The organism is Endozoicomonas sp. G2_1 (assembly GCF_017744155.1).
Lineage (GTDB): Bacteria > Pseudomonadota > Gammaproteobacteria > Enterobacterales > Alteromonadaceae > JAGHQT01.
The window spans coordinates 1-57,671 of the sequence record NZ_JAGHQT010000022.1 but is presented as its reverse complement, the minus strand read 5'-3'; the positions used below and the strand labels follow the sequence as shown (position 1 = coordinate 57,671).

Below are 57,671 nucleotides of genomic sequence, written 5' to 3'. Positions count from 1 at the left end.
GCATTTCAGGTTTCATCGCATCAGTCATTGCTGTGCGAATAACACCAGGAGCTATCGCACCAACTCGAATACCATGGCGACCAAGCTCACGTGCCCATGTTACTGTCATGGCAACCACGCCCGCTTTAGAGGCAGCATAGTTGGTTTGTCCCATATTACCTTGACGGGCAATCGACGACATATTAATGATCACGCCTTTGCGATTGTTTTCAATCATGTGCACTGCGGCTTCACGACCACATAGAAAAACGCCGGTTAAGTTAACATCAATCACTGATTGAAACTGTTCCAATGACATTTTCTTGGTGACTTGGCCGTCTTTAGCCTTAACAAACATGCCATCTCGCAAAATACCGGCATTGTTGATCAAACCATCAAAGCCGTTAAAATCGCTATTTATCGCTTGAAATGTCTGCTCTACCTCTTGCTCAACGGTAACATTAGCAAGATAAAATTTTGCCTCCGAGCCAGCTTGCTCAACTAAATTAACGGTTTCTTGCAAACTATCTTCATTTAAATCGATAAGTACTAGCTTGGCACCTTGTTGTGCCAAGTTCACCGCCATAGCACGGCCTAACCCTTGACCACCACCAGTAATAACAATGACTTTGTCTTGTAAATTCATATAACGTTAACGCCTTTATTTACTGTTGTTTATCAAACAAACTAAAAATGCTAGAGAAATCTCTTGAGCCATGACCGCCTGCTGCATGCATAGCATAGAGACTACGAGCTAATGCCCCCATAGGTGTTGACGATTGGCTCAACAATGCGGTTTCCATTGCTAAACCGAGGTCTTTGGCCATTAAATCAACCATGAAACCACCTTGATAACCATTTGACGACGGCACATTTTCCATCACATTGGGACACGGGTTGTAGACATCGAGCGTCCAGTTGCTACCTGAACTCTTCGACATAATCTCCGACAACACTTTAGGATCCAGACCATTGCTAATACCCAATTGCAACGCTTCTGACGTGCCAACCATTAGCACTGACAACAACATGTTATTGCACACTTTGGCAATTTGTCCGGCGCCGAGGTCACCAGCATGGAAAATATTTTTTCCCATATTTTCAAGTACTGACGAAGCTCGTTCAAAATGATTAGCACTCCCTCCGACCATAAAGCTCAAGGTACCCGCTACTGCTCCACCAACACCACCAGAAACTGGCGCATCAATAAAACCAATACCCTTTTCAGCTAAGGCATTGCCAACTTGCTGCGCGGTTTGATGATCTATAGTAGAACAATCAATCACTAAGCTATTGGGATTGATGGCATCAATCAAACCGTTGTGACCCACACTATCGTTACCCAGGCTCTTTTCTCCCAAGTAAAGGCCGGCAACATGCTTACCCGCAGGTAACATAGAAATGACATATTCGGCGCCAACGACGCTTTCGTTTGCGCTAGCGGCAACCGTCGCACCGTTTTCTTTAGCCGTACTTAAAGCTTGTTCAGATAAGTCAAAAACATTGACTTTGTGACCCGCTTTAACCAGATTGGCTGCCATTGGGCCGCCCATATTGCCTAAGCCAATAAATGCAATATTCGCCATAATGAACTCCTATTAAACTTGCTCTAACTCAGCCAATGGGTGACTTTCTGCTTGCCATGGTGTTTCAAAAAACCAAGCAAGTGTTTTTGCATCAACCTCTTCAACGTTGCTAAAGTGCCAATTAGGCTGGTTGTCTTTGTCAATAAGTAACGCACGAACACCTTCGCAAAATTCACCAAACTGGCCTGATTTCACTGAGAGCCCAAGCTCTAATTTAAAACACTCAGCCAAGGTCATCGACTGCGCTTGTTGTAATTGCTGATAAACTAAATGCGCACTCATCGGACTGCCATGTGCGAGGGATTTTTGCGCTTTGTTAAACCATTTATCTTCAATATCGACTGAAATAATCGCATCAACAATTGCAACTAGGTCTGGCTGTTGAATCACTTGATTAATTAAGCTTTGATGCTGTTTTAACTGCGAATTAGGCAACGAAGCTTTAACATCTTGCTCAAAGCTTTGTAGGACATCACTTAACTTATCGTGGTTAAGCGCTATGGTATCGCCCCACTTTACTTCACTAAGCGCTGTTAACAGTTGCTGCTTGTGCTCGTTTAATAAGAAAAAGTCTGCCATTTTGGTATATTTAGCATCTGCAGCATTAATAGAGGCTCCAGTTAAACCGAGGAAAAGCCCACAATTTTCTGGCATTCTATTTAAAAAGTAAGAGCCGCCAACATCAGGATATAAACCTATACTAATTTCCGGCATGGCAATTCTGGAACTTTCAGTCACTACTCTATGACTGGCACCAACCATTAAGCCCAAACCGCCGCCCATAACAATACCTTGACCCCAAACTAAAAACGGCTTGTTAAAGGTGTGAATAAGATAATCAAGTTGATATTCTTTGGTGAAGTACTGCTCTAAAGCAGGAACAGACTTATCTTTTGCGTCGCTGTTTGCTGTTGTTGTATTTTCTTTCATCGCGCTTTCTGTCATAGCATTGTACATGTGCACAATATCACCACCAGCACAGAAAGCTTTGTCACCGCTGCCTTGCAAAAAGATCATCACAATATCGTCATTGTCTCGCCACTCTAGTAGTTTAGGCATCAACAAATCGATCATGTCACCACTTAGTGCATTAAGTGAGCGCGGTGAATTCAACGTAGCCACCGCTATTTTTTTATCAGTTAAGCAGTTAACTTCTTCAAAAAGGACCACTTCTTCAGACATAATATGTACTCTTAAAATAGGTTGTAAAATTTACTTATTTTGCCAAACAGGTGGGCGTTTCTCTAAAAAGGCATTGACGCCTTCCCGTTGGTCTTGAGAGTCAAATAACTCAACAAATGCAGTGCGTTCTTGCGGCAAATTGTCGGTCAAGCTGCGCTGACGATGTCCTTGCACTAACTTCTTACAAGCGGCTACAGCAACTGGACTTTGCTTACTGACTTTTTGCGCTAAGTCTAAAGCAGCGGATAAACTTGTACCCTTTTCGACGACTTCTTCTACCAGCCCGATGCGTTCTGCGCGCTCGGCATCAACCCGTTCGCCACACAAAATCATACGTTTAGCCCAACCTTCACCAACTAAAATGTGAAGATTTTGTGTGCCGCCAGCACATGGCAACAAACCGACTGTCGCTTCCGGTAAAGCCATTTGGGCACCTTGCTCAGCAATGCGTAAATCACAGGCTAATGCTACTTCTAAGCCGCCGCCCATGGCATAGCCATTAATTGCTGCAATCGATACCCCGCGAAAATTACTCAAGGTTTCAAATGCCTGACCAAAAATATCCGCCATTTCAGCGGCAACTTTTTTGTCGCCATCAGCAAATACTTTTAAATCTGCACCAGCAGAGAAGAACTTGTCACCATCGCCCGTTAATACTAGGGCATAAATATCGCAGTCGCGATTGAGCGCTAACACCAAATCACGCAGCTCTGCCAGGCTGTCAAAAGTCCAGGTGTGGGCAGGAGGGTTGTTAAAGGTAACAACCGCAGTATTCGCTATTTTTTCCAACTTTAAATTAGACATCAGCTTACTCCTTATCTGAAATGTTATAATATTTGACCGGCGCCTTCGGCGAGTAATCTTCGGGCGATGATCACTCTCATAATTTCATTGGTACCCTCAAGGATTTGATGAACTCGTACATCTCTAAAATGACGCTCAAGCGGATACTCTTTGATGTAACCATAACCGCCGTGAATTTGCAGCGCGGCATCACAAACTTGAAAACCAATATCGGTGGCTAAGCGCTTGGCCATTGCACAATAAGCGGTTTTTTCAGCATCGTTACTATCGAGCTTAAAAGCAGCTAATCGCACTAATTGTCTCGCTGCGACAAGTTCTGTCGCCATATCTGCTAATTTAAATTGCAACCCTTGAAAAGCTGCAATAGGTTTGCCAAATTGCTCGCGCTCTTTCATATATTCGGTTGCTGTTTCTAATGCCTGTTGCGCTGTGCCAATAGAACAAGTGGCGATATTAATTCGGCCGCCGTCGAGTCCTTTCATCGCAAAAGTAAAACCTTCACCTTCATTACCTAACAAGTTATCAATGGAAACTTTAACGTTGTCGAATGTCACTAGCCTAGTGGGTTGGGCATTCCAGCCCATTTTTTCTTCAGCTTTGCCGTAAACAATACCTTCGGCGTCAGCTGGAATAACTAAAGCGGAAATCCCCTTTGGCCCGGGTTCTCCAGTTCGCACCATAACGACCAAAACATCGGTTTCACCTGCGCCTGAAATAAACATTTTTGAGCCATTAACGATGTAATGTTCACCGTCTCGTTTAGCGCTGGTTCGCAGTGAAGCTGCATCAGAACCTGAACCCGGCTCAGTTAAACAGTACGAGGCAAGCTGCTCCCCCGAGACTAAACTAGGACACCATTTGTCTTTTACTGACTCAGTGCCCCAGCTCGCGATCATCCATGTTGCCATATTATGAATCGTTAGCATCGCAGTCGTTGCCGTGCAGCCTGTTGCCAACTGCTCAAAAATAATTGATGCGTCGAGACGACTTAACCCCAAACCACCAGCGTCTTCTGGTGTGTAAAGGCCACAAAAACCAAGTTCACCGGCTTTTTGGATAACGTCTTTTGGAAAGGTGTGCTGCGCATCCCACTTAGCCGCATGTGGCGCAAGTTCTGCGTCAGCAAACTGCTTCGCAGTATCAGCAAACATTTGCTGATCTTCTGTCATATTAAAGTTCACTAGATTATCCCCGATAACGCTTGTCGAGCAGATATTGTCTGTATTGTTATTTTTCTGCTTTGAACAAGTTATTGCTGTTGTAAATATTTAATCGCCTCGCTATAACCAAATAGCAATAGTGAGGGTGTATTTTTGTCAGTGTTGCACTTTGAACTAACGCTTGAAAATTATCGTTATTTTGCATTGTTCAAGACAAATATAATGGTTGCTGGGCTAACCAATGGTGCCCAGCTTATATAAACTCAGTTGAACTGTCAGTTGGCTGTATCAACTGATGCATATTAACTCTTTATAGAGTCTCTATCGCCATGGCGACAGCTTCACCGCCACCAATACACAAAGAGGCGACACCTTTAGACAAGCCTCTATTTTTAAGCGCGTGAATAAGTGTCACTAAAATACGAGCACCACTCGCGCCAATTGGATGACCAAGCGCACAAGCACCGCCATTGACGTTTACTTTTTCACTGTCGAGTTCTAACTCTTTAATCGCCAGCATAGTAACCATGGCAAAAGCTTCATTAATCTCAAACAAGTCAACATCACTAATTTGCCAATCAATCTTATTCAGTAACTTTGTCATGGCACCAACTGGCGCAACCGTAAACTCTGCCGGTTCCTGTGCATGACTGCTATGGCCGAGTACTTTACACAAAGGCGTTAAGCCACGTTTTTGTGCTTCAGACAATTTCATCATGACTAATGCTGCAGCACCATCTGAGATCGAACTAGAATTAGCAGCAGTGATAGTGCCGTCTTTTTTGAAGGCTGCGCGCAAGCTTGGAATTTTTTCAGGACGTGCATTTCCCGGTTGTTCATCAGTGTCAAAAACTGTATCACCGCGACGCGATTTGACTGTCACTGGTGTCACTTCATTGTTAAATGCGCCTGACTCAATTGCTTGATTAGCACGCGCAAGTGATCGCAAGGCAAATTCGTCCATTTGCTCACGGGTAAAGCCTGTATCGTCTGCCGTATCTTGAGCAAAACAGCCCATAGCAATACCGTCATAGGCATTTTCTAAGCCGTCCATCATCATGTGATCGAATACTTGGCCGTGCCCCATGCGCATACCTTGACGCCCTTTTGGCAACATATATGGCGCGTTAGTCATGCTTTCCATACCACCAGCAACCGCGATATCAACTGAGCCTGCTGCGATAGCATCATGTGCTAACATCGCTGCTTTCATGCCTGAACCACACACTTTGCTTACAGTAGTTGTCGCCGTTGACAATGCTAAGTCAGCACCTAGTGTTGCTTGGCGCGCCGGCGCTTGTTTTAAGCCAGCACTTAACACACAGCCCATGTACACTTCATCCACATCGTTGTTAGCAAGTTTTGCTTGCTCAACCACTGACTTAATCGCTACTGAGCCTAACTCAGGAGCACTAACACTAGACAAACCGCCCATAAAACCACCCATGGGTGTTCTTGATGCCGAGACGATAACAATAGGATCTGCTGAAGACATAATGTTTCCTTTAATTCAAAAAAGCTCGTTCAAACTAAGCCGATACGTTTTTATTATGGTTAGCTTTGAGGCTAGAAACGCTGTTTGCCTTGTAAAATCAAAAACTAAGACAACACCAACATTAAAACCACAACCAAAGACTTACCTTTACGCAAACGTAAACTTATAACTAAGCTACCAAAATACTAGTCCACAATTCTACCTTACGCTGAGATATCAATCTCTTTCGAATCGCTTAACTTCGCTATAACTGTAACTTATAGCTTACAGTTGAATAATTCCCATCAATATCCAATGACATTGTAAGTAACCACCAAACTTTACCTTTACGTAAACTTACACTAGCATGAAATTACACTTAATTCGTTAATATAAATTATTAGAAAACAACCATGACTGACCATTTCAAGACAAGCAATACAAGTAATGGGCAAAAAACGTATGTCATAGGAGAACTTGCCAAAGAGTTCGACATTACTACTCGCAGCATTCGCTTTTATGAAGATCAAGGGTTACTCGCACCATCAAGACGTGGTCAAACTCGTATTTACAGTCAACGGGATAGAGTTCGATTAAAACTGATTTTACGCGGCAAACGCTTAGGCTTTTCACTAGCCGAAACGGGTCGCTTATTTGAGCTTTACGACACCGATAAAACGAGCAAAACACAATTGGTCACGATTATGGATTTAATCGCTGATAAAAAAGCCGTATTACAGCAACAATTACAAGATATCGATGTTGTTCTCACCGAACTCGACAGCCTAGAGCAAAGCTGTCAACAAACACTTGATAAGCTCATTGCAGAATAATAACAGTCGACTAAGCAACGACACACAACAATATACAAATTACGAATAATTAAACAAATAACAGCAGGTAAGGAATTTTCATGATTTCTCAATTTAGTTCTTTAAACTTCAACCTTGGCGAAACTGTCGACATGATCCGCGATCAAGTTAATGCTTTTGCCCGTGATGAAATTGCACCGCGCGCAGCGCAAATTGATCATGACAATGAATTCCCTCACGATTTATGGCGCAAGTTTGGCGACATGGGCTTACTTGGCATGACTGTTGACGAAGAATACGGCGGTTCTGGTTTGGGTTATTTAGAACACGTTGTTGCCATGCAGGAAATCAGTCGAGCTTCCGCTTCGGTTGGTTTGAGCTACGGCGCTATGTCTAACTTGTGTTTAAACCAATTAAACAAAAACGGCAGCCACGAACAAAAGTTAAAATACTTACCTAAATTGTGTAGTGGTGAGCACATTGGTGCCTTGGCAATGTCTGAACCCAATGCTGGCTCTGATGTTGTGAGCATGAAGTTACGCGCCGACAAACAAGGTGATAAATACATTTTAAACGGCAACAAAATGTGGATTACCAATGGCCCAGACGCTCATGTATTCATTATTTACGCCAAAACCGATACCAGCGCTGGTTCAAAAGGCATTACGGCATTTATTGTTGAGCGCGATTTTCCGGGTTTTAGTCGTCACCAAAAGCTCGATAAGCTTGGCATGCGCGGTTCAAATACCTGTGAGTTAGTCTTTGAAAACTGTGAAGTGCCTGCCGAAAACATTCTCGGCGAAGAAGGCAAAGGTGTCAAAGTACTGATGTCTGGTCTTGATTACGAGCGCTTAGTTCTCTCTGGTGGCCCATTGGGCATTATGGACGCTTGCATGGATTTGGTCGTGCCATATATTCACGACCGCAAACAATTTGGTCAATCTATTGGTGAATTTCAGCTAGTACAAGGCAAAGTTGCCGACATGTACACTCAAATGAATGCCGCAAAATCATATGTTTACTTAGTTGCACAGGCCTGTGATCGAGGCGAAACCACCCGTAAAGATGCCGCTGGCGTTATTCTTTACTCTGCAGAACTCGCCACCAAAATGGCGCTTGATGCTATTCAACTTTTAGGTGGCAACGGCTATATCAACGAGTTTCCTGCCGGCCGTCTATTGCGCGATGCCAAACTCTATGAAATTGGCGCCGGTACCTCTGAGATACGCCGTATGCTTATCGGTCGTGAGCTTTTTAACGATTCTAAATAAGCTGATTTAAAAACTTGAGACATTGAATAACTAATATCAATGAACATAAAGAAACTGTTGAACTCATTTAAGTAGGTGTTTTGTGGCTAAAATAGTGTCAAAAATAAATACACGCAGCGCTGACTTCGTTGAAAACGCTGCCCATATGCAGGCTCAAGTTGATGACCTGACGGCGAAAATTGGACAAATAAAACAAGGTGGCGGTGATAAAAGTCGCGAACGCCACTTGTCGCGCGGTAAGCTATTGCCAAGAGATCGCGTTAACGCATTACTCGATCCCGGTTCGGCATTTCTCGAATTCTCGCAACTGGCAGCATATCAAGTTTATCAAGATAACGTGCCGGCGGCGGGCATCATTACTGGCATTGGCCGTGTCGGTGGCCAAGAATGCGTCATTGTCGCTAATGATGCCACGGTAAAGGGCGGAACCTATTACCCACTAACGGTTAAAAAACATTTGCGCGCTCAAACCATAGCGCAAGAAAACAACTTACCGTGTATTTACTTGGTTGATTCAGGCGGCGCCAACTTGCCAAACCAAGACGATGTTTTTCCCGACAAAGAACACTTTGGTCGCATCTTCTTTAACCAAGCCAATATGTCGGCACAAAACATTCCCCAAATCGCTGTTGTCATGGGCTCTTGTACCGCTGGTGGTGCCTATGTGCCAGCAATGGCTGACGAGTCGATCATCGTTAAAGAACAAGGAACTATTTTTCTCGCGGGCCCACCTTTGGTGAAAGCCGCCACTGGTGAAGTGGTGAGCGCCGAAGATTTAGGTGGTGCCGATGTCCACTGTAAAACTTCTGGTGTTGCCGATCACTACGCACAAAACGATGATCACGCATTGCACTTAGCGAGAACCGCAGTTGCTAACTTAAATCGCGTAAAACCGATGCAATTAAACATCGAAGCGGTTCAAGCCCCAGCCTATAAGGTTGAGGAGATTTACGGCGTTATTCCAAAAGACGCTCGTCAGCAATATGACGTTCGTGAAGTCATCGCTCGTATTGTCGACGGTAGTGAGTTCGACGAATTTAAAGCGCTTTATGGCAACACCTTAGTGTGTGGCTTTGCACGCATTTTTGGTTACCCCGTCGGTATTGTTGCTAATAACGGCATATTGTTTGGTGAGTCAGCACAAAAAGGTGCTCACTTTGTCGAGCTCTGTGCTCAACGCAAAATTCCGTTGGTATTTTTGCAAAACATCACTGGCTTTATGGTAGGTCAACAATACGAAGCTGGTGGTATTGCCAAACATGGCGCCAAAATGGTGACCGCGGTCGCCTGTGCTCAAGTACCTAAGTTTACTGTCTTAATCGGCGGTAGTTTCGGTGCTGGTAACTATGGTATGTGTGGCCGAGCTTATGACCCAAGATTTTTATTTATGTGGCCCAATGCCCGCATCTCAGTAATGGGTGGTGAGCAAGCCGCTGGTGTACTCGCACAAGTAAAAACAGACCAACTTGAAAAACGTGGTGAAACGTGGAGCGAACAAGAACAAGCCGCGTTTAAACAACCAATTATTGATGACTACGAACATCAAGGACATCCGTATTACGCATCTGCTCGTTTGTGGGACGATGGTGTTATCGACCCAGCCGATACTCGCCAAGTACTAGGGCTAGCTATTTCAGCCTCGCTTAACAAACCAATTGAAGATACCCGTTTTGGTATTTTCCGCATGTAATTGGACATTCACTTAAATTAGTGAGGTAAAAACTATTATGAGTACAACCACTCACCTTGATAATGCAATAGCAGAGCAAGTTACGGGAAAAGCAAAAGATATCTCTGAAAATAAAGTTATTTGCGAAATAAGTGATAGCGGCGTTGCAACGGTAACCTTGAATAATCCAGATAAACACAATGCTTTTGATGACACTGTCATCGAGACCTTAACAACAACCTTTACTAACTTAGCCAACGCCCCTCAAGTTAAGGTTGTGGTTTTGGCTGCAAATGGTAAGAGCTTTTCTGCGGGTGCTGACTTGAACTGGATGAAGCGTATGGCGAGTTACAGCTATCAAGAAAATCTCGCTGATGCCAACGCCCTAGCTCAGATGCTTAAAACCCTCAATTTTATGCCTAAGCCTGTGATCGGCAAAATCCAAGGAGCTGCTTTTGGTGGCGCCGTTGGCTTAGCCAGTTGTTGCGATATCGTGGTCGCGAGCACAAAAGCGAGCTTTTGCCTAAGCGAGGTGAAACTTGGCTTGATCCCAGCAACCATCAGTCCTTATGTGGTCAATGCTATCGGGTTAAGCGCATCTCGTCGTTACTTTATGACTGCCGAGCGCTTCTTCGCCAACAAGGCTGCTGAGCTAGGTTTAGTTGACGAAGTTGTCGAACCAGAATTGCTTGATCAAAAAGTCGATGAGTTTGTCACCTTACTATTAGCCAACGGGCCCGACGCTGTTCGCCAAGCAAAACAACTGGCCTTTGACGTTGCCTATTGTGACTTAAACCAAGGTATTAACGACGATGTTTTGGCTGATACCAGCGTCCGCATCGCCAACATTCGGACATCGCCAGAAGGTCAAGAAGGTTTAAGCGCTTTTTTTGACAAGCGCCAACCCCAGTGGCAACAGCAAGTAAATCAGCACCCCTCATCAGTTCAGCAAAGACAAGCACATGACGGAAACGAATAATATGACTCTCTCTAATCCTATCGATGTAAAAAAAGACTGTGCTAACATCAAGCGTTCAGAGCGCCAAATGTTCAGTAAAATTTTGATTGCTAACCGCGGTGAAATTGCCTGCCGAGTAATCAAAACCGCAAGACGCATGGGAATACTTACCGTTGCCGTATATTCAGATGCCGATGTTGATGCCTTACACGTAACAATGGCTGACGAAGCTGTCTACTTGGGGCCATCACCGTCACGAGACAGCTATTTAGTCGCTGACAAAGTAATTGCCGCAGCAAAGCGCACTGGCGCTCAAGCGATTCATCCGGGCTATGGTTTTTTATCTGAAAATGCTGAGTTTTGTCGACTTTGTGCTGACAACGACATTACCTTTATCGGGCCACCAGTTGACGCCATTGAAGCAATGGGCTCTAAATCGGCAGCCAAAAGCATTATGGAAAAAGCGCAAGTGCCGCTGGTTCCGGGCTACCACGGCGATGCCCAAGACGAAGCTATTTTGAAACAAGCAGCTGATGATATGGGCTACCCAGTGCTACTCAAAGCTACCGCAGGTGGTGGTGGTAAAGGTATGCGACAAGTTTGGCAAGCTGGGCAATTTAGCGAAGAACTTGCCGCCGCTAAGCGCGAAGCACTTAACGGCTTTGGCGACGACACCATGTTGGTTGAAAAGTATTTAACTCAACCTCGTCATGTTGAAATTCAAGTATTTTGTGACAATCACGGCAACGCGGTGTATTTATTTGAACGCGATTGCTCAGTACAACGTCGTCACCAAAAGGTTATTGAAGAAGCCCCTGCGCCTGGGATGAGCGAGACACTGCGAGCTGAAATGGGCCAGGCGGCAATAAAAGCAGCGCAAGCCATCGGCTATTGTGGTGCGGGTACTGTTGAGTTTTTGCTCGATGTCGATCCAAGCACCGGCCGCAGCGCTTTCTACTTCATGGAAATGAACACGCGTTTACAAGTGGAGCATCCAGTTACCGAATATATTACCAAGCAAGATTTGGTTGAATGGCAACTTCGCGTAGCAGCCAACGAAACGTTACCAAAAACACAGGCTCAACTCTCTATTCACGGTCACGCTTTTGAAGCGCGAATTTACGCTGAGGATGCCAACAATGATTTCTTGCCTGCCACCGGCACGCTAAATTTCTTACAAGCACCTACAGAAAGTGAACATGTTCGCGTTGACACTGGGGTTTTACAAGGTGACGAAGTCAGTGTTTATTACGATCCTATGATCGCTAAGCTCGTAGTTTGGGACGAAAATAGAGATAAAGCGCTACAACGTTTGGCAAAAGCGCTGTCGGAATACCGCATCAGCGGTGTTACCACCAATATCGACTTTTTATACAATTTAGCGACCTGCCCTGCGTTTGTTGAAGCTGATCTAGATACTGGATTCATTGAGAAACATCACGAGCAAATTTTTCACAATGGCCCCGTTCAAGATAATCAAGCACTGGCTGACAACCTAGTAATGGCGGCGCTCTATTTAGTATTGGCAAAAGCGAATACGGCTAACAAAAAAGCTTTGTTGAGTAGTGACAGCAACTCTCCTTGGCACCAAGCCAACCACTGGCGAGCCAACGAAGCCAACAAACAATCTTTATCATTAAGACCTGAACTCGGCAACAGTGACGACACATTCGACATTGAAGTAGAACACTTAAACAACCGAGATGGTGACGCCGCAACGCAAGCTTATGCCATTAGTATTAACAACGGCACTGTCATTAAGTGCCAAGGTAGCTTAAATAGCGATCAACTGCTGACCACGATCAACGGTTATCGCAGTGAGGCATCAGTACATATCAATAAAACGAGTACTGACGATGTTATTACCCTATACCGACAAAATGGTGCATTCAATTTCACCCAACTAACGCCTGATTTAGGCGATAGTGATAGCCAAACAGATAACGGCGGCTTGATTGCACCAATGAACGGCACTGTGGTCAGTGTACTGGTTGAAGCGGGCACTGAGGTTGAAGCAGAACAAGCGTTAATGATTATGGAAGCCATGAAAATGGAGCACACCATTAGAGCACCACATGCAGGTACAGTCGAAAGTGTTTTTTACCAAACCGGTGATATGGTTGATGGTGGTGCTGAACTGCTGAGCTTTAATGTTAATGAGCAGGAGTAGCGATATGACTCTTTCAGGGCTTAATCAGTCATTGCCAGAATTTGTCAACATTGTAGAAGTAGGACCGAGAGACGGCCTACAAAATGAACAAGAGCCTATTAGTGCTGAAGACAAAATTAGTTTAGTGAATCAACTCAGCGATGCTGGTTTAAAAAAAATTGAGGCCGGTAGCTTCGTTTCACCTAAATGGGTCCCGCAAATGGCGACCTCTACGGATGTTTTTGCCGGTATTCGACGTCAAACTGGGGTTAGCTACACCTGCTTAACACCCAACATGAAGGGGTTTGAAGCCGCCCTCGCCGCTGGTGTTGACGAAGTTGCTGTGTTCGGTGCCGCTTCAGAGCAATTTAGCCAAAAAAACATTAACTGCTCGATTGACGAAAGTATCGAGCGTTTTATTCCGTTAATTGAGTCGGCTAAAAAAGCAAACCTGCCGGTGAGAGGTTATGTCTCGTGTGTGGTTGGCTGCCCATATCAAGGAGATATTGAGCCAGAACAAGTCGCCGCTGTTGCCAAACGTCTACTTGATTTAGGCTGCTATGAAATTTCTCTTGGTGACACTATAGGTGTCGGCACTCCAGCGAGTGTCGCGAAAATGTTACAGGCAGTGACAGCGCTTGTTCCTAGGGAGAAGCTCGCCGTTCACTTCCACGATACCTATGGCCAAGCGTTAGCAAATATTTACAGCGCATTACAATTTGGTATTAACACGATTGACGCTGCAGTTGCTGGCCTCGGTGGCTGTCCTTATGCTAAAGGCGCATCCGGCAATGTCGCGACCGAAGACGTCGTTTATCTGCTCAACGGCCTTGACATAAAACACGATGTTAATTTCGATTTACTGCTGGAAACCGGCTGGTTTATCAGTGACAAATTGGGCAAAGACCCAGTGTCAAAAGTATCACTGGCCTATCGAGCTAAGCCCTAACCCGGCACCCGTGACAAAACATATGCGACAAAATAAAGACTAAAAGCAAATACTAAAAATAAGTACCAAAACAAAAATTCAAACGAAAACATTTTTCGACAGAATTGTTTCAACAGATTGATAAGGAGCTAACGATGGCTGGATTTGACAAAGTAGTGTCAAGTTATGAACAAGCTATGGCAGGTCTCGAAGACAATATGACAGTGATCGCTGGTGGCTTTGGCCTATGCGGTATTCCCGAGAACTTAATCGCCGAGATTAAACGCAAGAAAACCAAAGGGCTCACGCTTGTTTCAAACAACTGCGGCGTTGATGATTTTGGCTTGGGTGTATTACTTGGCGATCGACAAATAAAAAAAATAATCGCTTCTTATGTTGGTGAAAATGCGGAATTTGAACGACAAATGATGTCGGGCGAGCTAGAGGTTGAGCTTACTCCACAAGGCACTCTGGCTGAAAAAATGCGAGCCGGCGGTGCTGGTATTCCCGCGTTTTACACGGCAACGGGTTACGGTACTCCGGTTGCCGAGGGCAAAGAATCACGAGAATTCGACGGTCGTCACTACATTTTAGAAGAGTCAATAAAAGGTGACTTTGCCATTGTAAAAGCGTGGAAAGCCGATCGTTATGGCAATTTAGTCTTTAGAAAAACAGCCCGAAATTTTAATCCAATGGCGGCGACAGCGGGAAAAATCACGGTTGTTGAAGTTGAAGAAATTGTCGAACCGGGACAATTAGATCCCGATCAAATTCACACCCCAGGTATTTATGTCGATCGATTGATCCAAGGTAGCTTTGAAAAGCGCATAGAACAGCGCACTATCAATCAATCGGCGACGACCAACGGCGATAAATAATCGACAGCATAGGAGAATTCTCATGGCTTTATCTCGTCAGCAAATCGCTATGCGCGTCGCGCAAGAGCTCAAAGATGGTTATTACGTTAACCTTGGTATTGGTATTCCAACACTTGTTGCTAATTATGTTCCCGACGGCATCGAAGTAATGTTGCAATCAGAAAATGGCTTATTGGGGATGGGGCAATTCCCGACCGAACAAGAACTTGACGCCGATATGATCAATGCGGGTAAACAAACCGTTACTGCAATCACAGGCGCATCAATATTTGACTCAGCAGAATCGTTTGCGATGATTCGCGGTGGTCACGTCGACTTAACCGTACTCGGCGCATTTGAAGTTGACGTTGAAGGTAATATCGCGTCGTACATGATTCCTGATAAGCTGATTAAAGGCATGGGCGGCGCCATGGATTTAGTCGCCGGAGCTGACAATATTATCGTCACTATGACCCATGCATCAAAACACGGTGAATCAAAATTGTTAACTGAGTGCTCTCTTCCCCTTACGGGTAAAGGGTGTATTAAAAAAGTGCTCACTGATCTGGCTTTTATCGAAATTAAAGACGGTAAATTTCATTTACTCGAGCGAGCGCCTGGGGTCAGCGTCGATGAAATTGTGCGATTAACGGCAGGTGAACTGGTTGTTCCAGAGCATGTCCCTGAAATGACAGTATAGTGATAACAGCTTATTAACCAAACTCAAAAATTTGTTTTACACAATCATAACAGGTAGCCATATTTTAATGCAGAGGGCTTATGCCCTCTGTCTATATTTCAAGCAAAAGCGTGTCAAAATTATTACACTACGTTTAATTTACCACCACTAACTGCCTGATTTAAAATCAAAAATACTAATACCTTAAATTGTCACACGATTTTTAAAATTTACTTGCATTAGATCAAATATTTAGCAATACTTTTAGTTGACAAAGAAAAGGCAACACATATGAAAGTATGTTACGCAAAGCTTCCGGCCTAAGGTTTAAGTTATTTAATAACAAAAACTATGGTAGCGGGGTTACCTCGATGAAAGGATGCAGAGGTTTTTTCTTTTTATTAATCCCATTTAAGTTTTATTAGGTTATTAAAAATGAAAAAATTATTATTAGTTTCTACCATTTCAGCTTTAACTTTAACGTCTGTGTTTGCGGCACCTCAGGTACGCGCTGACGATGTGGCACAAAACCTTTGCCAGTACGTAGCAGCAGATGACAAAAAACGCTTACGTTCTTTCTTAAAGATGAACAAACTTAAAATCCGCAGTGTTTTTAAAGGCGTTCAATGTAATGGTCAAAACTTACTAGAATTTGCTGCAGCTAGAGGTTCTGTGAAAACAGGTTCTTTAATGATTAGTAAGCTACCAAAGAAAACGGTATCAGCTAATTTAGCAGTAATTCAATCAGGAACACCTTTGTTTGACGCCGCTAACGCTCGCGTTAGCAGCTAATAATTATTAGTGGAAATTAATACCAATTTTTTTCTATTAATAATTTGTCAGCAATCTAAAAACCAGCGCCTAGCGCTGGTTTTTTCTTTTTTAAAGACAATAATTTAGTTAAGCTATTGAATAACCTGAGTTCTGGATAATAAATGGCTTTACAGTAGCTATTTTCATCGCTAACAGCGTTAAATTCACTTGCAGTAGACAAACTATTGACGCGTAAATTTGCCTTGCTATCGAAGAAAGTCCCTAACTGTAAAGAAATAAGGTACTAGGTCAATTTAAAATAACTAATTTAACTCACATCTTAACCAGATCTCAGGTTAAGCAGGGATAAAGAACCGACGAAGGACGGCAGTTAAACTCAATGGCTACTAAAAAAACCTATCGCGGCAGCAAGAATGCGTTAGTACTCACCGGCGGTGGTGCCCGAGCGGCTTACCAGGTTGGCGTGCTCTCTGCTATTGCTAAGTTTATGCCTCGCAACCACGGCATTCCCTTCCCTATTATTTGCGGCACCTCAGCCGGTGGTATCAATGCAACGGCACTTGCTTGCTACGCATCTTGTTATCACTTAGGCGTAAAAAAGCTCGAATGGGTCTGGAAAAACCTCAATACCTGTAAAATATTTTACAGTGACGCTGGCAGAACCTTTGGCCACTTAAGCGCGGGTATGTTAGCGAGTTTCCAAGCCGACTACGCCAACAAACAAGCGCGTAGTTTACTCAACAATGCACCACTTAGAGAGTTGCTCAATAACGTTTTAGACTTCAAACGCATCGATGATAATTTACGCCGAGGTTATTTGACCGCTTTATCGATTACTGCTTCAAGCTATAGCAGTGGTGATTCCATCAGTTTTTATCAAACTGATAAAGCGATTGAACCATGGGCTCGTGCCAAACGGCGCGGGTTAAAAAGTCAAATCAACAGCGAACACTTGATGGCATCAGCCGCTATTCCACTAGTTTTTCCATCGATAAAACTCAACGGAGAGCATTTTGGCGATGGTTCAATTCATCAGTTATCGCCGCTTAGCCCAGCCATTCACCTAGGCGCCAAACGTTTGTTAATTGTTGGTGTTGAACAGCCTAAAGAGCCGCTGCACGCAATGGAAAACAACCCTCACCCGCCAACAGCGGCTACTATCGCTGGTCATATGCTCGACACTATTTTTTCTGACACGTTACAAAGTGATCTAGAGCGTATGGAGCGGATTAATGAAACCATTGCGCTAATTCCAGAAGAAAATAGAGGTGAGCAAAATTCAGGCCTTGGCCTACAGCATATTGATAGCCTGTTGATCAATCCTAGTCATGACTTCAATGCCATCGCAGCCGAGTATTATCACGAACTCCCAATGACAGTGAAATTGTTACTTCGCTCAATAGGTATCAGTAATGATTCTGAATCGAGTTTGACCAGTTACTTGTTATTCGAAAAGCGCTATTGCAAGCGCTTAATCGAATTGGGCTTTAACGACGCAATGGCACAAGAGCAAGAAATCCGAGCGTTTTTGTCTATATAGCTGATGGCTTATAATTACTGTCTTAGGCACACCAACTAACTTCCTTCATGAATAAAGTGCTCAGCGCGTTCAACCCTGCGCGGTTTACCTCTCAGTACTAAAGTATCTTGCTCTTGCAATACAGTGGTGCCAACTGGTTGCTCAGACTCTATGCCATTGCGTTTTAAGACGATAATATCAACACGGCGACTGGTAAAATCTAAAGACTCTATGGTCTTGCCGACCGCGTATGAATTTTCGGTTAGCAAAACACCGTGGGCAAACTCAATTCGCTCGATAGCATCAGGGCTCATATCGGTATGCTCACCTTGGAAGAAGCCATGAAGGTGGTTGTAGTGGTTTTTACGCTCTTTTTGAACATGACGAACAATACGAGCAAAAGGCACACCGGTTAATGACAGAACTTGAGAAACCAGCATCAAACTGCCTTCCAAGCTTTCCGGTACGACCTCATTAGCACCAGCATCTTTAAGAGCATCCAGCTGGGCATCGTTTCGGGTTCTCACTAAAATAGGGACATTAGGCGCTAAACTCCTCACCTTTTGTGTAATCTCAATAGACTTTTTATCTTCACCAAAAGCAATCACTACTAGACGCGCTTTATCTAAATGAGCCGCTTCTAAAAGTTCGGCCTGACTTGAAGAGCCGAATAACACGTTTTCCCCTGCTTCACGTGCTTTCGTGGTGCGCAGTGGATCAATATCAATCGCGACAAAATCAATTTTCTCTTGCTTGAGAAAGCGGCTTACAGTTTGCCCAATACGACCAAAACCACAAATAATTACGTGATTTTCAAGCTCTGCTTGTTCAGGCAGTTCATTGAGCTCATCATAGCCCTTGTGCTTGTCTTTGGTAAACCGGCCTGCCCATTTACGCGCGTTGTCGACCATATATGGAGTCACTGCCATACTGATAACACCAGCCCCCAGTAGCAGTGAGGCAACGTCAAGCGGTAGTAAATTGACTTGACTGGCAAGGGCAATCAGAACAAAGCCAAACTCCCCCATTTGAGCCAACATTAAACCACTGGCTAAGGCATCTTTTTTGTGCTCTCCTGCCCGCAGAGCAAGCACATATATAACCAATACTTTAATCGCCATAAACGCCAACATCACGCCGATAATTTGTAGTGGTGAGCTGATCAAATAACCAACATCGAGTTTCATGCCAACGGTAACGAAGAAAAGCCCGAGTAAAATATCGCGATAAGGTCGAATGTCTGCCTCTAACTGATGCTTGTACTGGCTTTCGCCAAGCATCATCCCTGCTAAGAATGCCCCTAATGCCATCGACAAACCAAATGACTGAGTTAAACTTGACGCCACTAAAGTCACCAACAGCGTAGTTAAAACAAACAGTTCATCAGTTCGCACTTGAGCAACTAAGTTAAACAAACGCGGCAGTAACCATTTACCAGCAAAAAACAATAAACCGACAACTAACACCCCTTTGACCAGCGCCACCAACAATGCCCACACCATAGTAAAGCCGGTATCTTGCGCCAGCATCGGGGTAATAATAAGCAGTGGCACCACAGCGATATCTTGGAACAGTAAAATGGCCACAGATAGCTGACCTGATTTGCGTTTTATGCCGCCAGATTCACTGAGCTGACGAATAACAATCGCTGTCGATGACAAGGCAATAATGCCGCCAATCACAATAGCAGTTGTGAAGCTTTGACCAAAGAGCATGGCGGCAACAGTGAATAACACTAATGATATTCCCACCTGCAAGCTGCCAACGGCAAACACCAAATGCCGCATTGCCATTAATTTAGGTACAGAAAATTCTAAACCTAGAGTAAACAACAGAAAAACAATACCAAGTTCAGCGAAGTGCTCGTAGTCAACGTGCTCTTGCGCCCATGCCAGGCCGTGCTCTCCCACTAACATGCCAGCCACTAAGTACGCTAAAATAGCCGGTAAGTGCAGGCGTCTAAACAACCACACACAAAACACAGCTATCGTCAGTATTGCTAAAATTTCTAAATGTCCGGTCACAAATTCCCTACCTTTGAATCATTGTTAGTACGAGTTATACAATGTGAAGATTGCCAATAATTATTTTTGTTCTAGGTTTTTCTGCTAATTATGGCTTTATGAAGAGCGATCAGCGTCAGCATAGTTATTTTTATACCAAGCCGTTAGCAAGTGTTCAATCTTATCTAACGCTAAATGTTCTCGACAAGCATCGGCTACCCGCTCAATGGCGTGCTCTTGATGGGCGTCGAAATCAAATTTCTGATTGATTTCACTACCAAGCCAATTCACCAGTAGCGATACGGTGTCGATATGGTCAAATAAGCCATGAACATAACAGCCAGCTATTTGATTGTCTTGGCTGAGCAAGCCAGCTTGGTGCTGGCCTATTGCCACGATTGGCTCAAAACACTCTGAAACAGCAGCTTTGGACTCAACAACACTGGGCTCAACAATACTGATGCCAGCGTGAATTTCATAGCCGTTAAACTGTGCTTGCTGGCCCGATAAATTTAACCAGCCTGAGACATTTTTTAAGGTTTTTTGCTCGGCCAATGTCGTGGTAATGGGCAAATAGGCTAACCCCTCAGATTGGCCCGGTTGCCCTTCTACGCCATGTGGATCTGCAATAGTTTGCCCCAGCATTTGATAACCACCGCAAATGCCAAAGACTTTGCCACCGTAACGCAAGTGGCGCGCTATTTGTCGATGCCAGCCTTGTTCTTTTAAAAAAGTGAGATCATCGCGAACATTTTTGCTACCGGCGAGCATAATCAAATCTACTGGCGGTATTTGGCTTTCTTGATTGGGCTGACCATACACAAACTGGCAATCTATCTCTGGGTGCAAACGCAAGCAATCGAAATCGGTATGATTACTCATTCGCGGCGTCACTAAGACTGCAATACGCACTTTAGCCTGAGAGTTATCTTGCTCAGTGGCAATGGCATCTTCTTGCGCGATCTCCAGTTGATGCAAATAAGGTAATACACCTAGTACAGGTTTAGCTGTTTTCTGCTCAAGCCAGTCTAAGCCTGACTGCAGTAGTGCAATATCACCGCGAAAGCGATTAATAACAAAACCAACCACACGATCTTGCTCTGATTGAGACAACAGCGCCAAAGTGCCCACCAAGTGAGCAAAAACGCCGCCTTTATCAATATCGGCAATAATTACCACAGGGCAATTAACTTCTTCAGCAAAGCCCATATTGGCAATATCACCAGCGCGTAGGTTAATTTCTGCGGGACTACCTGCACCTTCAACACAAATAAGTTCGAAACGCTCAGACAACCTTTGGTGTGATTCTAGGACAGCGTTCATCGCAACTTTTTTGTAGTTGTGATACTGACCCGCTTCCATTGCTCCATTGCCACCTGTTAGCGCTTTGCCATGAACAATCACTTGTGCCCCGGTATCTGAGCTAGGTTTGAGTAATATTGGATTAAAATCGACTTCAGCGGGCACTCTTGCCGCTTTCGCTTGCACGGCTTGAGCTCGACCTATTTCACCGCCGTCTTCAGTGACTGCACTGTTCAAGGCCATATTTTGCGGCTTAAACGGTGCCACCCGATAGCCCATTTGCGACCAAACACGACAAAGACCTGCAACCAAGGTGCTTTTACCGGCATCAGAGGTTGTACCTTGTATCATCAGTGTTTTTGCTGGCGTTTTTGTTGGCATTAGCGGTAACTCATCTAACTCGGTTATTTGCTACCTGGTTGACCATAATACTTGATTATAAGCATCTAAAAAATAATAAATAATTTCTTTGCTAACGCTTTTAATATAAGCTCAAACAATCTATTGAAAGCAATTGACCCAAGAGCAATTTTAGCCAATGCGACTCTCGCTAGTTTTCTTATTTTTTTGCAGCACGTTACTGTTGGGCTGTGCGCAAACACCACCGGTAAAGCCACACGGTGAGCACTTAATCATGCCGTTTAATCAGTTATTAAAAAATTGGCACGTTGAGCAAACACTATCCAATGGCGTCCAGCAAATTACTTGGCATCAACCGTTGGTAAACAAGGCTTACAATCCTCAAAATAACAAAGACAGCAATAAGGCCGAGCACCAACTTGTTTTAACTATTCATCAAAAAGCGACATTCGATTTAAAAGCTCAACAAGCCATCGCTAATCAACCGGGCCAAATGAGCTGCGATGCATTTACCAGTAAAAAACGAGTACTGGCTACTGATGTAAAATGGCCACAGCCCAATGCTCGATTAGTGTGGTTTAGCCGCTGCCAAAACAACAATGGTTTTAATGCAGGTATTTTGCACTTTATGGCCCAAGGAAAAGAGGTTTTTTATCATTTACAACGCAGTTGGCACAATTCATTAACCGCGACCTCGTTGAAGCAGTGGTATCAATATTTTGAACAAATTTATTTGTGCGACACAACAGATATTACTAAACCATGTCCATCTGAAAAATAACGGCTAAAACAGGCGTTTTCGTCATTTTTCAGTTTTAACGTTGCCATTAACCGGTGAACTATTTATTAAACGAATGCGTTTAATTTGTTAATACTAAATGAGTAATAACTCATCGACAAAAGGTGCTGTAATGAATGTGCTTATTGCTGGTGCTAGTGGCCTAATTGGCACCGCACTTTCAAATTATCTGCAAAGCCAAGGACACTCGGTTTACCCACTCTTGCGGGCTAAACCTATACCCAAAGCTCAGAAAAGCGAACAAACTGGAACAGGAACTGGAAAAGCTCAATGTTACTGGCAACCTGAACAAGGTATTATTGAACTCGCCCCTGATATTACCTTTGACGTGGTCATCGTGTTAAACGGTGTTGGCATTGCCGATAAACGATGGACAGTAGCCCGCAAACAACAAATCATTGATAGTCGTGTTACTCCCAGTAAACTAATGGCAAAAACCTTAGCCAAACTAGCTAAACCGCCGAAACTTTTTATTGGCGGCTCAGCCATTGGCTATTATGGCGATACAGGCAACGACTGGGCAGATGAAACTAGCCCAGCAAAAGATGAATTTATGTCTGATATTTGTCAGCAGTGGGAAGCTGCTAGCCAAGTACTCGATAATACCGATATTCGGCGAGTCAATATTCGAACCGGTGTTGTACTAAGTACTAAAGGCGGCGCGCTACCACAAATGATGTTGCCAATAAAACTCGGTGTTGGCGGCAAAGTCGGTACTGGTCAGCAATTTATTAGTTGGATCAGTGTGATTGATGTTTGCCGAGCGATCAGCTTTATTATCGATAACGACGCTATTTCAGGGCCCGTCAACCTGACTGCACCAAAACCAGTAACAAATCTAAGCTTTACTAAAACGCTAGGCAAACTGCTGCACAGGCCAACTATGTTCCCATTGCCGGCCGTGATTGCTCGGTTAGTTTTTGGCGAACTCGCCAACGATTTGTTGCTCGCCAGTAACCGTATCAGACCAAGCAAACTGACCTCTGCGGGTTTCAATTTTGACCATCCTGACTTAACATCGGCATTAAGTGAAATTTTGTTGCACAAACACTGATCACTATTGGCAATATATTTTCAGGAACGGATATTTAATGAACACACCGGAGCAATTTCAAAAGCTTTCTATTTATTACGCCACGGCTATCCTCAGTTTAGTAATCGCAGTGGCTGGTTTTAGTTACAACACCTGGCGTATGGAAGTTACCGAAGATAACAGTAATATTCGCACGGCCTCGTTCGAAGTATTTGCGCATTTGGCTGAGCTTGAACAGGTAATTTATGCATCCCATTACGACGGTGATGAAGTGAATGGTAGTCCTCGCAAAGGCTGGGTAAAAGTCGGCTTAATTGTTGATTTAAGTTCGCTGATTAGCCCGAGAGTTGCCCAGCATACAGCGATGCTAAAAACAAAATGGTCACAAAACTGGCAGGCAGTACCTGACGATCAAGAAGTAGTCGATACCCTGATCAGTCAAATAGACACCGTGCGTAAAGAAATAAAAATGGTACTCGCTGATTTACAATAATACCATTCTACACAACGAATTAGTCGCTTAGACAAATAATACTATTGCGTATAAATAATTGTTCAGCGCTGATAGCGCCTCCGCAGCTTAATGAGTATTGTACCAATTGTCATCGTCATTGCAGCGACAATCACGAACTGACCAAACAATAGTAAGGCTAACTTGGGCCAAAAGGCCAACTCTTCAGTAAAGATTGGATGCCAGAGATACACCAACGAAAGATTCCCCGGCCATAACAATAGCTGATAACCGGGCAAAGGCTGACCAAGATAGTCGAATAGATGCCAGTTCGCGGTAAAAACGACGAGTGCGATAACGGTGGCAATTATACCTACTGACAAAGCAACACGCATGTGAACCCACCTAATTGCATCTTTGATCAAAACAGCAATAAAAATAATGGTTAGAGGCTTTATGCCGCTGCGTGACAGACAACACAGTCTCTCCCTCTGCACTTGGCTTGGTAAAGCGCTTTATCTGCACAATTAATTAGCTCAGATAGCGATGTTATCTGGTCGCTAAACTCAGCAACGCCCATACTTGCTGTCAACGTTAATTCAAGCTTGTTGATTCTAATAACTTCCGACGCTAGCAAGTTTCTCAAGCGTTCTGCGATTGATTGTGCTTGTTCAAGACTAGTTTCTGGTAACGCAATAATAAATTCTTCGCCACCATAGCGCGCAAATACATCGCCGCTACGATTATGCTCAGCGATAAGCTGAGCAGTATGAGCCAAGACATAATCGCCAACCTGGTGACCATGTTGATCATTGACCAATTTAAAGTTGTCGAGATCTAGCATGATAATCGCAAGTGAACGATTAGCCGCTACACTATCTGTGAACAATTGATTGACGTTAGAAAAAAAACTACGACGATTGTTTATCTGCGTTAATAAGTCTTTATTGGCAAGTTCGTGTAACTGCTGCTTTTGTTTGGCGATTTTGTTACCAAAAAAAGTCATTGAGGCAAAAATACTCAAAGCAATCGAAACTATCGATAAATTAAACATACCATTAATTTGGTCATTGCTAAGCTGAACCATAGGTTCACCTTGAAAGTAGTGACAAAACAAAAAGCATAGTGTTGCAATGACGGCAACCGAGCTTCGCTCAACAAATTGCTTTTGAGTAAAAACAAAAAATACGCCTAGTGGATGGAGTAAAAAATAGTAATGGGCACCGCTTGCTGGGCCAAATATAACGGTGCTAATACCTATCAAATTGACAACAGATATTAGCATCAGCCACCAACGAGCTAAATAGCCTCGACCATAATGGTTAATGACAATAGAAATACTAAAACCAAGGCAACAAATAAAGTTAAATAGTGCTGAAATTTGATCTTCAAAAACAAACCAATAGAGCAGACTATACAAGAGAGAAATTAACGACGGTATTAGTGCAACCAAGGCAAACCAAGAGTTTTGTTGCTGTAAATCGTTAAATAATTCTCTAGTACCTTGGTCTTGTGCCTTCATGACGTCCTTGCCCTATTAAACCCTAATTATCACTCAAGCCGTCTTTAGCAAATTTATCAACCCATAAAGCAATTGCACCATCGCCCGTGACATTACAAGCAGTACCAAAGCTATCTTGAGCCAAATATAGCGCAATCATGAGGGCAAGTGCTGCGTCAGTAAAGCCCAACATCGAACCCAGTAAGCCCAAGGCAGACATCACCGCACCACCTGGAGCACCGGGAGCCGCAATCATAGTAACCCCCAACATTAAAATAAAACCAATAATGCCAGCAAAACCAGGCAAGCTGAGCTCAGGTGTTAATATCATCACAGCCGTTGCACAAGTCACTATGGTAATGGTTGAACCACTTAAATGAATAGAAGCACACAAAGGCACAGTAAAATTAGCAACGCCATCGCGCACGTTATTAGCTTTAGTTGAACGCAACGACACCGGAATAGTAGCAGCGCTAGACATAGTGCCAAGTGCAGTAAAATAAGCCGGCATCATATTTTTCAATAAGCTCAGTGGCGATTTGCCCATGGCAATTGCACTACCAATATATAAGGCCGCAATCCACAGCCAATGCATAGCTACAGCAAGCACTAAAACAACACCAAAGGTTTTCAAGGTGTTAAATACTGTGCCTTCCACTGTCATATCAGCAAAAACACCAGCAATGTAAAACGGCAATGCAGGAATAATCACTTTAGACAGCAAGAGCTCGACGATGTCACGCGCTTGAATAAAACCTGCTCTCAGTTTATCGGCGTTAATTGCACTGATACCGATACCAAAAATAAACGCCAGTGCTAATGCCGTCATTACGTCAAACAGCGGCGGTATTTGTAGGTCGATAAAACCTTTTACTTTTTCGCCATGACTCGCTGCTTCAATTGCACTGTCAGCGGTTAAGCCCGGTAACACAGAGCTTGCCACCAAGTACGCCAACATACCTGCAACAATAGTTGAACCATAAGCCAAGCCAACAGTTTTACCCAATAAAGAGCCGGAGCCTTGCGGCAATGACGCAATACCACTAGCAATATAAAAAAGGATGATTAGTGGGATAGTAAATTTAATTAACTGTCCAACGAGTGTTTGTACCGTAAAGGTTAACTGGACAATAAAGTCTGGCGCGTAAAGGCCAATGAGCACACCAGCCACAATGCCGGCAACAAGTTTAATGATTAAGTTCATAATTCCCCTGAAGATAATTATTGTTATTCGTTTGTCGGTAATAACGACATTAGCGCCGCCGACATTAGTTTCATTCTAACCTGAGCGCTGAGCGTGAAGCTAGTCAAACGATACACCAATCAGCTAAACCGTACGCTAAGTTCGTTGGAATACCAAGAATTTCAAGAATGCCAGCCGCCTCAATAATTTATGGTTACACAATAGACCTGTGTTTTTGTCTCTTTTCCTGTATCGGGCAGATAAGGTTTACAAATAAATAAGCCGGCAATACCAATAAACTGATCTCGATAGTACAGCAAAGGTAACCGCTTCCTCTGCCAAGGCGGCAAACCGAGTTCCTGTAGTACTTTTTTTAACGGCCTTGAATGCTGGCGATAGTCTGGCGTACATTTCGGATTATCGTGGCTAAAGCGAATGGCCAGTTGCTCCTTATCAAGTACTTGATCATGGTCATTTAGCTGAAAATAGAACGTTTTTTTGGGCTCTTTGGTATTGTTATCCGGTTCTTCACTGATAAGTTGCTCGGTCGTTGCCAAAGTTAGACTGAGGTGACCTAGCTGATCCGGTAACTCAACTTCAAGCTCCCCCCCCTGCTCAACTGCGCTTAAATCAAGGTTTATCAATTGCTCGCTGAGATCTTGAAAAGACGGTGTTAAGTAAAGTTTTTGCTGGTAACGTCTTAGCCAATAATCGCCGAGCTTTAACGCTGGGACTTTGTCGTCAGCAGCGTTTAACTGTTGCCTAAGCTGATTAAGCTGCTCAGTTGATGGCATTAACAAATGACAACTGGCAAAAAAATAGCGAATGACATTGTTAAAGCGATGCTCTGATAACTCCTTAAGCAGGGTTACAGACAGCACGCCTTCAGCAATTTTCAAGGAATCGAGATCTTGCTGCGCAATTTCATCTAACAATGCTTGGCCTGAGCGACAATGGCTCGCACTGCGACTCACCGCTTGATTAAATTGAGGCCAGCGCTGCTCTATCAAAGGCAATACTTGGTTGCGCAAAAAGTTGCGATCAAAACTATCGTCACTATTAGACTCGTCTTCAATCCACTCAAGTTGATGAAGCTTTGCGTATTGTTCAATTTGTTCGCGACGGCAGTCGAGCAGTGGCCTAATTAAGCTAAGCTCGTTATCTCTTGAGCTATGATTGACACTACCATTTGAGCTACCTTTTAAATCCTGCTGATTAAACTCAGTTTGATAACCCGCTAACGAGCTCTGAGTAGACATTGCTGCCAACCCTTTTAAGCCAGAGCCTCGCTTAAGCGCTAACATTAAGGTCTCGGTTTGATCATCTAGATGATGACCGGTCAATATAACCGTCCCTTCACCTTTGGCACGAGCGACTTCAGTAAGTGCTTGATAGCGCGCAGTTCGCGCTTTTTGTTCGATATTGCGACTACTGCTAATATCTAAATCAACCCGCTTAACCACGAGTTCAACCGATAATTTTGTACAAATTTGCTCGGCAAATTCAGCCCAATCATCTGCATTAGCACTTAAACCATGGTGAACATGACAAACTACCAACGAGCACGACAAGTCACCACTTTGTTTTAATCGAGTTAAAATATGCAATAACACTTGCGAGTCAACGCCGCCGCTGTACGCAAGGCAGACAGTATTAACCTCAGTTAAGCTAGCTAAGTTCGATTGCACTTGGTGAAGTAAAACTTGATCAGTCATTATTTGAATCTTTGGTTGTCACGTTACAACTATTGCCCCGGAGACTTAAGGCATAAGTAGAATACAAAAATATATGCCGTTAAAAACAAAAACCACAGTGAACAACACTGTGGTTTTTTAGTTAATTGATTTTTGTCAGTGGTTAACAGTAGCCAAACTTCATCAGTTTGTCGTAACGCTGCTCAATAAGTTCGTCGTTTGACAAACCTTTTAAATCGTCGATATCTGTTTTTAATGCTTGTTTTAAGATAGCCGCCATTTCGTCAACTTCACGATGAGCGCCACCTAATGGCTCGTTAATCACTTGGTCAATTAACTCGAGTTCTTTAATGCGATTAGCTGTAATACCCATGGCTTCTGCCGCCATTGACGCTTTTTCAGCTGTTTTCCACAAAATTGACGCACAACCTTCAGGCGAAATTACCGAGTAAGTTGAGTATTGCAACATGTTAACGCGATCGCCAACACCAATAGCAAGTGCACCACCAGAACCACCTTCACCAATAACGGTACAGACAATTGGCACCGTTAAGCGCGCCATTACTTTTAAGTTTTTAGCAATCGCCTCACTTTGACCGCGCTCTTCTGCGCCAATACCAGGGTAAGCACCCGGAGTATCGATAAAGGTGATGATTGGCATGTTAAAACGCTCAGCCATTTCCATTAAGCGGAGCGCTTTGCGGTAACCTTCAGGTCTTGGCATACCAAAATTACGCTTTACTTTTTCTGAGGTTGAACGGCCTTTTTGATGACCAATAACCATCACTGGTTGACCGTCTAAACGGGCTGTACCACCAATAATCGCCGCGTCGTCAGCATAAGCGCGATCACCAGCAAGCTCGTCGAATTCGTCAAAAATGCGATCGATATAATCTTGCGTATATGGACGTTGAGGATGACGAGCAACGCGAGCAGTTTGCCAAGGATCTAAATTAGAGAAGATTTTTGCGGTTTGCTCTTTGTTTTTTTCTCTTAATTGAGCAATTTGCTCTTCTAAATCAAGATCCAGCTCTTGCCCGGTATTAACCAGTTGTAATTCTTCAATTTTCGCTTCAAGCTCTGCAATTGGTTGCTCAAAGTCTAAAAAATTTAATGACATATGTTCGCTATACCCAAATAGTTTATGGTAATTAGTATGACACTAATACCTGATTATTTAAATTATTACCCAATTATTTAAATTGTAAACTGACGCTGTCATCACCCAATAACACATTGAGCTGATGAATAAGCTCGTCATCTGGTGTAACCCGCCACTGTACGCCCAAGGTCATCATGCCCTGCGCCTCTTCGCGCTGGTAAAACACTCTAACTGGGCAAGTGCCCTCTTTGTAAGGAGACAGCACCTGAGTAAACTGCTCAATAAAATTACCGTTGAGTTGGCTTTTATTGACTTGAATATCCAATGATTGTACGTAATTTTCACGCGCTTGTGCAACGGTTACGATATCACGGCCAGTCATTGTAAGGCCTCCCGAGTAATCATCAAAGCTGACCTGTCCGCTACAGACTAAAATTGCATCTTTTACCAGCAAATCTTGGAAGCGATCAAAATCATCCGGGAATAATCTGACATCTATGCGGGCACTTTTATCATCAAGTGTCACTAATGCCCAACGTCGATTGCGCTTATTCACCAATACTCGCACATTGATAACAAGGCCTACGGCAGTCGTCGTTTGGTCTTTAGCCGTTGGTTGCATCGCCACTAAACGGCCAGATGCGTAATGTTTGATTTCTTTTAAATAACGGTTAATGGGGTGACCGGTCAAATACAGGCCTAGTGTTTCACGCTCGCCCTCTAACCACTCTTGTTCAGGCCACTTTGGCACATCGTGAAAAGCCTGCTTAGTATCGTCTGGCTCTTCATTAATTAAACCGAACAAATCGTGTTGACCAATAGCCTGCGCTTTGGCGTGTTGGTCAGCCGCGCGCATTGCATCAGACAAGGTTGCATAAAGTGCGGCGCGATGAGGCCCTTTTTCATCTCTTGGTCCGAGCGCGTCCATTGCACCTGATTTAATCAAACGCTCAAGTACCCGTCGGTTGGTTTTCTTCAAATCCAAACGGGCACAGAAGTCAAATAGGTCAACAAACGGGCCACCCTGTTCACGGGCACTAATAATCGCTTCAATAGGCCCTTCACCAACCCCTTTTACGGCGCCAATACCGTAGACAATCTCGTCGTTATCGTTAACGGTAAATTTGTATTGCCCCGAGTTTACATCTGGTGGCAATAAAGTTAAGCCCATATTTTTGCACTCGTCGACCAAGGTCACGATTTTGTCGGTGTTGTCCATATCTGCCGACATTACCGCCGCCATAAATGGTGCTGGGAAATGCGCCTTCATCCACAAGGTTTGATATGACACTAAAGCATAAGCAGCCGAGTGAGATTTGTTAAAACCATAACCAGCGAACTTTTCCACTAAGTCGAAGATTTTCATCGCCAACTCGCCGTCAACGCCTAAATCTACTGCACCTTGTTCAAAACCGCTGCGCTGTTTGGCCATTTCTTCTGGCTTTTTCTTACCCATAGCGCGGCGCAACATATCAGCGCCACCAAGGGTATAACCCGCCAGTACCTGAGCAATTTGCATGACTTGCTCTTGGTACAAAATAATGCCGTAGGTTGGCTCTAGAATCGGTTTCAACCATTCGTGTTGCCAAGTGGCATCGGGATAAGATATTTCTTCACGGCCGTGCTTACGCTCGATAAAGTTATCAACCATGCCCGATTGCAATGGCCCCGGGCGGAATAAAGCCACCAGTGCGATAATATCTTCAAAACAGTCGGGTTTCAGTTTGTCGATCAGCGATTTCATACCGCTGGATTCAAGCTGGAAAACTGCGGTAGTTTGCGAAGCCAATAAAACGTTAAACGACTTTTTATCGTCTAGCGGAATCGCAGCGATATCAATCGGCTCTTTGCCTTGCTTGAGCAATTTCTCGTCGGCCATTTCAATCGCCCACTGCAAAATCGTCAGGGTTCGCAAACCGAGGAAGTCGAACTTAACGAGTCCAGCGTCTTCAACGTCGTTCTTATCAAATTGGGTAACCGGGTTATTGCCTTCATCATCGCAATAAAGCGGAGCAAAATCGGTAATAGTGGTTGGCGAAATAACCACACCACCAGCGTGCTTACCGGCGTTACGGGTAGTACCTTCGAGAATGCGACACATGTCGATTAAATCGCGAACTTCAGAGTCTTGTTGGTAAACCTCTGGCAACTTTGGTTCTGCCTCAAAGGCTTTGGCTAGAGTCATGCCAGGATCGCCTGGCACTAGCTTTGAAATGCGATCAACAAAGCCATATGGATGACCTAAAACACGACCAACGTCTCGAATTACCGCTTTTGCCGCCATCGTACCAAAGGTAATAATTTGAGATACCGCGTCGCGACCGTAGAGTTCGGCAACGTGGTCGATAACTTCGTCTCGCCTGTCCATACAGAAATCGATATCAAAATCCGGCATCGACACCCGCTCAGGGTTCAAGAAACGTTCGAATAGCAAGTCGAATTCAAGTGGATCGAGATCGGTAATTTTAAGTGCGTAAGCGACCAAAGAACCCGCACCCGAGCCACGACCGGGGCCAACCGGAATATTGTTGTCTTTACTCCACTGAATAAACTCCATCACGATCAAGAAGTAACCCGGGAAGCCCATGTTATTGATAACTTCGAGTTCAACCATTAATCGGTCGTCGTATTCTTTGCGCTTTTCGGCAAGCTCTGGCGTGTCTTTGCCAAACAGAAATTCCAAACGCTCTTCCAAGCCTTCTTTGGAGACTTTAATTAGGTAGTCTTCAATTTTTAGGCCTTCGGTCGGGAAATCTGGTAAGAAATATTCACCCAATCGAACCGTGACATTACAACGCTTGGCTATTTCTACTGAGTTAGCGAGCGCTTCTGGAATATCGGCAAACAGTGCCAACATTTCTTGCTCACTGCGCAAGTATTGCTGAGGGCTGTAACGCTTTGGGCGGCGCTTATCATCAAGTGTGTAGCCGTCGTGAATAGCAACGCGAATTTCGTGGGCATCAAAATCTTGCTCGTTGAGAAAAACCACCTCGTTAGTGGCAACGACGGGTAAATTATAATGTGCGGCCAACTCAACAGCTAGATGAAGATAGTTCTCTTCATCGGTACGGCCAGTGCGAATTAACTCAAGGTAATAACGATCGGCAAAGTGCTGCTGATAAAAGTCTACCATCTGATTGACCAAATCATTATTGCCCTTTAACAAGGCTTTACCAACATCACCTTCGCGGCCACCAGAAAGCAAAATAAGGCCGGTAGCGTGTTCAACAAGCCACTCTTTGTCGAGAATAGCTTTGTTTTGCACGTGACCGCGTAAATAAGCTTTTGAAATCAGTTCAGTGAGGTTTTTATAACCTGTGTTATCGGAAGCGATAACGGTTAATCGAAACAGCTCATCGCCAAGTTCTTCACTTTGCAGCCAAAAATCAGAGCCGATAATCGGTTTAATCCCTGCGCCGTGGACACCGTGATAAAACTTTACTAAACCACACAAGTTAGTTTGATCAGTTAAGGCAATAGCTGGCATATTGAGCTCTGCCGCCTTGGCAACAATCGGTTTGACTTTAGCCAAGCCATCGCACATCGAAAAGTCACTGTGGACGCGCAAATGGATAAATTGTGGCTCTGGATTAACCACTTCGCCTTCGACCATTTCTGATGTTGGCTTTGACGCTAATTCAGACATAGATTAACGGCTTCCCGAGTTTAAAATAGCGGCAACAGGCTTAAAACTGCGACGATAGCAATCGAGTACGCCAAGCTCTTGAATAATCTCTAAATGTGCCTTAGTTGGGTAACCTTTGTGCTGTGCAAAGCCGTAATCTGGATATTCTTGGTCAAGCGCGATCATTTCGTGATCGCGAGCAACTTTCGCTAGAATTGATGCGGCGCTAATTTCGGCAACTCTCGCATCGCCCTTAACCACTGGTTGGCTAGCAATATCACCACCGTTTGGACTGACAAACTTAGGTGTTCGATTGCCATCAACCAAAACGTGATCAGGCACAACGTTGAGCCCTTGCACCGCCCGTTGCATCGCTAACATGGTTGCATGTAAGATGTTAAGTGTATCGATTTCTTCAGGTGAAGCGCGCCCGACTGACCATGCAATGGCGTGCTGTTTGATTTGCTCAGCGAGTAACTCGCGCTTTTTTTCCGACAGTTTTTTTGAATCCATCAAACCCTCAATAGGATGATCGGGATCCAAAATAACCGCTGCCGTCACAACGTCGCCAACTAGCGGGCCACGACCAACTTCATCTACACCAGCGATACAGTAAGCCACGGGATATTCAAATGGTGCTAGTTCAGGCTTAGCTTTGGTTGCCGCTTTGGTTGTCGCTTTATTGTTAGCTTTGCCGCTTGTCGTCGTTTTAGTCATACGTTGATGTTGTTTAGTATTTGAATTATTGATTGCTTTATCGCCAGCTACTGTTGTTTTGGTTTAGTCTGTCGCTTGTATTGTCACGGTCTTGCTGATATCGGTTTTATTCGTATAAGTAGTCCAATTAATATTGGCTTATAAACAGGCTTCACCTTAGGCCCGTATTATTTTTCAATAAGTGCTTGTACTGCTCTCGCCGCTTGCTCACTGGCATCTTGTTTTAGCGTTAAATGAATATCGGTAAACGCTTGCTCAAGCTCAGTTTGTTGCTGGTATAGACGCTCACTGACCAAAGGCGCAAGATTCTCAGCCGTGACTTGATCTTGCAATAACTCAGGCACTAGCTCTTTATTAGCAAGTAAATTTGGCAGTGAAAACCACTTTAACTTAACCATCATTTTACCGAGCCAATAGGTCAGTAAATTAAAGCGATAAGCTACCACCATTGGACGCTTAATCAAGGCTGCTTCAAGTGTTACCGTGCCTGAAGCCATTAATAAGCAGTCACTGGCTGCCATTACCCGCTGTGTTTGATTGACAAAAACCTGTACCAGTAAATCTGGTGCTATCGATTGTTTTAACTGCTCAAATTGCTTAGCGCGTTTTTCGGTGATCATAGGTACAACAAAGCGCAAGTCTGGGTCTTGTTCTGCCAATACTCGCGCCGTTTGTAAAAATGGCTCAACTAAACGAGTCAATTCACCACCACGGCTGCCTGGCATAAGTGCAAGTACTTTATTATCGTCAGTTAAACCCAATTGCTGACGTGCCTGAGCTTTGTCAGACACAAGTGGAATATCATCCGCCAAGGTATGACCAACAAAGGTACAAGGGACTTGATACTTATCGTAAAACGCTTTTTCAAACGGCAACAACGCCAATACCATATTGGTGGCACGTGCCACTTTAAATACTCTTTTTTTACGCCATGCCCACACCGATGGGCTGACGTAATGAACTGTTTTAACACCTTGTGCTTTTAACTTTTCTTCAAGCGTTAAGTTAAAATCTGGGGCATCAATACCAATAAACACATCCGGTTTGTTGGCCGTGAAATGTTCAACTAAGGTTTTGCGAACATAGAGCAGTCGTCTAATGCGCCCGAGTACTTCAACAATGCCCATCACGGCAAGCTCATCCATAGCAAATAGGCTTTCAAAACCTAGTGCTTGCATTTTAGGGCCACCGATACCAACGAACTTGGCATGTGGGTATTTTTTAATCAATGCTTTGATTAAGCCAGCGCCTAGGGTGTCACCTGAGTGCTCGCCGACAACAATGGCGATGGTTGGCTGTTTTGGTAGATTGTCTGGTCGATTAGTTTGACTGACTGATTCGGCTAAAGTAGACACTTTGCTCCCACAGATTAGAAAGTGATAACCGGACTTGAACATTTGTCCGGTTACCTAACGTTAGAGATTTGCGAATATTAACGAATAATACCGCGACTTGAAGTTTTGATAAAGTTGGCAAATGCAGCAACTTCTTCAAACTCTTCAATCATAGGCTCCAGCTCGGCTAAAGCCTCTTCAACCTTTAAGCCCTGACGATAAACCACTTTATAGGCGCGTCGCACAGCTAAAATAGCCTGCTTGTCAAAGCCTCGTCGTTTTAAACCTTCTGAGTTTAAGCCAAAAGGCGATGCACCGTGACCAGATGCCATGACAAATGGAGGTATGTCTTTGAGTACTAAAGAATTAGCGGCAACAAAGCTGTGAGCGCCAATATGACAGAATTGATGAACCCCTGACATACCGCCTAAAATTGCCCAGTCACCAACGTGGACATGACCCGCGATAGAGGCGTTATTCGCCATAATACAATGGCTACCGACCATACAATCGTGGGCGACATGGGTGTAGGCCATAAACAAATTGTTACTGCCAATTTGGGTTAAGCTGTTGTCCTGAATAGTACCGCGGTGAATGGTACAACACTCGCGAAAAGTATTGTTGTCGCCAATAATCAGCTGAGTTGGCTCTCCATCGTATTTCAAGTCTTGGCAATCTTCACCAATTGATGAAAACTGGAAAAACTTGTTGCCCTTGCCTATTTTACTTGGCCCTTTGATAACAACATGAGACGTAAGATGACAACCATCACCAAGCTCAACATCAGCACCGACATAACACCAAGGGCCAATAGTCACGTTGTCACCGATAATGGCACCCGGCTCAACAATCGCTTGTGGATGAATATTGCTGTTTTGCATAATCAATTTCTTATTCGTGCGTTTAAAAGGTTTTGCGGGCGCACATTAAATCAGCGCTACAGACAACTTTGCCATCAACTTTAGCTTCGCCGTAAAACTTCCACATACCGCGGCGTTCTTTAACAAACTCTACGTGCAAATGCATAGTATCACCCGGCACAACTGGCTTTTTAAATTTGGCATTGTCAATTGACGCAAACAGATACATTTCATCGTCGCTGCGCCCCTCAGTGCTCTTAAAGCCAAGCAAGCCAGTTGCTTGTGCTAGCGCTTCGAGAATCATCACGCCCGGAAAAATAGGTAAATCAGGGAAGTGACCTGTAAATACGGGTTCGTTAAAGGTAACGTTCTTTACGCCATGAAGCCATTTACCTTCTTCGTAGTCGACCACTTTGTCGACCAAAAGCATCGGATAGCGATGCGGGATAAGTTGTTGAATTTCTTTAATATCAATGGTTTTTGCTTGTCTTTCCAAGTGCTTACCTTTTATTACGCTATTTAGCGTTTACCTGCTGCTGTAATAATTTTATTTGTTTTGCCATGGCATCTAATTTGCGAATTCTCGCATTGGTTTTGTGCCATTCCTTATTTGGTTGACAAGGCGAGCCAGACGAATAAACGCCGGCTTTAGTGATGCTCTTTGTGACCATACTCATGCCAGTAAAAACAACACCATCGGCTATTTCCAAATGACCACTTACCGCGACTTTCCCCGCAATAGTACAGTGTTTACCTATTTTAGTACTTCCAGCAATCACAGTACAGCCAGCAATTGCAGTGTGGGCACCAATTTCAGCGTTATGCGCAATCTGTACTTGATTATCAATAATCACACCTTCACCGATAACTGTGTCATCTAAAGCGCCGCGATCAATTGAGGTACAAGCACCGATTTCAACGTTATCACCAACGATGACTCGACCTAACTGCGGAATCTTGTGCCACTTACCTTGCTCGTTAGCATAACCAAAACCATCACTACCTATCACAGTATTCGCCTGAACAAGGCAATTTTCACCAAGTTCAACTTCGTGATAAATGCTGACATTGGACCAAAGCTGGCTATTCGCACCAATGACGGCGTTTTTGCCAATAAAGCAATTTGCTCCAATTGAAGCACCTTCAGCAATGACTACGCCTGCTTCAATAACCGTATTAGCACCAATGGCGACATTACCGGCGATATTTGCACTATCGTCAATCACTGCGCTATTTGAGATGCCTGCAGCCGATTTCGGTGTGGTATCTAGCAATTGCGCGACCATGGCATAGCCTTGGTAAGGGTTATCCATGACTAATGCGTTGGTTTGGCATTCGTCGAGACAGTCTGGCGCTAAAATTACCGCACTCGCCTGAGTGTCAGCCAATTGCTGTTTATACTTACTATTGGCTAAAAAAGATATCTGACCAGCGCGCGCCGAAGAAAGTGTCGCGATACGATCAACAAGGCAACTGTCATCACCATGAACAGTTGCCCCGATAGTTTGCGCTAGCTCGGCTAGCGTCATTTTCTTAATTGTCATTCGCTAATGTTACTTAAGCTTGCTAACTTGTTCTACAACTTGACCAGTGATGTTAGAGTCAGGCTTGGCAAAAACAACTGCTTTTTGCTCAAGTACTAAGTCGTATTTTTCTTTCGCTGCAATATTATCGATAGCTTGGCGAACTAATGCGATAATCTTATTAGTTTCTTGGCCTTGACGCTGTTGTGATTTTTGTTGAAATTCCTGACCTTTTTGTTGGTACTCTTGGAAAGACTTCGCAATTTTAGCGTCGAGCTCTTCTTTTTCTTTTGCACTCATTAAAGCACCGTCGCGCTTTTTCTTTTCTTGCATGTATTTGATGTCTTCTTGCAATTTTTTAATTGCAGCAGTTTCATCTTTAAACTCAACTTCTAACGCTTGCATAACTGCCGCTGTTTGCGGAATAGTTTGCATCACTTCTTGGAAATTAACGACCGCGATTTTTTGGTCTGCTGCCATTGCTGAACTTGCTAATACCATGCTTGATGCGGCTACAGTAGTGGCCAACGCTTTAAATACTTTTTTCAACTTTTTCTCCTAAAAACTCTCAGTAATTTTTTATTAAAATGTTCGACCAATATTAAAACTGAAGAACTCGGTGTCATCATTTTCTTCGCTCTTCAAGGTTTTGGCAAAACTAAAAATCATTGGTCCCATCGGCGATAACCACTGAATAGATAGACCTGCTGATGATCTAAAACGACCTGGGTCAGAATAATCATCAAGTCGACTAAACTGATCCTGTGATAAATCGCGATAATCGTCAAGATCAAATTCGGTATCCCATACATTACCCGCGTCAACAAAGAAACTTGTGCGAACACTATTGCTGTTTTCTTCATCTAAGAACGGCGTTGGTACAATTAACTCTAACCCCGCTAACGCGATAGCATTACCACCAACAGAACGTTGAGATACTGAAATAACATCTTGATCTGGACCTAAACAAGCCCCTGCAGCACCACCTGTCGTTGGATCAGGAGTACCGGTAACACTCGAACAGTTTCTGAAGATTGCTCTAGGACCAACGGTGTTGTTCTCAAAACCACGTAGGGTTTCACTACCGCCTGCTCTAAAGTTCTCAAAAAACGGTAATACCTGATCGTTATTACCTACTGTACCATAACCATTGCCATAACCAGCTCTTAAACGCGCTAACACAGACCAACGCTGGCTTTGAGTAAGCGGAAAATACCATTTAGTATCAAGGTTTAAGGTAAAATATTGTAAATCTGAGTTAGGCGTCGTTACTTTTCCAGACAATACTTGTGAAGAGCCTGCTGTAGGGAAGGTTCCTCGGTTTAATGTACTGCGCGAAATACCGGCGGTTAACTCAAAAGTATCAAAATCAAAACCACCGCTAGAATTTCGTTCAGCTTCGTGAATATCAAAGAAGTTACGCACTTGTTCGTACGTTGTTAAATCTGTAATACCTGTGCGTTTATAGCCACCGCCAAAGTTTACTCGGATATATTCGTTGATTGGGAAGCCTAAATTCAGGTTAACACCATAGTTTTTACTATTGTATTGGACTAAGTTTGCATTACCTGCGTCAAATTCACTGTAAAAGACACTGCCACCTAATGAGACACCGTCAACGGTAAAATACGGGTCAGTATACGATATCTGAGCACTGCGCTGGAAACGAATAGTATTAATATTAAACGCAAGCTGATTACCTGTACCCAAAAAGTTATTTTGTTGAATACCCGCATTCAAACTCAAACCAGAAAATGAACCAAAACCAACGCCAGCAGTAAATGAGCCCGATGGTTGCTCTTTGACTTCAAAATCAACATCAACTAAATCATCTTCACCCGGTAATTGCGTTGTTTCAAACTCAACTTTTTCAATGTAAGGTAAACGCTGAAGACGAGCTTTAGAAAGCTCTAGCGACTGATTAGATAACCACGAGCCTTCCATTTGACGCATTTCACGACGAAGTACCCGATCGGCAGTAACATGATTACCGTTAAAGTTTAAGCGGTTGACGTAAATGCGCTTGCCCGGATCAACAGAAATTGACAACTTAACAGTTTTATCTTCATCGTTGATATCGGGAATAGTGGTTACTTTAGGGTAAGCATAACCAAAGCGCCCTAAAAACTTGCTAATTAGTTCTTCGGTATATGTAACTAATGCACCGTTATACAATTCGTCGTTGCGAATAGGATTAATCGCCTTAATGGTCTCTTCAAAGCCGGCCATATTGCCAATAAAGTCGACCTCTCGAACTGTATATTGCTCACCTTCGCTGACGTTCAAAGAAATATAGACACCTTCTTTGCTCGGCGTCATCGATACTTGCGTAGAATCAACTTTAAATCTCAGGTAACCACGATCGAGATAATAGCTTTCGATGGTTTCAATATCACCCTGAAGCGTTTGTTTTTGATACCTATCTTGAGCAAGAAAATCCCACCATGGCGAATCATAAGTAAGCTCTATTTTACTGAGTACTTCTTCATCACTGAAAACTTCATTGCCAACTAAGTTAATCTGTTCAATTGCTGCAGCATCACCTTCATTAAAAACAAATTTCAGGCTAACGCGGTTACGAGGTAAACGGGTAATTTCCGCCTTAACATTGGCATTGTATTTACCAACACTGTGATAAAAGTCTTCCAATCCCAGTTCGATACCAGAAATAACAGTTCGATCGAGAGTTTCACCAACTCGGATATTACTGCTGTCTAAACTTTCAGTGAGCTGCTCGTCTTTAAGATCTTTGTTGCCTTCATAACTAATTTCACTAATCGTTTGACGCTCGCGAACCGTATAAATTAAACGATTGCCATCTCGATAGACTGCAATATCATTAAAGTGACCAGATTTATATAGCGACTTGATCGATTGCGAAATACGGAACTCGTTAAGTTCATCACCAATATTAAATGGAATATGGGTCAACGCAGCGCCCAATGCTACCCGCTGTAATCCTTTAACTTGAATATCTTCAACCTGAAACTCTTCTGCCGCTTGGCTCGGGTTTGCTAATGCCCCTAGTAAAACTGCTAAGGCTAATTTTTTTATTTTCATAAAGTTAACTTGATCTCTTATCAAAATTACAGCTTTAAATATTACAGCCGAGATATATCGTTAAATAACGCAATGGACATCAGGGTCAATAATGCTAGCGCACCAAATTTAAATCCTGTTTCCTGAATGTGTTCAGGCACAGGCTTACCCGTAAAAAGTTCTATAACATAATAAAGTAAGTGGCCGCCATCAAGTACTGGCAACGGTAAAAGGTTAATAATGCCTAAATTAATGCTTATTAACGCCAAAAAGCTCAAAAATGCAATAATACCAAAGCCCGCACTAGCGCCAGCTCCCTGAGCAATCGAAATAGGGCCGCTTAAATTCTTTAAAGACACATCGCCAGTAATCAACTTACCGATCATTTGAAATGAAAAGACGATAAGGTCCCAGGTTTTTTCAACACCAACACCAACTGACTCAATTACGCCATAACGGATTTCTGTTTGGTACTGTGAAGGCAATTGGTCAACTTTGGGTGCAATCCCTAAGTAGCCTTGGCTGCCTTCTTTACTTTCGCGTGCACCAACAGCAACTGCAATAACTTGTTCAAGCCCCTGACGTTCAACTAGTAACTCAACTTGCTGGTTTGGATACTGTTTGACTATCTGTGAAAAACGAACCCAGTCACCATTGACCCTTTCATTATTGACCGCGAGTAATTTGTCACCAACCATTAAATCTGATTGGCTAGCTGGCGAATTCTTGCCAATTTGTCCAATTTCTGCGTGCACTTTAGGTGTTAATGGAACAATACCAATGTCGGTAATCGCGTTACCTTGTTCAGGCTGAAACTGCCACTGACGAGTATCCAATTGAAAGCTTTTAACCCTTGAACTTTCGGGCAGCTTAACCTCTACACTAATGTTGCTTTCACCAATTTGACTGACCAAGGCAATATTAACATCTTGCCAGCTTTGTACTTTCTGGCCAGCAACAGAGACTAATTCGCTGTTATTGGGGATATTTGCTTGAGCAATAACAGACTGAGGCTTGAGCTCGGCGATAATCGGTTTCACGCTTGGTACGCCAATTAAATACATCAAGTAGAAGGCAAAAATAGCGAAAATAAAATTAGCTAACGGACCCGCCGCAATAATCGCGATACGCTGCACTACAGGCTTGCGATTAAACGCTTTATCGAGGTCTTGCTCAGCGACTTCTTCAACCCGTTCATCAAGCATTTTTACGTAACCGCCCAATGGAATGGCAGCAACGACAAATTCAGTGCCGTGTTTATCAGTTTTGCGCCACAGCGCTTTACCAAAACCAACCGAAAAGCGATGAACATGGACACCACATTTGCGTGCAACCCAATAATGACCGTACTCGTGTACAGTCACTAAGATACCTAGTGCGATAACAAATGAGATTAAATTCCAGAAAAAATCAAACATTACTAATTCTATGACTCGGCAACAGAGAGGTTATTGGCAACTTGTTCTACCAGTTGTTGAGCAAATTGCCTAACATTGCCATCAAGTGCGATTACATCTTCAATATTTACTACTTCTTGTGAGACAAATTTTTTCACGGAAGTTTCATTTATTTTGACAATTTCAGTGAATTTAATACGGTTGCTCAAGAATGCATCAACGGCGACTTCGTTGGCAGCGTTAAGCGCGGTACATGCCGCTTGCCCTTGTTCGCAGGCGTTAATCGCTAACTGCAAGTTAGGATAGCGGTCAAAATCGGGCTGTTCAAATGAAAACGATGGCGCATTGAAAAAGTCTAATGGTTCAACACCGGCATCGATGCGATCAGGATAAGCTAAAGCATGCGCAATAGGGGTACGCATATCAGGGTTACCCATTTGTGCTAATACTGAACCATCTTTGTATTGCACCATTGAATGAATAATGCTTTGCGGGTGCAACACCACTTCAATATCACTAGGTTCGAGATTAAAAAGCCACTTTGCCTCAATAAACTCTAGGCCTTTATTCATCATAGTCGCAGAATCAACAGAAATTTTGCGGCCCATACTCCAATTGGGATGCTTACAGGCCTGTTCGGGGGTTACGCTCTCAAGCTCTGGAACAGGCATAGTGCGAAACGGGCCACCAGAACCGGTCAGTAAAATTTTGCTAATACCTTTAGCGTCAATATCACACTGCCCTGGACGCTGTTGTTCAGCTTCCGGCAAGCACTGAAAAATAGCATTGTGTTCACTGTCAATTGGCAATAATTGAGCACCTGACTCACGCACTGCATCAATAAAAATTTGCCCAGAGGTCACCAAAGCTTCTTTATTGGCAAGCAGTACTTTTTTACCTGCCTTTACTGCGCTATAAGTTGGTGGTAAGCCCGATGAACCAACAATTGCCGCCATCACAGTATCGATGGTATCGCTACTTGCAATATCAATTAAGGCATCGCTACCATAGCTAATCTCTATATCATCTAAACCGAGTGCAGCAAGTCGCTCTTGCAACACTTTCGCTAACGCTTTAGTACCAATAACAACCTGAGCTGGTTTAAATTGCTGGCACTGCTGAACTAATAAGTCGATATTTTGGTGCGCCGACAAACTGACCACTTGAAATCGCTCTGGATGTCGGGCGACAACGTCTAAAGTGCTAACGCCAATAGAACCGGTTGAACCTAATACAGAAAGTCTTTGTATACTCATATTGGACTCTATAACTTACCAGCCAATATAGACATAAAACAAAGCAAACACAGGTGCGGTTGCCGTTAAGCTATCAATGCGATCAAGAATACCGCCATGGCCCGGTAAAATTGAGCCACTGTCTTTAACACCCGCTTGGCGTTTAAACATGCTTTCGTTCAAATCACCCAGTACAGAAATCGTGGTTATCACGGCAGTCACTAAGGTAATCGTCATTAGCTGTTCGCTGTTAAAACCAATAAAGTAGCCGGCGCAGGCACTTAAAAGACACGCAAAAATAACGCCGCCAATAAAGCCTTCCATTGTTTTGCCAGGGCTGACATTTGGCATCAGCTTGTGCTTACCTATTGACTTGCCAACAAAATAGGCGCCAATATCAGCGCTCCATACCATTAAAAACAAATACATTAACAGCTGAGCGCCTTGATACGGATCGAGGTCATAGTCACTACTTCTCAAGGTGACAAAAGCTAACCATGTCGGTACTAGGGTCAGCCAGCCAAATAAACCGCGCACTGAACGATGACTTGACCAAAAACCGCTATAGCGTGGATACACTAAGGTTAAGAACGCCGATAAGACCCACCACAATACCGACAGCCACAATAAATACATTACCATAGGCTGCAAGGCGTGCTTATCTAACCAAAAATTATCGACCGAGAATTGACTCCAAATCGCACCAATAATCAAGACATTTGACACAGTAAATGCTAAACGACGAGGTTTAGACTGAAACCCCATCAGTGGTCCCCACTCCCAAGCACCCACGGCAAGTAAGCCAATCAGCAACAGTGCAAAATAGGTCAATGGCAAATAAAATATTGCCGCTATTGCTAGAGGCGCTAGTACTAGCGCAGTTAACACTCTTTGTAATAACAAACCCGGAACCCTTTTGTAATTATTCTAGTTTTTTTGTTGTACTTGTTCGCCCGTTTGGCCAAAACGTCGCTCGCGCTGGCCAAATGAGCTTACTGCGGCTTCAAAGGCATCTTCATTAAAGTCAGGCCACAGTGTCTCGGTAAAATAAAATTCTGCGTAAGCAGCTTGCCACAACAAAAAGTTACTAATTCGATAGTCGCCACCTGTGCGAATTAACAAATCTAATTCAGGTAGTATTGCCGTTGATGTTTCTTGATTAATCAATTGCTCAGTAATTTGATCCGCAGACAATTCCCCATTAGCGACTTTTTGCGCAATATTTTGACAGGCATGTGTGATATCCCATCGGCCACCATAGTTGGCCGCCACCGACAATACCATGCCTTGATTCGCGCTGGTTAACTGTTCTGCTTGTTTAATTTTTTCTTGTAACTTAGCAGAAAAGCCAGAGATGTCGCCGATTAATTGAAACCGAATACCGTGTTTGTGCAATCGTTTAACTTCACGAGTCAGGACAAACATAAACAAGTCCATTAACACGCTAACTTCTTGCTCTGGTCGTTGCCAGTTTTCACTGCTAAAGGCGAACAAAGTTAACGCTTCAATCCCCAGCTCTCGTGCTCTGGTCACTGTCGCTCTGACAGACTCAACACCAACTTTATGTCCTGCTACCCTTGTTTTACCACGCGATTTGGCCCAGCGGCCATTACCATCCATAATAATTGCAACGTGCTTAGGTAGGTTAGTTTCTGATGATTGACAATTACTCACACGGTCTCCGACAGTTGAACATTTTGTTATTTGCAGACAAAAATTTGTGATCTTGTATACAAAAAACGCCGTAGCTATTATCTACGGCGTTTTTCATTTAGCAACGAAAAAGTTAAATTTCCATTAACTCTTTTTCTTTATCGGCTAATAGTTCGTCAACTTGCTTAACAAATGTATCAGTAATCTTTTGTACTTCGTCTTCTGCTTGGTGCATTTCGTCTTCAGAAATCTCTTTTTCTTTCTGCAATGACTTAATGCTTGAGTTAGCATCGCGACGTACATTGCGAATAGCAATCTTGCCATTCTCGGCTTCACCGCGAACAACTTTAACTAAGTCTTTACGACGTTCTTCAGTCAATGGAGGTAGTGGAATGCGAATCAAAGTACCTTGAGACGAAGGGTTTAAACCCAAGTCAGACGCCAAAATAGCTTTTTCAACGGCACCGATCATACCTTTATCGAAAACCGTAATAGCTAAAGTACGAGCATCTGGTACCGAAACATTGCCCACTTGGTTTAATGGCGTGTCCATACCGTAGTACTCAACACTGATATTATCTAATAGTGATGGATGAGCACGGCCAGTGCGCACTTTGTTCAAATTAGTTTTTAACGCTTCAATACTCTTAGCCATGCGCTCTTGAGCATCTTGTTTAATTTCGTTTATCACAATAATGTTCCTTAACTCTTAACTGCTTTATTTCTTCAATCGTTATCAGCAATTATTAATAAATTTTATCGCCATCGAGTGTTGAAATTCTTGGCTTATTCTTTGTGCTGTTAGCTTAACCTAAGTTACTAGCGTGATCTATGGTTGTACCTTCGGCTTCGCCCATCACTACGCGCTTAAGTGCGCCAGGCTTATTCATATTGAATACGCGAATCGGCATGCTGTGGTCGCGCGCTAAAGTAAAGGCCGCTAAGTCCATTACTTTTAATTCTTTCTCTAACACTTCTTGATAAGTAAGGTGTTCGTATAACTCAGCATCAGGGTTTTTAACTGGATCTTCAGAGTAAATGCCGTCAACTTTAGTCGCTTTTAGTACAGCGTCAGCTTCAATTTCAATGCCGCGTAAACACGCTGCTGAATCAGTAGTAAAAAATGGATTACCAGTACCAGCACTGAAAATAACCACTTTCCCCGAGGTTAACATGCCGATGGCATTAGCCCAGTTATAAGTGTCACAAACACCAGCTAGGTCAATGGCAGACATCAAACGAGCATTAACAAATGCACGGTGCAAAGCGTCGCGCATTGCTAAACCATTCATGACCGTTGCCAACATCCCCATTTGGTCACCAACAACGCGGTTCATACCCGCTTCAGCTAAACCAGCGCCGCGGAACAAGTTACCACCACCGATAACCAGGCCCACTTGAATGCCCATTTCAACCAACTCTTTAATTTCAGTGGCCATACGATCGAGAATTTTAGGGTCGATACCGAAACCTTCATCCCCCATCAACGCTTCACCACTGAGTTTTAACAAAATTCGACGATAACTAGGTTTTAAGTTGGTGCTCATAAAACAGACATTCCTATAAATGAAAAAAATAGCCGAGCCCGATTTATACCCATCTGTATAAGAGGCCGCCAGTATTTTAATGGTTTGTTGAAAGCCAGTCTAGCGCAAATTACCCTGCGCTTTAATGCAGCAATGACAATATCGAGCTCAACTCAAAGGGACTGTACAAAAGCTGAGCAAAGGTTGAGCAAAATAATACTTAACCAATAACAGCCGGCTACGAAAGACAAGTTAGCAAGTGCCCGAATTGGCCAGCCAACGTGACGATATAAACAAAACATTACAGTTTTTGTAAAACAACTCTAGACCAAATAACATGCTCTTTATTCGGCATTTTACTTGGTTGATTAGTCATGTTGAGCCGCACCTCAAAACCATACTCATTACCGTAACCAATCAGTTCTTCATTGGTCGTCGGAAATACATGCTTACCAGCACCGGCTGGTCCATTTCTCAATGAAACGGCTAATATGCCGTCTTTGAGCATGATCTCTGAAAGCTTTCTGATGCTCTCTCTTCGCTCTTGATAGTCAAGGTGATGCCAAACACCGTCTAGCAACACAAACGAAAATGGCACCAAATCAACACTTACGTTTTCAAGCTTAGGTAAACTGTCATTTAACCAATTCACTTTTATGCCCAAGTAATGTTCTTTGGCTAGTTGTCGAAATACTTCAAGTGGCTCAGTGGCGACAACGTCATAGCCTAAGTTTGCTAATGCTGCTGAGTTTTGTCCGACACCAGCACCAATATCTAACACTCGACTAGGTATTGAAGGTAAAAATGGTAAAAAATCTTGATTAATCTCAGCAAAATCTAACGCTAAGCTATTTTTAATAAAGCTATCAATGGCTTTTTCATAGCCGAGAGTTCCAGCAACCGTCATTATATTTCCCTCTAAACTAACAGGTGCCTAAGCCAACAGGCGAACACGACTAATGAGTGATTAAAATAATTTAGCATGAAATAAAGATGTAAAAAAAGGTGATTAACTCATCGTTAATCACCTTTTTTGAAAGCTTTGTTTTACGCTTTTAGGCAATAAAAAACAAAAATGTAAAATTATTCGCCTTTAGCGGCTGCGATTTGCGCTTCAACTTCAGCAGCGAAATCTTCTTCTTTCTTCTCGATACCTTCACCAACTTCTAAGCGGATGAACGTCGATACAGAAACGCCTTTTTCTTTTAACACGTCACCAACAGTGCGCTTTGGTTCCATGATGAAAGCTTGACCCGTTAAAGAAATTTCACCAGTGAACTTCTTCATGCGGCCAGAAACCATTTTCTCAGCGATTTCAGCAGGCTTGCCTTCGTTCATCGCGATGTCGATTTGGATAGCTTTTTCTTTTTCAACGACTTCAGCTGGTACGTCTTCAGGGTTAACGAACTCAGGCTTAGAAGCAGCAACGTGCATAGCCATGTGCTTAAGTGTTTCAGCATCGCCTTCACCAGCAACAACAACACCGATTTTAGCACCGTGCTTGTAAGAAGCTAAAGTAGTACCTTCAACATAAGCTACGCGACGTACGTTAATGTTTTCACCGATTTTAGCAACAAGGGCAACGCGCTCTTCTTCGAACTTAGCTTGTAAGTCTTCGATAGAAAGCTTTTCAGCAGCAGCAACTTCAGCAACTTTGTTAGCAAATGCTAAGAAGTTATCGTCTTTTGCTACGAAGTCAGTTTGACAGTTAACTTCAACTAAAGCGCCGTCTTTAATGATGATTTGACCTTCAGCAGCGATGTTACCTGCTTTTTTAGCCGCTTTGGCTTGGCCAGACTTACGCATGTTCTCAATCGCAAGTTCCATATCGCCGTCGACTTCTTGTAAGGCTTTCTTACAATCCATCATGCCAGCGCCAGTGCGCTCACGTAATTCTTTAACTAATGCAGCAGTAATTGCCATAAGTTAATTCCTCAAAAATTCAAATATGTTTAAAACATTGCCACATTACTGTCTTTGTCGTAAAACAAGGAAGATAATGTGGCAATTGAAAAAATTGTCTTTATGTAAAACTGAAATTATTCAGCTTCAACAAAACCGTCTTTTTCAGCTTGAACTACGATGTTTTGCTCACGACCTTCAACAACAGCGTCAGCTGCAGTGTTTAGGTATAAAGTGATAGCACGAATCGCATCATCGTTACCTGGAATGATGTAATCAACACCATCAGGGTTTGAGTTTGTATCAACAACAGAGATTACAGGAATACCTAGGTTGTTGGCTTCTTTAATGGCAATGTGCTCGTGATCTGCATCGATAACAAATAAAGCGTCTGGTAAGCCGCCCATGTTTTTGATACCACCTAAGCTCTTTTCAAGCTTTTCCATTTCACGAGTGCGCATTAAGGCTTCTTTCTTAGTTAATGCATCAAAAGTACCGTCAGTGCTTTGAGCTTCAAGATCTTTTAAACGCTTGATAGATTGACGAACTGTTTTCCAGTTAGTCAACATACCACCTAACCAACGGTGGTTTACGTAGAATTGATCAGCTTTAACTGCTGCGTCTTTTACTGCATCACTTGCTGCGCGCTTAGTACCAACAAACAATACTTTACCTTTTTTCGCAGAAACACCTGATAAGAATGCAAGTGCGTCGTTGAACATAGGGACAGTTTGCTCAAGGTTGATGATATGAACTTTGTCACGAGCACCAAAAATGTAAGATTTCATTTTTGGGTTCCAGTAACGAGTTTTGTGGCCGAAGTGAACACCGGCTTTAAGCATATCGCGCATAGAAACGTTTGGCATGTTTATTCCTCTGTGGGGTTAAGCGTCCATACACCCAATATACACGACTCATATCAGCCTAAGCTTTGAGCACCCCGGTATACCTTTGCTAGATGTATGTGAGTTTGTAAAATTATGCTGTAGCAACTGCGCTACAACACTGTGAATTAAACTAAAAACAACCTTGATTTACCCGCTGAGCGCGTGATAATTCAAACCAGCTGATTTTAGCGGCGCATTTTATACCACACTAGAGACTAATAAACCAGCAATTCCTCTTGAAAATGCTGGTTTATTTACAGTTAATAACATTTGCTGGTGCTAAGCCAATTTATTCAGTAAATCGATTTAAAACATCAGCAATCAATTAACGTTTAACGTTTGTAGGACAATAACAGCCCTTAGCTGCACTGACTATGGCGGCTCCATAATGCTGTTGGCTATTCAAACGATCGATAAGTTGTTCAACAAAACCATTACCACTTGAGCACAGCAGCCCTGTGGAATAAGGGCCAAAATATCCCAATTGGCCACGCTGATTAAAAATAACCACAGCAGGTGTTGCCGGTAAATATTGGGCGAGTATATCAAACTGGTGTATTTCAAGTGTCTGATTGTCATAGTGGTTTTCAGTCAACAAAGACTTAACACTGCCGATGTGACTTGACGCCACTTGCTGACAAAAACAGCCCGCTTCGCTGATGTGAAAAGCTTGATTGGCAAGTGAACCAAACTTATCACCAAAGACAGTTTCGATATCGCGATCAAAAGATAGAACTCGCGCCGCGTCTGTCAATTTTTGCTGGCTGTCAAAATCAATTAAGCGAACACCAAACGACCACCACAGCCCTATAGCCGATATTACCAACCAAGCAAAAAACGCTAGGTATAAACCTAGCGTTTTGTTTTTACCTCTAGCGCTAAACAAACTTATTTAACTGTTCACTCAACAACTGGCTTTGTTGATTGAGCTGCTCAGCTTCTAACTTAACTTGCGTCACTTGCGCAAGTTCATGAGTGGCTAAATCGTTTAACTGAGCTATCGACTGAGCAATACTATTAGAAACGTCGGTTTGTTCTGTCGTCGCAGTAGCTACCATGGTCATATCTTGGTTGACCGCATCAATATTACTGACCACTTCTTGCATCGCTTCAATCGCTTCGTTAGAGGACGTTGCCGCGTTGTCAACAATACTCAAACAACTGTGCATTTGTTCCACTGAGCTTTGCGCCTGTTCGATTAAGCCTGAAGTGACACCATTAATTTCATCGGCACTTTCCCGTGATTTAATCGCCAGCTGACGAACTTCATCGGCAACTACCGCAAAGCCACGGCCGTGCTCGCCAGCGCGTGCAGATTCAATCGCCGCATTTAACGCAAGTAAATTAGTTTGATCAGATACCGCCCGAATAGAGTCCATCACCTCGGCAATGTAGTTACATTTCTCGCTCAATGAACTAATACTTTCTGAGGCACTATCTAAGTTAGTGCGAAGTTCTGTTGTGCTCGCATTAGATTTATCAATGGTTGCACGCGCTGACGCTGTACTTTGCTGCGCTGATTGAGATTGCTCATTGACGCGCTGTGAACTGCCCGCAACTTCAACAATATTTGCCGACATTTCTTCAGTGGCTGCCGCAATAGTTTGCACTTGCAAAGCACTATCACTCACCGACTGATGCAATTGTTCAGACATTTGTGCAACACTGCCAGTTACTTGGTTCAACGTATTTGATATTTGACGCGCTTGGCCGGTTAATTCGCGAAAACTGGTAATTAAGCGATTAAAATCTGCTAATTCTTTGTTGTTTTGATCAAGCGCGACATTCAAGTTTAACTGACCATCAGCCTGCATAATTTGCTCAACGGTATTTGACAGCGTTAACGCCGCTTTAGCTTCTTTATCACTTTTTATCGCAATAAACGCAAGCACAGCGCTTTCTGTTGCGGCGAACAAAGCATGTATAAGTAAAATATAAAAATACAAATGCCCTTGTTCAAAAATGTAAATCCCCGTCTCATTGCTCTGAAGAACAAAAAAACTAATGTGATGAACTGCTATGGTAGCGAAACTAGCAGCAATCACTCGCCAGTCTCGGTAATAAATTAAAAATGCAAGAATCGCGAACACTTCGAAGTGGAGCTCAGTTAAACCAGAAACCTGCTGAATGTGCAATGCCGCCATTAGCTGCACTGCTATCCCGACACTGATTCGAGTGATTAGCTTGTCAGGTGCACTAAACAGCAAAAACAGCGGAAACAAAATAATTGGTAAGCCGACAACAAATGCCTCTAACCAAGTACCGGTAAAAAAAGCAATGACTAGCGATAAAAACCATTGCCCAATCAGTACATAAATAAAAATCTTATTCGCGTCTCTCACCCAAGGATATTGCATACAAAAAGCCCAACAATTTTATTAATATCAGTATTTTATTCTATAACCACCCAACAGCGATAGCCGTTGGTGTCACTTTAACGTAAAACCAAAACGTTCCTTGCGTTCGTTAAGATTAGTATTCATAGCAAAATCAGGTAAATCAAGCTAAAATTGACCGATTATTTGACTTATCAGGATCTTTTAATGGCAGCTGAATTATTTTTTATTTACGACACCCACTGCCCGTGGAGTTATGTCACCACTCGCTTAGTCAATCAAATTCATCAAGCTCACCCAGAAATTAACATCCAATTATTTCACTGTGGTCGCTACCAAGGTGATGATGGCATCAATCCAAGACAGCTTGGTGAAGTGAGTAAGCAAAGTGATATAAAATTTAACGACAAGTATCGCAATGCGTTATCTCAGCCGCTCGATTCAACGATGGCCGCCAACCTGATGGCATGGGTAGAAAACAAAGCAAACCACACTGCACTATCGGTCTTAAACGCGCTACAAAAAGCACATTTTGAATACGGTGTATCCTTTGACAATGCGCAAGACTTTGATCAAATCGTCGCACAATTCAAACTGTCACCACCGAGTAAAGTGTTTAATCGCGACAAATACAGTAAAGATGCTGAAAATGCGCTTGCCGACATCGAAGAGCTGCAAGGCTTTATCAATACGTCAGCAATCCCAGCCTTGTTGCTTGCAGTAGACGAAGAACTTATTTTGCTCAATCACAACTTTTATCTATCTCAGCCTTCAGCCATTGTTGAAGCAGTCGAACTCGAGTTAAAAAATCACTAGCGATAAATAACTATCGACAAAGAAACTAACATCAATCAAACAGTTATTAGCGCAAGTAAACGCGAATGTGTACACTCATTGGCAATGTTTATTTGGCTTAATACTGAGATACAGAGGTATTAATGACTATCACAATAAAAACATCAGACGAAATCGAAAAAATGCGTGTTGCTGGCAAGCTTGCCGCTGACGTATTAGAGATGATTGAGCCTCATGTTAAAGCCGGCGTAACCACCGACGAACTCAACACTATTTGTGCCGATTATACTGAAAAAGTACAAAACGCGATTTCGGCGCCGTTGAATTATCACGGTTTCCCAAAATCTATTTGTACGTCGGTTAACCACGTTGTTTGTCACGGTATTCCAAATGATGAGCCGCTAAAAGATGGCGACATTATTAATATTGATATCACCGTTATCAAAAATGGCTATCACGGTGATACCAGTAAAATGTTTTTAATTGGTGAAGTAACACCTGAAGATCGCCGCTTGTGTCGCATTACCCAAGAAGCGTTATACACTGGCCTTAAAAAAGTGAAGCCAGGCGTTGCCTTTGGCGAAATTGGCGCTGCGATTCAAAAGTTCATCAAAAAGTCAGGCCGCTATTCAATCGTTAAAGAATACTGTGGTCACGGTATCGGCGCTGAATTTCACGAAGAGCCACAAATCGTTCATTACAAAAATGGCGACAAAACCAAAATGGCTGAAGGCATGTGTTTTACGGTAGAGCCAATGATTAATTTAGGCCGTGCCGGTACTATTTTAGACAGCGAAGATAACTGGACTGTTTACACCGTTGACGGTAAAAAGTCGGCGCAATGGGAACACACTGTCGTAGTGACGAAAACGGGCTGTGAGATTTTAACCTTGCGCAAAGACGACACTATTCCGCGTGTACTTAATAACTAGTTTCTTTAAACGCTATTTTGCTAAACAACAAACTGAGTTAAATACTAAAACAAGACAAAACAAAGAGTTACTTGTGGTCAAGAGCAGCATTATTCCTGCGCATTTTACCGAGCCATTCTCAGTTAGTGCGCCAGAGTTAACCAGCAAACAAATTTGTCAGTTGAGCGAAACCTTTAACGATTGGCTCAAGGCAGAATTTATCAATCACGATATGGCTAACTTGGTTGCTGCTCGTGCGCAATTTGTCGACCTCATTTTGACCAAACTATGGGTACAACACCAACTCGACGAACATCAAATTAGTTTGTTGGCAGTTGGTGGTTACGGCCGCGGAGAATTGCATCCACAGTCTGATGTCGACATTTTGTTACTCACTCAACCCAGTGTTGAAAAAGAACTAGAAGAACGCATTTCGGCCTTTATCACCCAACTTTGGGATGTAAAGCTCGACATTGGCCAAAGTGTTCGCGACGTTAAAGAGTGTATCAAGCAAGGTGCTGGCGATGTCACCATTGCCACTAACTTGTTAGAAACACGATTTATTTGTGGCTGTGAACACCTTAACGAACAATTACAACCACTACTGCACGAAGACAGCTTTTGGCAATCAGAACAATTTTTAATTGCCAAGCGCGATGAACAAAATCACCGTCATCAGCAATATCACGGTGCTGCTTATACGCTAGAGCCCAACTTAAAAGCCAACCCGGGTGGTTTACGCGATATTCAAACCATTGCGTGGGTCGCTAAGCGTCACTTTTCAGCTGAATCACTTGAAGAATTAGTTGATCACGACTACCTCACGCGCAACGAATACAACGAGTTAATAGAGTGTCAAGACTACCTCTGGCGTATGCGCTTTGCCCTGCACTACGTCGCAGGTCGCAGTGAAAACCGTTTATTGTTTGACTATCAAGCCGATGTCGCCGCCATGATGGGCTTAGGTCGTGATGGCAAAGCTGCGGTAGAGCGCATGATGAAGCGCTTTTTCCGCACCATTGCCCGGGTCGCAGAGCTCAATAAAATGCTGCTAAGAAATTTCGAGTACGAAATTCTTAACCCGACCGAAACCAACAAAACTATTGACATTGATGATGATTTTTATATTGAAGACGGCTTAATACGCACGCGTAATATTCGTGTATTTATGCGTCCTAATAAAATCATGGAAATGTTTTTAATTATTGCACAGCGCACAGAAATTAAAGATTTACATCCAGAGACTCTGCGCCAAATGCGCAATATTCGCCGTCGCTTAGTATCGCGCTTAAACGACTATGAAGAGTGTCGTCGCCTCTTTATCGACATATTAAAACACCCTCGCGGTTTGGGCTTGCCATTTACCCTAATGCATCGCCACAGTATTTTGGCGGCCTACTTGCCTGAGTGGAATAGCATTGTTGGCCAAATGCAGTTTGATTTGTTCCACGCCTACTCAGTTGACGAACACAGCTATCGCTTAATCAAAAACCTTTATCGCTTTAGCCAAGTTGAACACAACCACGAATTTCCACTCTGTAGCAAAATAGTGCAACGCATACGCAAGCCTGAGCTCTTGTATATGGCGGGTATTTTCCACGATATCGCCAAAGGGCGTGGCGGCGATCACGCCGAACTTGGCGCGGTAGACGCACTCAATTTTGCTAAATTACACGGCTTAAACGATCACGATGGCCGCATGATCTCTTGGTTGGTGAAAGAACATTTAACCATGTCAGTAACCGCACAGCGCCGCGATATTAGCGATGAAAATGTGATTAAGAGATTCGCCGGTATTGTCAAAGACGAAGCCCGCTTAGACTACTTATACTGTTTAACCGTTGCCGATATGCGCGCCACCAACGAAAGTTTGTGGAACAGTTGGAAAGCCAACTTACTTGAAGAGTTGTACAACGCAACTAAACAAGCATTCCGTCATGGCTTGGAAAAACCGGTAGACTTAAGGGCAAAAATACGCGAAAACCAGCAACAGGCTATTGCACTATTAACCGCACAAGAAATCAACATAGACCAGTTAAAACAACTGTGGCGAGATTTTAAAGCCGATTACTTTTTGCGCTATTCACCAGAGCAAATCGCGTGGCACTGTCAACACATTCTCCAAAAAGAAGATTATCGACCACTAGTATTGATCAGTCCTAAGCCTTACCGCGGCGGTACCGAGGTATTTGTTTATACCCCTGACCAACAAAATATTTTTGCCTCTATCGTGTCATTACTCGGCACTAAAAAGCTGTCGATTCACGACGCAAAAATTATTACCAGTAAAAGCGGTTTTACCCTTAATACCTTTGTTGTTCTGGACCAGCGTAATAAGCCAATAAAAGATCAGTATAGAGCACAAGATATTAGCCGAGCCTTAACTGAGGTACTTAGTATATGCTCACTCGACAAAGTACCTGTGCAACCGGTAGCCAAACGCTTTGAACAGCTTGATATACCAACGAAAGTAACTTTTATTAAAACGGCCAGTAAAAAGCGCACCATGTTGGAGATTCGGGCCATAGATAGACCCGGCCTACTCGCCAGCTTTGGCCAAGTGTTTCAAAACTGTAAGTTAAAAGTTCACTCGGCAAAAATCACCACCTTTGGCGAAAAAGCCGAAGATGTTTTTACCGTATCAACGGCAGATGACTTAGCGTTATCTGAACAACAACAAATTGAATTAGCTAATCGCTTAACCAGCGATATAACATAAGTCAAAACACTAGTAAACAATACGAAAACGATTAGGAAACCCCATGTCAGACCTACAACAAATCATTGAACAAGCTTTTGAAGAGCGCGCCAATATTACGCCGAGCACGGTTTCACCAGAAGTTAAACAAGCAGTTTTAGACGCACTTGAAGCATTAAACAACGGCAGTGCTCGCGTCGCAGAAAAAATTGCTGGCGAGTGGGTTGTACACCAATGGCTGAAAAAAGCCGTGTTATTGTCATTCCGCATTTACGACAACGCAGTCATTGATGGCGCTGAAAGCACCTTCTTCGACAAAGTACCATTAAAATACGACGGCTACGACCAAGCTAAATTTGAAGCAGACGGCGTTCGCGTAGTACCAGGTGCATCAGTTCGCACGGGTAGCTACATCGGCAAAGACGTAGTTGTGATGCCGAGCTTTGTCAACATTGGCGCTTTTGTTGATGAAGGCTGTATGGTTGATACCTGGGCAACTGTTGGCTCATGTGCGCAAATTGGTAAAGGTGTTCACCTTTCTGGTGGTGTTGGTATTGGCGGCGTTTTAGAGCCATTACAAGCTGGCCCAACCATTATCGAAGACAACTGTTTCATCGGTGCTCGTTCTGAAATTGTAGAAGGCGTAGTCGTTGAAGAAGGCTCAGTGATCTCAATGGGTGTTTACATTGGTCAAAGCACGCGTATTTACGACCGTGAAACCGGTGAAGTTCACTACGGTCGCGTACCAGCGGGCTCTGTTGTTGTTCCGGGTAACTTGCCATCAAAATGTGGTACTTACAGCTTATACGCAGCAATTATCGTGAAAAAAGTAGACGCTAAAACACGCGCTAAAGTAGGCGTTAACGCATTACTTCGTTCAATTTCTGAAGAATAATTTTAGACAATAATTAACCAACACTCGGGTTAGTTAACAATGAAAAGCGCTAGTCGAAAGGCTAGCGCTTTTTTGTGATAAAAAATGAGACAAAACCAACAAGTGTTGATTTTTTGACACGTAATTTAGCGCTGTATTAATCGATAAAAAAGTGCCTAAAATGGTGTCTTTTCACACACCAAAAATAATTTTTTATACATACTAAACCTATAATAAATATAGCGATTTTAAAGCGTAACGTTTAAACAGTCATAGTCAAAAAAACGTTTGGCATAGCCTTTGCCCTATCAGGTTATCTCAGCATTATTTGATATGACTCGTTATGAAATTGTTTAACTTAATCACAGCCCTTTTGATTGCTATAATCATCACGGGTTGTAAAACAACAGCGACAACTAGCCAAGCACCATTGGCTGACAACAACACCAAATACTTTAGCCACGTTGCCAAAGGTAAGTTAAACGAGAACTTCAAAACAGTTAGCATTAACGTCGACGTCCCTAAAAAACCACTCTATCGCAACGACCTTGCCTTAAAACAGCGTTTGCTCGACCGACCCATGACGCCTGATATGCAACTAATGCTTGCTTTTAGTACCAGCTTACAAAGCGCTGATGGCAGCGTTGGTATTCGCATTCGCGGTAACAAGGTAGAAGATCCAATCTCCCGCACCGATACTGTGACTGACTTATCCGATCGCCCATATAGCTTATTACCGCAAAAGACAGTGGCAATACTAGGGCCTAAACAAGCAATGCCATAATCAACCTCAGCTTTGGATAACTAATGTGCTTCTAGCGTCTATTTTTACTGCTATCCGCGTTGAATTCACTTGCAATAGGCAAGCTATTGACGCGTAAATTCGCCTTGATTTCAGCCAAAATTTCTCGCTAGAAGAAGCATAAAAAAGTAATTTACGAAATACTGTAGTTATTCACGATTTTTTATCCAAAGTTAAGGTTAATCAGTTTACGGCTATACAACTGTGTTGTCCTAGTATAGGTTGACACTATTTACGCTAAAACGCTCGATGTACTTCATCGGGCGTTTTGTATTTTAAGGCCATGTGTGGCCTTCGTTGATTATAGATAACAACTGATTCCTCGACC

Annotated in this window: 51 protein-coding genes and 1 riboswitch (1 of these 52 running past the window's edge); of the genes, 18 read left to right on the top strand and 33 right to left on the bottom strand. The window is 43.3% G+C overall.

Annotated features, from left to right (window positions below):
• The 6 genes from J7384_RS17625 to J7384_RS17600 all read right to left on the bottom strand — a co-directional run.
• Positions 1-625, bottom strand: the 5' portion of a protein-coding gene (locus J7384_RS17625) for an SDR family oxidoreductase (RefSeq protein WP_209115857.1). Its footprint begins 137 nt before the window's first position; only the first 625 of its 762 coding nucleotides appear in the window; the start codon lies at positions 623-625; the stop codon falls past the left edge of the window.
• Positions 626-644: 19 nt separating this feature from the next.
• A complete protein-coding gene (mmsB, locus tag J7384_RS17620; protein ID WP_209115856.1) occupies positions 645-1,565 on the bottom strand; it encodes a 3-hydroxyisobutyrate dehydrogenase in 921 nt (306 codons plus the stop codon).
• A gap of 12 nt (positions 1,566-1,577) precedes the next feature.
• The gene (locus tag J7384_RS17615; RefSeq protein WP_209115855.1) at positions 1,578-2,747 is read right to left on the bottom strand and encodes an enoyl-CoA hydratase/isomerase family protein; all 1,170 of its coding nucleotides are present in this window, start codon (positions 2,745-2,747) and stop codon (positions 1,578-1,580) included.
• A 30-nt stretch (positions 2,748-2,777) separates the two neighbouring features.
• Positions 2,778-3,554 carry an enoyl-CoA hydratase gene (locus J7384_RS17610; RefSeq protein ID WP_247741852.1) on the bottom strand — a complete coding sequence of 259 codons (777 nt, stop codon included), beginning with the start codon at positions 3,552-3,554 and terminating at the stop codon, positions 2,778-2,780.
• Between the two features lie 20 nt (positions 3,555-3,574).
• Entirely contained in the window at positions 3,575-4,732 is a 1,158-nt protein-coding gene (locus tag J7384_RS17605; protein ID WP_209115853.1) for an acyl-CoA dehydrogenase family protein, read from the bottom strand.
• Positions 4,733-5,021: 289 nt separating this feature from the next.
• Positions 5,022-6,206 carry an acetyl-CoA C-acyltransferase gene (locus tag J7384_RS17600; protein WP_209115852.1) on the bottom strand — a complete coding sequence of 395 codons (1,185 nt, stop codon included), beginning with the start codon at positions 6,204-6,206 and terminating at the stop codon, positions 5,022-5,024.
• Between the two features lie 392 nt (positions 6,207-6,598).
• On the opposite strand from J7384_RS17600, the gene J7384_RS17595 reads away from it, so the two are divergent.
• The 10 genes from J7384_RS17595 (at position 6,599) to J7384_RS17550 (ending at position 17,822) form a co-directional block, all read left to right on the top strand.
• The gene (locus J7384_RS17595) at positions 6,599-7,018 is read left to right on the top strand and encodes a MerR family DNA-binding transcriptional regulator (RefSeq protein WP_209115851.1); all 420 of its coding nucleotides are present in this window, start codon (positions 6,599-6,601) and stop codon (positions 7,016-7,018) included.
• Between the two features lie 80 nt (positions 7,019-7,098).
• Positions 7,099-8,268, top strand: coding sequence for an isovaleryl-CoA dehydrogenase (locus J7384_RS17590; protein ID WP_209115850.1), 1,170 nt, complete (start codon positions 7,099-7,101; stop codon positions 8,266-8,268).
• 82 nt (positions 8,269-8,350) lie between these two features.
• The gene (locus J7384_RS17585) at positions 8,351-9,958 is read left to right on the top strand and encodes a carboxyl transferase domain-containing protein (protein ID WP_209115849.1); all 1,608 of its coding nucleotides are present in this window, start codon (positions 8,351-8,353) and stop codon (positions 9,956-9,958) included.
• Between the two features lie 37 nt (positions 9,959-9,995).
• Positions 9,996-10,916 carry an enoyl-CoA hydratase/isomerase family protein gene (locus J7384_RS17580; protein ID WP_247741846.1) on the top strand — a complete coding sequence of 307 codons (921 nt, stop codon included), beginning with the start codon at positions 9,996-9,998 and terminating at the stop codon, positions 10,914-10,916.
• 67 nt (positions 10,917-10,983) lie between these two features.
• Entirely contained in the window at positions 10,984-13,065 is a 2,082-nt protein-coding gene (locus J7384_RS17575; protein WP_209115861.1) for an acetyl/propionyl/methylcrotonyl-CoA carboxylase subunit alpha, read from the top strand.
• A 4-nt stretch (positions 13,066-13,069) separates the two neighbouring features.
• Entirely contained in the window at positions 13,070-13,993 is a 924-nt protein-coding gene (locus tag J7384_RS17570; protein WP_209115848.1) for a hydroxymethylglutaryl-CoA lyase, read from the top strand.
• A gap of 134 nt (positions 13,994-14,127) precedes the next feature.
• Positions 14,128-14,850: a CoA transferase subunit A gene (locus J7384_RS17565; protein ID WP_209115847.1), complete on the top strand. Its 723-nt coding sequence runs from the start codon at positions 14,128-14,130 to the stop codon at positions 14,848-14,850.
• 22 nt (positions 14,851-14,872) lie between these two features.
• Entirely contained in the window at positions 14,873-15,529 is a 657-nt protein-coding gene (locus tag J7384_RS17560) for a 3-oxoacid CoA-transferase subunit B (protein WP_209115846.1), read from the top strand.
• 250 nt (positions 15,530-15,779) lie between these two features.
• Positions 15,780-15,879, top strand: a riboswitch (cyclic di-GMP riboswitch).
• Between the two features lie 64 nt (positions 15,880-15,943).
• Positions 15,944-16,300 (top strand): DUF3718 domain-containing protein, encoded by a 357-nt coding sequence (locus J7384_RS17555; protein WP_209115845.1) that lies wholly within the window; start codon positions 15,944-15,946, stop codon positions 16,298-16,300.
• Between the two features lie 361 nt (positions 16,301-16,661).
• Complete coding sequence (locus J7384_RS17550) at positions 16,662-17,822, top strand: patatin-like phospholipase family protein (protein ID WP_209115844.1); 1,161 nt, start codon at positions 16,662-16,664, stop codon at positions 17,820-17,822.
• Between the two features lie 35 nt (positions 17,823-17,857).
• On the opposite strand, the gene J7384_RS17545 is transcribed toward J7384_RS17550, so the two are convergent.
• Both J7384_RS17545 and J7384_RS17540 read right to left on the bottom strand, forming a co-directional pair.
• Positions 17,858-19,825 (bottom strand): monovalent cation:proton antiporter family protein, encoded by a 1,968-nt coding sequence (locus J7384_RS17545; RefSeq protein ID WP_209115843.1) that lies wholly within the window; start codon positions 19,823-19,825, stop codon positions 17,858-17,860.
• A gap of 96 nt (positions 19,826-19,921) precedes the next feature.
• A complete protein-coding gene (locus tag J7384_RS17540; protein WP_209115842.1) occupies positions 19,922-21,487 on the bottom strand; it encodes a cobyric acid synthase in 1,566 nt (521 codons plus the stop codon).
• Between the two features lie 157 nt (positions 21,488-21,644).
• Between J7384_RS17540 and J7384_RS17535 the strand changes: the two genes are divergently transcribed.
• From J7384_RS17535 to J7384_RS17525, 3 genes are all read left to right on the top strand, one after another.
• Complete coding sequence (locus J7384_RS17535; protein WP_209115841.1) at positions 21,645-22,247, top strand: hypothetical protein; 603 nt, start codon at positions 21,645-21,647, stop codon at positions 22,245-22,247.
• Between the two features lie 130 nt (positions 22,248-22,377).
• Entirely contained in the window at positions 22,378-23,319 is a 942-nt protein-coding gene (locus tag J7384_RS17530) for a TIGR01777 family oxidoreductase (RefSeq protein WP_209115840.1), read from the top strand.
• A 37-nt stretch (positions 23,320-23,356) separates the two neighbouring features.
• Complete coding sequence (locus J7384_RS17525; protein WP_209115839.1) at positions 23,357-23,791, top strand: hypothetical protein; 435 nt, start codon at positions 23,357-23,359, stop codon at positions 23,789-23,791.
• Positions 23,792-23,853: 62 nt separating this feature from the next.
• Here the strand turns inward: J7384_RS17525 and J7384_RS17520 are convergent, their stop codons facing one another.
• The 24 genes from J7384_RS17520 to J7384_RS17405 form a co-directional block, all read right to left on the bottom strand.
• On the bottom strand, positions 23,854-24,144 hold the full coding sequence (locus J7384_RS17520) for a hypothetical protein (protein WP_209115838.1): 291 nt from the start codon (positions 24,142-24,144) through the stop codon (positions 23,854-23,856).
• 59 nt (positions 24,145-24,203) lie between these two features.
• Positions 24,204-25,271 (bottom strand): GGDEF domain-containing protein, encoded by a 1,068-nt coding sequence (locus J7384_RS17515; protein ID WP_209115837.1) that lies wholly within the window; start codon positions 25,269-25,271, stop codon positions 24,204-24,206.
• A 22-nt stretch (positions 25,272-25,293) separates the two neighbouring features.
• The gene (locus tag J7384_RS17510; protein WP_209115836.1) at positions 25,294-26,454 is read right to left on the bottom strand and encodes a dicarboxylate/amino acid:cation symporter; all 1,161 of its coding nucleotides are present in this window, start codon (positions 26,452-26,454) and stop codon (positions 25,294-25,296) included.
• Between the two features lie 179 nt (positions 26,455-26,633).
• A complete protein-coding gene (gene tilS, locus J7384_RS17505) occupies positions 26,634-28,148 on the bottom strand; it encodes a tRNA lysidine(34) synthetase TilS (RefSeq protein ID WP_209115835.1) in 1,515 nt (504 codons plus the stop codon).
• Positions 28,149-28,290: 142 nt separating this feature from the next.
• On the bottom strand, positions 28,291-29,247 hold the full coding sequence (gene accA / locus J7384_RS17500) for an acetyl-CoA carboxylase carboxyl transferase subunit alpha (protein ID WP_209115834.1): 957 nt from the start codon (positions 29,245-29,247) through the stop codon (positions 28,291-28,293).
• A 73-nt stretch (positions 29,248-29,320) separates the two neighbouring features.
• On the bottom strand, positions 29,321-32,875 hold the full coding sequence (gene dnaE / locus J7384_RS17495) for a DNA polymerase III subunit alpha (RefSeq protein WP_247741845.1): 3,555 nt from the start codon (positions 32,873-32,875) through the stop codon (positions 29,321-29,323).
• A gap of 3 nt (positions 32,876-32,878) precedes the next feature.
• Positions 32,879-33,571, bottom strand: a complete 693-nt coding sequence (gene rnhB / locus J7384_RS17490) for a ribonuclease HII (protein ID WP_209115833.1) — start codon at positions 33,569-33,571, stop codon at positions 32,879-32,881.
• A gap of 167 nt (positions 33,572-33,738) precedes the next feature.
• Positions 33,739-34,926, bottom strand: a complete 1,188-nt coding sequence (gene lpxB / locus J7384_RS17485; RefSeq protein ID WP_348523887.1) for a lipid-A-disaccharide synthase — start codon at positions 34,924-34,926, stop codon at positions 33,739-33,741.
• Positions 34,927-35,003: 77 nt separating this feature from the next.
• Positions 35,004-35,786 carry an acyl-ACP--UDP-N-acetylglucosamine O-acyltransferase gene (lpxA, locus tag J7384_RS17480; protein WP_209115831.1) on the bottom strand — a complete coding sequence of 261 codons (783 nt, stop codon included), beginning with the start codon at positions 35,784-35,786 and terminating at the stop codon, positions 35,004-35,006.
• A 22-nt stretch (positions 35,787-35,808) separates the two neighbouring features.
• Entirely contained in the window at positions 35,809-36,261 is a 453-nt protein-coding gene (gene fabZ, locus J7384_RS17475; protein ID WP_247741844.1) for a 3-hydroxyacyl-ACP dehydratase FabZ, read from the bottom strand.
• Positions 36,262-36,280: 19 nt separating this feature from the next.
• Positions 36,281-37,309: a UDP-3-O-(3-hydroxymyristoyl)glucosamine N-acyltransferase gene (gene lpxD / locus J7384_RS17470; protein WP_209115830.1), complete on the bottom strand. Its 1,029-nt coding sequence runs from the start codon at positions 37,307-37,309 to the stop codon at positions 36,281-36,283.
• A gap of 9 nt (positions 37,310-37,318) precedes the next feature.
• Positions 37,319-37,837 carry an OmpH family outer membrane protein gene (locus tag J7384_RS17465; protein WP_209115829.1) on the bottom strand — a complete coding sequence of 173 codons (519 nt, stop codon included), beginning with the start codon at positions 37,835-37,837 and terminating at the stop codon, positions 37,319-37,321.
• 33 nt (positions 37,838-37,870) lie between these two features.
• Positions 37,871-40,348, bottom strand: coding sequence for an outer membrane protein assembly factor BamA (bamA, locus tag J7384_RS17460; RefSeq protein ID WP_209115828.1), 2,478 nt, complete (start codon positions 40,346-40,348; stop codon positions 37,871-37,873).
• A gap of 41 nt (positions 40,349-40,389) precedes the next feature.
• A complete protein-coding gene (gene rseP / locus J7384_RS17455; RefSeq protein ID WP_209115827.1) occupies positions 40,390-41,745 on the bottom strand; it encodes a sigma E protease regulator RseP in 1,356 nt (451 codons plus the stop codon).
• An 8-nt stretch (positions 41,746-41,753) separates the two neighbouring features.
• Positions 41,754-42,980, bottom strand: coding sequence for a 1-deoxy-D-xylulose-5-phosphate reductoisomerase (gene ispC / locus J7384_RS17450; protein WP_209115826.1), 1,227 nt, complete (start codon positions 42,978-42,980; stop codon positions 41,754-41,756).
• Between the two features lie 15 nt (positions 42,981-42,995).
• Positions 42,996-43,862, bottom strand: a complete 867-nt coding sequence (locus J7384_RS17445) for a phosphatidate cytidylyltransferase (RefSeq protein WP_209115825.1) — start codon at positions 43,860-43,862, stop codon at positions 42,996-42,998.
• Between the two features lie 24 nt (positions 43,863-43,886).
• On the bottom strand, positions 43,887-44,633 hold the full coding sequence (uppS, locus tag J7384_RS17440; protein WP_209115824.1) for a polyprenyl diphosphate synthase: 747 nt from the start codon (positions 44,631-44,633) through the stop codon (positions 43,887-43,889).
• 112 nt (positions 44,634-44,745) lie between these two features.
• Entirely contained in the window at positions 44,746-45,303 is a 558-nt protein-coding gene (frr, locus tag J7384_RS17435) for a ribosome recycling factor (protein WP_209115823.1), read from the bottom strand.
• 115 nt (positions 45,304-45,418) lie between these two features.
• On the bottom strand, positions 45,419-46,159 hold the full coding sequence (gene pyrH, locus J7384_RS17430) for a UMP kinase (RefSeq protein ID WP_209115822.1): 741 nt from the start codon (positions 46,157-46,159) through the stop codon (positions 45,419-45,421).
• 280 nt (positions 46,160-46,439) lie between these two features.
• The gene (locus J7384_RS17425; protein WP_209115821.1) at positions 46,440-47,045 is read right to left on the bottom strand and encodes a class I SAM-dependent methyltransferase; all 606 of its coding nucleotides are present in this window, start codon (positions 47,043-47,045) and stop codon (positions 46,440-46,442) included.
• A gap of 176 nt (positions 47,046-47,221) precedes the next feature.
• Positions 47,222-48,061: a translation elongation factor Ts gene (tsf, locus tag J7384_RS17420; RefSeq protein ID WP_209115820.1), complete on the bottom strand. Its 840-nt coding sequence runs from the start codon at positions 48,059-48,061 to the stop codon at positions 47,222-47,224.
• A 116-nt stretch (positions 48,062-48,177) separates the two neighbouring features.
• Entirely contained in the window at positions 48,178-48,912 is a 735-nt protein-coding gene (rpsB, locus tag J7384_RS17415; protein WP_348523888.1) for a 30S ribosomal protein S2, read from the bottom strand.
• 340 nt (positions 48,913-49,252) lie between these two features.
• Positions 49,253-49,813, bottom strand: a complete 561-nt coding sequence (locus tag J7384_RS17410) for a DUF6436 domain-containing protein (protein ID WP_209115818.1) — start codon at positions 49,811-49,813, stop codon at positions 49,253-49,255.
• Positions 49,806-51,284, bottom strand: a complete 1,479-nt coding sequence (locus tag J7384_RS17405; RefSeq protein WP_209115817.1) for a methyl-accepting chemotaxis protein — start codon at positions 51,282-51,284, stop codon at positions 49,806-49,808. Before J7384_RS17405 ends, J7384_RS17410 begins: the two co-directional genes overlap by 8 nt.
• Positions 51,285-51,470: 186 nt before the next feature.
• On the opposite strand from J7384_RS17405, the gene J7384_RS17400 reads away from it, so the two are divergent.
• The 5 genes from J7384_RS17400 to J7384_RS17380 all read left to right on the top strand — a co-directional run bounded on the left by J7384_RS17400 (position 51,471) and on the right by J7384_RS17380 (position 57,325).
• The gene (locus J7384_RS17400; RefSeq protein ID WP_209115816.1) at positions 51,471-52,079 is read left to right on the top strand and encodes a hypothetical protein; all 609 of its coding nucleotides are present in this window, start codon (positions 51,471-51,473) and stop codon (positions 52,077-52,079) included.
• A gap of 122 nt (positions 52,080-52,201) precedes the next feature.
• Positions 52,202-52,990 carry a type I methionyl aminopeptidase gene (gene map / locus J7384_RS17395; protein WP_209115815.1) on the top strand — a complete coding sequence of 263 codons (789 nt, stop codon included), beginning with the start codon at positions 52,202-52,204 and terminating at the stop codon, positions 52,988-52,990.
• 73 nt (positions 52,991-53,063) lie between these two features.
• Entirely contained in the window at positions 53,064-55,688 is a 2,625-nt protein-coding gene (glnD, locus tag J7384_RS17390) for a [protein-PII] uridylyltransferase (protein WP_209115814.1), read from the top strand.
• A gap of 43 nt (positions 55,689-55,731) precedes the next feature.
• A complete protein-coding gene (gene dapD / locus J7384_RS17385; protein ID WP_209115813.1) occupies positions 55,732-56,562 on the top strand; it encodes a 2,3,4,5-tetrahydropyridine-2,6-dicarboxylate N-succinyltransferase in 831 nt (276 codons plus the stop codon).
• Positions 56,563-56,884: 322 nt separating this feature from the next.
• Complete coding sequence (locus tag J7384_RS17380) at positions 56,885-57,325, top strand: hypothetical protein (RefSeq protein ID WP_209115812.1); 441 nt, start codon at positions 56,885-56,887, stop codon at positions 57,323-57,325.
• Positions 57,326-57,580: 255 nt separating this feature from the next.
• On the opposite strand, the gene J7384_RS17375 is transcribed toward J7384_RS17380, so the two are convergent.
• On the bottom strand, positions 57,581-57,671 hold a 91-nt coding region (locus J7384_RS17375; protein ID WP_209114217.1), incomplete at its 5' end, for an integrase core domain-containing protein.

What these genes read in the sequence shown, in the direction of transcription:
- mmsB (WP_209115856.1), bottom strand. Translation starts at nt 1,565, where the DNA reads ATGGCGAATATTGCATTTATTGGCTTAGGCAATATGGGCGGCCCAATG.
- J7384_RS17615 (WP_209115855.1), bottom strand. Translation starts at nt 2,747, where the DNA reads ATGTCTGAAGAAGTGGTCCTTTTTGAAGAAGTTAACTGCTTAACTGAT.
- J7384_RS17600 (WP_209115852.1), bottom strand. Translation starts at nt 6,206, where the DNA reads ATGTCTTCAGCAGATCCTATTGTTATCGTCTCGGCATCAAGAACACCC.
- J7384_RS17595 (WP_209115851.1), top strand. Translation starts at nt 6,599, where the DNA reads ATGACTGACCATTTCAAGACAAGCAATACAAGTAATGGGCAAAAAACG.
- J7384_RS17590 (WP_209115850.1), top strand. Translation starts at nt 7,099, where the DNA reads ATGATTTCTCAATTTAGTTCTTTAAACTTCAACCTTGGCGAAACTGTC.
- J7384_RS17580 (WP_247741846.1), top strand. Translation starts at nt 9,996, where the DNA reads ATGAGTACAACCACTCACCTTGATAATGCAATAGCAGAGCAAGTTACG.
- J7384_RS17575 (WP_209115861.1), top strand. Translation starts at nt 10,984, where the DNA reads ATGTTCAGTAAAATTTTGATTGCTAACCGCGGTGAAATTGCCTGCCGA.
- J7384_RS17570 (WP_209115848.1), top strand. Translation starts at nt 13,070, where the DNA reads ATGACTCTTTCAGGGCTTAATCAGTCATTGCCAGAATTTGTCAACATT.
- J7384_RS17565 (WP_209115847.1), top strand. Translation starts at nt 14,128, where the DNA reads ATGGCTGGATTTGACAAAGTAGTGTCAAGTTATGAACAAGCTATGGCA.
- J7384_RS17560 (WP_209115846.1), top strand. Translation starts at nt 14,873, where the DNA reads ATGGCTTTATCTCGTCAGCAAATCGCTATGCGCGTCGCGCAAGAGCTC.
- J7384_RS17555 (WP_209115845.1), top strand. Translation starts at nt 15,944, where the DNA reads ATGAAAAAATTATTATTAGTTTCTACCATTTCAGCTTTAACTTTAACG.
- J7384_RS17550 (WP_209115844.1), top strand. Translation starts at nt 16,662, where the DNA reads ATGGCTACTAAAAAAACCTATCGCGGCAGCAAGAATGCGTTAGTACTC.
- J7384_RS17540 (WP_209115842.1), bottom strand. Translation starts at nt 21,487, where the DNA reads ATGCCAACAAAAACGCCAGCAAAAACACTGATGATACAAGGTACAACC.
- J7384_RS17535 (WP_209115841.1), top strand. Translation starts at nt 21,645, where the DNA reads ATGCGACTCTCGCTAGTTTTCTTATTTTTTTGCAGCACGTTACTGTTG.
- J7384_RS17530 (WP_209115840.1), top strand. Translation starts at nt 22,378, where the DNA reads ATGAATGTGCTTATTGCTGGTGCTAGTGGCCTAATTGGCACCGCACTT.
- J7384_RS17525 (WP_209115839.1), top strand. Translation starts at nt 23,357, where the DNA reads ATGAACACACCGGAGCAATTTCAAAAGCTTTCTATTTATTACGCCACG.
- J7384_RS17520 (WP_209115838.1), bottom strand. Translation starts at nt 24,144, where the DNA reads ATGCGTGTTGCTTTGTCAGTAGGTATAATTGCCACCGTTATCGCACTC.
- J7384_RS17515 (WP_209115837.1), bottom strand. Translation starts at nt 25,271, where the DNA reads ATGAAGGCACAAGACCAAGGTACTAGAGAATTATTTAACGATTTACAG.
- J7384_RS17510 (WP_209115836.1), bottom strand. Translation starts at nt 26,454, where the DNA reads ATGAACTTAATCATTAAACTTGTTGCCGGCATTGTGGCTGGTGTGCTC.
- tilS (WP_209115835.1), bottom strand. Translation starts at nt 28,148, where the DNA reads ATGACTGATCAAGTTTTACTTCACCAAGTGCAATCGAACTTAGCTAGC.
- accA (WP_209115834.1), bottom strand. Translation starts at nt 29,247, where the DNA reads ATGTCATTAAATTTTTTAGACTTTGAGCAACCAATTGCAGAGCTTGAA.
- dnaE (WP_247741845.1), bottom strand. Translation starts at nt 32,875, where the DNA reads ATGTCTGAATTAGCGTCAAAGCCAACATCAGAAATGGTCGAAGGCGAA.
- rnhB (WP_209115833.1), bottom strand. Translation starts at nt 33,571, where the DNA reads ATGACTAAAACGACGACAAGCGGCAAAGCTAACAATAAAGCGACAACC.
- lpxA (WP_209115831.1), bottom strand. Translation starts at nt 35,786, where the DNA reads ATGCAAAACAGCAATATTCATCCACAAGCGATTGTTGAGCCGGGTGCC.
- lpxD (WP_209115830.1), bottom strand. Translation starts at nt 37,309, where the DNA reads ATGACAATTAAGAAAATGACGCTAGCCGAGCTAGCGCAAACTATCGGG.
- bamA (WP_209115828.1), bottom strand. Translation starts at nt 40,348, where the DNA reads ATGAAAATAAAAAAATTAGCCTTAGCAGTTTTACTAGGGGCATTAGCA.
- rseP (WP_209115827.1), bottom strand. Translation starts at nt 41,745, where the DNA reads ATGTTTGATTTTTTCTGGAATTTAATCTCATTTGTTATCGCACTAGGT.
- ispC (WP_209115826.1), bottom strand. Translation starts at nt 42,980, where the DNA reads ATGAGTATACAAAGACTTTCTGTATTAGGTTCAACCGGTTCTATTGGC.
- pyrH (WP_209115822.1), bottom strand. Translation starts at nt 46,159, where the DNA reads ATGAGCACCAACTTAAAACCTAGTTATCGTCGAATTTTGTTAAAACTC.
- J7384_RS17425 (WP_209115821.1), bottom strand. Translation starts at nt 47,045, where the DNA reads ATGACGGTTGCTGGAACTCTCGGCTATGAAAAAGCCATTGATAGCTTT.
- tsf (WP_209115820.1), bottom strand. Translation starts at nt 48,061, where the DNA reads ATGGCAATTACTGCTGCATTAGTTAAAGAATTACGTGAGCGCACTGGC.
- J7384_RS17405 (WP_209115817.1), bottom strand. Translation starts at nt 51,284, where the DNA reads ATGCAATATCCTTGGGTGAGAGACGCGAATAAGATTTTTATTTATGTA.
- J7384_RS17400 (WP_209115816.1), top strand. Translation starts at nt 51,471, where the DNA reads ATGGCAGCTGAATTATTTTTTATTTACGACACCCACTGCCCGTGGAGT.
- map (WP_209115815.1), top strand. Translation starts at nt 52,202, where the DNA reads ATGACTATCACAATAAAAACATCAGACGAAATCGAAAAAATGCGTGTT.
- dapD (WP_209115813.1), top strand. Translation starts at nt 55,732, where the DNA reads ATGTCAGACCTACAACAAATCATTGAACAAGCTTTTGAAGAGCGCGCC.
- J7384_RS17380 (WP_209115812.1), top strand. Translation starts at nt 56,885, where the DNA reads ATGAAATTGTTTAACTTAATCACAGCCCTTTTGATTGCTATAATCATC.